This window comes from Caballeronia sp. AZ10_KS36, assembly GCF_023631105.1.
Taxonomy (GTDB): domain Bacteria; phylum Pseudomonadota; class Gammaproteobacteria; order Burkholderiales; family Burkholderiaceae; genus Caballeronia.
Window position 1 is genome coordinate 1 of sequence record NZ_JALQDQ010000024.1, and the last position, 54,496, is coordinate 54,496.

The 54,496-nt window shown below is 65.2% G+C and carries 46 protein-coding genes and 1 pseudogene; 28 read left to right on the forward strand and 19 right to left on the reverse strand.

Translation table 11 applies throughout. The features are described from left to right. The first annotated feature begins 227 nt into the window (after nt 1-227). On the forward strand, nt 228-1,523 hold the full coding sequence (locus NCR35_RS15165; protein WP_250534970.1) for an MFS family transporter: 1,296 nt from the start codon (nt 228-230) through the stop codon (nt 1,521-1,523). Between the two features lie 240 nt (nt 1,524-1,763). Next, nucleotides 1,764-2,438, forward strand: a complete 675-nt coding sequence (locus NCR35_RS15170) for a hypothetical protein (protein WP_250534971.1) — start codon at nt 1,764-1,766, stop codon at nt 2,436-2,438. A 1-nt stretch (nt 2,439) separates the two neighbouring features. Here NCR35_RS15170 and NCR35_RS15175 read toward each other — a convergent pair whose 3' ends face one another. Next, on the reverse strand, nt 2,440-2,601 hold the full coding sequence (locus NCR35_RS15175; protein ID WP_250534972.1) for a hypothetical protein: 162 nt from the start codon (nt 2,599-2,601) through the stop codon (nt 2,440-2,442). 49 nt (nt 2,602-2,650) lie between these two features. After that, nucleotides 2,651-3,715 (reverse strand): AraC family transcriptional regulator, encoded by a 1,065-nt coding sequence (locus tag NCR35_RS15180; protein ID WP_502801681.1) that lies wholly within the window; start codon nt 3,713-3,715, stop codon nt 2,651-2,653. A 103-nt stretch (nt 3,716-3,818) separates the two neighbouring features. Between NCR35_RS15180 and NCR35_RS15185 the strand changes: the two genes are divergently transcribed. The 3 genes from NCR35_RS15185 to NCR35_RS15195 all read left to right on the forward strand — a co-directional run bounded on the left by NCR35_RS15185 (nt 3,819) and on the right by NCR35_RS15195 (nt 7,534). Then, on the forward strand, nt 3,819-4,952 hold the full coding sequence (locus NCR35_RS15185; protein ID WP_350029206.1) for an acyl-CoA dehydrogenase family protein: 1,134 nt from the start codon (nt 3,819-3,821) through the stop codon (nt 4,950-4,952). Between the two features lie 21 nt (nt 4,953-4,973). Beyond that, nucleotides 4,974-6,689 (forward strand): AMP-binding protein, encoded by a 1,716-nt coding sequence (locus tag NCR35_RS15190; RefSeq protein WP_250534976.1) that lies wholly within the window; start codon nt 4,974-4,976, stop codon nt 6,687-6,689. 137 nt (nt 6,690-6,826) lie between these two features. Next, nucleotides 6,827-7,534, forward strand: coding sequence for a hypothetical protein (locus tag NCR35_RS15195; RefSeq protein WP_250534978.1), 708 nt, complete (start codon nt 6,827-6,829; stop codon nt 7,532-7,534). Nucleotides 7,535-7,611: 77 nt separating this feature from the next. On the opposite strand, the gene NCR35_RS15200 is transcribed toward NCR35_RS15195, so the two are convergent. The 3 genes from NCR35_RS15200 to NCR35_RS15210 form a co-directional block, all read right to left on the reverse strand. Continuing rightward, nucleotides 7,612-8,163: a DUF6572 domain-containing protein gene (locus tag NCR35_RS15200; RefSeq protein WP_250534979.1), complete on the reverse strand. Its 552-nt coding sequence runs from the start codon at nt 8,161-8,163 to the stop codon at nt 7,612-7,614. 189 nt (nt 8,164-8,352) lie between these two features. Then, complete coding sequence (gene ydiK / locus NCR35_RS15205) at nt 8,353-9,525, reverse strand: AI-2E family transporter YdiK (protein ID WP_250534980.1); 1,173 nt, start codon at nt 9,523-9,525, stop codon at nt 8,353-8,355. Between the two features lie 148 nt (nt 9,526-9,673). Further along, on the reverse strand, nt 9,674-10,525 hold the full coding sequence (locus tag NCR35_RS15210) for a 3-hydroxybutyryl-CoA dehydrogenase (RefSeq protein ID WP_250534982.1): 852 nt from the start codon (nt 10,523-10,525) through the stop codon (nt 9,674-9,676). 342 nt (nt 10,526-10,867) lie between these two features. Between NCR35_RS15210 and NCR35_RS15215 the strand changes: the two genes are divergently transcribed. Both NCR35_RS15215 and NCR35_RS15220 read left to right on the forward strand, forming a co-directional pair. Next, a complete protein-coding gene (locus NCR35_RS15215; protein ID WP_250534983.1) occupies nt 10,868-12,004 on the forward strand; it encodes a DUF2827 domain-containing protein in 1,137 nt (378 codons plus the stop codon). Beyond that, nucleotides 12,001-13,155, forward strand: coding sequence for a DUF2827 domain-containing protein (locus NCR35_RS15220; protein WP_250534984.1), 1,155 nt, complete (start codon nt 12,001-12,003; stop codon nt 13,153-13,155). Before NCR35_RS15215 ends, NCR35_RS15220 begins: the two co-directional genes overlap by 4 nt. 16 nt (nt 13,156-13,171) lie before the next feature. On the opposite strand, the gene NCR35_RS15225 is transcribed toward NCR35_RS15220, so the two are convergent. Further along, nucleotides 13,172-13,651, reverse strand: coding sequence for a 2,4'-dihydroxyacetophenone dioxygenase family protein (locus tag NCR35_RS15225; RefSeq protein WP_250534985.1), 480 nt, complete (start codon nt 13,649-13,651; stop codon nt 13,172-13,174). 82 nt (nt 13,652-13,733) lie between these two features. Between NCR35_RS15225 and NCR35_RS15230 the strand changes: the two genes are divergently transcribed. The 3 genes from NCR35_RS15230 to msrB are packed head-to-tail and all read left to right on the forward strand — an operon-like array spanning nt 13,734 to nt 16,007. Beyond that, nucleotides 13,734-14,696: an ABC transporter ATP-binding protein gene (locus NCR35_RS15230; RefSeq protein WP_250534987.1), complete on the forward strand. Its 963-nt coding sequence runs from the start codon at nt 13,734-13,736 to the stop codon at nt 14,694-14,696. Further along, nucleotides 14,693-15,454, forward strand: coding sequence for an ABC transporter permease (locus tag NCR35_RS15235; protein WP_244849894.1), 762 nt, complete (start codon nt 14,693-14,695; stop codon nt 15,452-15,454). The genes NCR35_RS15230 and NCR35_RS15235 overlap by 4 nt, the downstream gene beginning before the upstream one ends. A gap of 46 nt (nt 15,455-15,500) precedes the next feature. Then, nucleotides 15,501-16,007 carry a peptide-methionine (R)-S-oxide reductase MsrB gene (gene msrB, locus NCR35_RS15240; RefSeq protein ID WP_250534990.1) on the forward strand — a complete coding sequence of 169 codons (507 nt, stop codon included), beginning with the start codon at nt 15,501-15,503 and terminating at the stop codon, nt 16,005-16,007. 289 nt (nt 16,008-16,296) lie between these two features. Here msrB and NCR35_RS15245 read toward each other — a convergent pair whose 3' ends face one another. Beyond that, a complete protein-coding gene (locus NCR35_RS15245) occupies nt 16,297-17,457 on the reverse strand; it encodes a metallophosphoesterase (protein ID WP_250534992.1) in 1,161 nt (386 codons plus the stop codon). A gap of 403 nt (nt 17,458-17,860) precedes the next feature. Here NCR35_RS15245 and NCR35_RS15250 point away from each other — a divergent pair, with 403 nt between their 5' ends. Next, a complete protein-coding gene (locus NCR35_RS15250; protein WP_250534993.1) occupies nt 17,861-19,060 on the forward strand; it encodes a M20 aminoacylase family protein in 1,200 nt (399 codons plus the stop codon). Between the two features lie 20 nt (nt 19,061-19,080). Here the strand turns inward: NCR35_RS15250 and NCR35_RS15255 are convergent, their stop codons facing one another. The 9 genes from NCR35_RS15255 to NCR35_RS15295 all read right to left on the reverse strand — a co-directional run bounded on the left by NCR35_RS15255 (nt 19,081) and on the right by NCR35_RS15295 (nt 28,586). After that, nucleotides 19,081-20,622, reverse strand: coding sequence for a methyl-accepting chemotaxis protein (locus NCR35_RS15255; RefSeq protein ID WP_250535021.1), 1,542 nt, complete (start codon nt 20,620-20,622; stop codon nt 19,081-19,083). 147 nt (nt 20,623-20,769) lie between these two features. After that, a complete protein-coding gene (locus NCR35_RS15260; RefSeq protein WP_244829287.1) occupies nt 20,770-20,931 on the reverse strand; it encodes a hypothetical protein in 162 nt (53 codons plus the stop codon). Between the two features lie 19 nt (nt 20,932-20,950). Beyond that, nucleotides 20,951-21,559 carry a glycosyltransferase family 9 protein gene (locus tag NCR35_RS15265; protein WP_250534995.1) on the reverse strand — a complete coding sequence of 203 codons (609 nt, stop codon included), beginning with the start codon at nt 21,557-21,559 and terminating at the stop codon, nt 20,951-20,953. Between the two features lie 163 nt (nt 21,560-21,722). Beyond that, entirely contained in the window at nt 21,723-22,217 is a 495-nt protein-coding gene (locus NCR35_RS15270; RefSeq protein ID WP_250534996.1) for a hypothetical protein, read from the reverse strand. 117 nt (nt 22,218-22,334) lie between these two features. Beyond that, entirely contained in the window at nt 22,335-23,852 is a 1,518-nt protein-coding gene (locus tag NCR35_RS15275; RefSeq protein WP_250534997.1) for a UdgX family uracil-DNA binding protein, read from the reverse strand. Between the two features lie 127 nt (nt 23,853-23,979). Next, entirely contained in the window at nt 23,980-24,567 is a 588-nt protein-coding gene (locus NCR35_RS15280; protein WP_250534998.1) for a nucleotidyltransferase family protein, read from the reverse strand. Nucleotides 24,568-24,666: 99 nt separating this feature from the next. After that, on the reverse strand, nt 24,667-26,886 hold the full coding sequence (locus NCR35_RS15285) for a xanthine dehydrogenase family protein molybdopterin-binding subunit (RefSeq protein WP_250535000.1): 2,220 nt from the start codon (nt 26,884-26,886) through the stop codon (nt 24,667-24,669). After that, nucleotides 26,883-27,872 (reverse strand): FAD binding domain-containing protein, encoded by a 990-nt coding sequence (locus tag NCR35_RS15290; protein WP_250535002.1) that lies wholly within the window; start codon nt 27,870-27,872, stop codon nt 26,883-26,885. Before NCR35_RS15290 ends, NCR35_RS15285 begins: the two co-directional genes overlap by 4 nt. A 9-nt stretch (nt 27,873-27,881) precedes the next feature. Further along, nucleotides 27,882-28,586 carry a (2Fe-2S)-binding protein gene (locus tag NCR35_RS15295; RefSeq protein ID WP_250535003.1) on the reverse strand — a complete coding sequence of 235 codons (705 nt, stop codon included), beginning with the start codon at nt 28,584-28,586 and terminating at the stop codon, nt 27,882-27,884. A 403-nt stretch (nt 28,587-28,989) separates the two neighbouring features. Here NCR35_RS15295 and NCR35_RS15300 point away from each other — a divergent pair, with 403 nt between their 5' ends. After that, complete coding sequence (locus tag NCR35_RS15300; protein ID WP_250535004.1) at nt 28,990-31,032, forward strand: tetratricopeptide repeat protein; 2,043 nt, start codon at nt 28,990-28,992, stop codon at nt 31,030-31,032. On the opposite strand, the gene NCR35_RS15305 is transcribed toward NCR35_RS15300, so the two are convergent. Next, the gene (locus tag NCR35_RS15305; protein ID WP_250535005.1) at nt 31,013-32,323 is read right to left on the reverse strand and encodes a GNAT family protein; all 1,311 of its coding nucleotides are present in this window, start codon (nt 32,321-32,323) and stop codon (nt 31,013-31,015) included. The genes NCR35_RS15300 and NCR35_RS15305 overlap by 20 nt on opposite strands. Before the next feature lie 112 nt (nt 32,324-32,435). Here NCR35_RS15305 and NCR35_RS15310 point away from each other — a divergent pair, with 112 nt between their 5' ends. The 10 genes from NCR35_RS15310 to NCR35_RS15355 all read left to right on the forward strand — a co-directional run bounded on the left by NCR35_RS15310 (nt 32,436) and on the right by NCR35_RS15355 (nt 45,663). Then, nucleotides 32,436-32,834 (forward strand): GFA family protein, encoded by a 399-nt coding sequence (locus NCR35_RS15310; protein ID WP_250535006.1) that lies wholly within the window; start codon nt 32,436-32,438, stop codon nt 32,832-32,834. Nucleotides 32,835-32,874: 40 nt separating this feature from the next. Continuing rightward, a complete protein-coding gene (locus NCR35_RS15315; RefSeq protein ID WP_250535007.1) occupies nt 32,875-33,777 on the forward strand; it encodes a DUF72 domain-containing protein in 903 nt (300 codons plus the stop codon). Between the two features lie 269 nt (nt 33,778-34,046). Next, nucleotides 34,047-35,648, forward strand: coding sequence for a S53 family peptidase (locus NCR35_RS15320; RefSeq protein WP_250535009.1), 1,602 nt, complete (start codon nt 34,047-34,049; stop codon nt 35,646-35,648). 60 nt (nt 35,649-35,708) lie between these two features. Beyond that, complete coding sequence (locus tag NCR35_RS15325; protein ID WP_250535010.1) at nt 35,709-37,478, forward strand: S10 family peptidase; 1,770 nt, start codon at nt 35,709-35,711, stop codon at nt 37,476-37,478. A gap of 127 nt (nt 37,479-37,605) precedes the next feature. Beyond that, nucleotides 37,606-40,962, forward strand: a complete 3,357-nt coding sequence (locus tag NCR35_RS15330; protein WP_250535011.1) for an ATP-binding protein — start codon at nt 37,606-37,608, stop codon at nt 40,960-40,962. Between the two features lie 122 nt (nt 40,963-41,084). Next, a complete protein-coding gene (locus NCR35_RS15335; protein ID WP_250535012.1) occupies nt 41,085-41,612 on the forward strand; it encodes a hypothetical protein in 528 nt (175 codons plus the stop codon). Between the two features lie 418 nt (nt 41,613-42,030). Then, entirely contained in the window at nt 42,031-42,591 is a 561-nt protein-coding gene (locus NCR35_RS15340) for a PAAR domain-containing protein (RefSeq protein ID WP_250535013.1), read from the forward strand. Between the two features lie 104 nt (nt 42,592-42,695). After that, the gene (locus NCR35_RS15345; RefSeq protein WP_250535014.1) at nt 42,696-43,382 is read left to right on the forward strand and encodes a hypothetical protein; all 687 of its coding nucleotides are present in this window, start codon (nt 42,696-42,698) and stop codon (nt 43,380-43,382) included. A 149-nt stretch (nt 43,383-43,531) separates the two neighbouring features. Then, nucleotides 43,532-43,846, forward strand: coding sequence for a DUF4952 domain-containing protein (locus NCR35_RS15350; protein ID WP_250535023.1), 315 nt, complete (start codon nt 43,532-43,534; stop codon nt 43,844-43,846). 779 nt (nt 43,847-44,625) lie between these two features. Further along, nucleotides 44,626-45,663 (forward strand): L,D-transpeptidase, encoded by a 1,038-nt coding sequence (locus NCR35_RS15355; protein WP_502801682.1) that lies wholly within the window; start codon nt 44,626-44,628, stop codon nt 45,661-45,663. 12 nt (nt 45,664-45,675) lie between these two features. Here NCR35_RS15355 and NCR35_RS15360 read toward each other — a convergent pair whose 3' ends face one another. After that, nucleotides 45,676-46,557, reverse strand: a complete 882-nt coding sequence (locus NCR35_RS15360) for a DMT family transporter (protein WP_250535016.1) — start codon at nt 46,555-46,557, stop codon at nt 45,676-45,678. 253 nt (nt 46,558-46,810) lie between these two features. On the opposite strand from NCR35_RS15360, the gene phnS reads away from it, so the two are divergent. The 5 genes from phnS to NCR35_RS15385 all read left to right on the forward strand — a co-directional run bounded on the left by phnS (nt 46,811) and on the right by NCR35_RS15385 (nt 53,361). Beyond that, a complete protein-coding gene (gene phnS / locus NCR35_RS15365; RefSeq protein ID WP_250535017.1) occupies nt 46,811-47,899 on the forward strand; it encodes a 2-aminoethylphosphonate ABC transporter substrate-binding protein in 1,089 nt (362 codons plus the stop codon). Further along, nucleotides 47,896-48,972: a 2-aminoethylphosphonate ABC transport system ATP-binding subunit PhnT gene (gene phnT / locus NCR35_RS15370; RefSeq protein ID WP_250535018.1), complete on the forward strand. Its 1,077-nt coding sequence runs from the start codon at nt 47,896-47,898 to the stop codon at nt 48,970-48,972. Before phnS ends, phnT begins: the two co-directional genes overlap by 4 nt. After that, complete coding sequence (phnU, locus tag NCR35_RS15375) at nt 48,950-49,861, forward strand: 2-aminoethylphosphonate ABC transporter permease subunit (RefSeq protein WP_250535019.1); 912 nt, start codon at nt 48,950-48,952, stop codon at nt 49,859-49,861. The genes phnT and phnU overlap by 23 nt, the downstream gene beginning before the upstream one ends. Nucleotides 49,862-49,904: 43 nt before the next feature. Continuing rightward, nucleotides 49,905-50,684, forward strand: a complete 780-nt coding sequence (phnV, locus tag NCR35_RS15380) for a 2-aminoethylphosphonate ABC transport system, membrane component PhnV (protein WP_250535025.1) — start codon at nt 49,905-49,907, stop codon at nt 50,682-50,684. Nucleotides 50,685-50,907: 223 nt separating this feature from the next. Next, the gene (locus NCR35_RS15385; RefSeq protein WP_244849921.1) at nt 50,908-53,361 is read left to right on the forward strand and encodes a glycogen/starch/alpha-glucan phosphorylase; all 2,454 of its coding nucleotides are present in this window, start codon (nt 50,908-50,910) and stop codon (nt 53,359-53,361) included. 42 nt (nt 53,362-53,403) lie between these two features. On the opposite strand, the gene NCR35_RS15390 is transcribed toward NCR35_RS15385, so the two are convergent. Beyond that, on the reverse strand, nt 53,404-53,796 hold the full coding sequence (locus tag NCR35_RS15390; RefSeq protein WP_250535020.1) for a DUF6232 family protein: 393 nt from the start codon (nt 53,794-53,796) through the stop codon (nt 53,404-53,406). Nucleotides 53,797-54,240: 444 nt separating this feature from the next. On the opposite strand from NCR35_RS15390, the pseudogene NCR35_RS15395 reads away from it, so the two are divergent. Further along, nucleotides 54,241-54,496 (forward strand): annotated as a pseudogene (locus NCR35_RS15395) (hypothetical protein); the annotation flags it as partial.

Consider the following 54,496-nt stretch of genomic DNA (forward strand, 5'->3'; position numbering starts at 1 on the left):
GGGGGGGGGGGGGGGGGGGGGGGGGGGGGGGGGGGGGGGGGGGGGGGGGGGGGGGGGGGGGGGGGGGCGGGGGGGGGCGGGGGGGGGGGGGGGGGGGGGGGGGGGGGGGCCCCCCCCCGCCCCCCCGACGCGTCGTTTAAACTTGCGCCCGAACGCCGAGAGAGCGTTCGGTCCCGGCTCGTGCGCCGGGCTTGCCATACGAACGAGACAAAGAGTTCACCACAAACATGACCGATCTTCCCCAATACACCGCAGAGGACACCCGGCGACGCGTTTTCGCCATCGTCGGCGCATCGTCGGGCAATCTCGTCGAGTGGTTCGACTTCTATATCTATTCGTTCCTCGCCCTCTACTTCTCGGCCGCGTTCTTCCCCGGAAGCAATCCGACCGTGCAACTGCTCAACACGGCGGGCGTATTCGCGGCGGGCTTTCTGATGCGTCCGATCGGCGGCTGGCTGTTCGGCCGGATCGCCGACAAGCACGGCCGCCGCAACGCGATGATGATCTCCGTCCTGATGATGTGCGGCGGATCGCTCGTCATCACTTTTCTGCCGACTTACGCGAGCATCGGCGCATGGGCGCCGCTCCTGCTCCTGATTGCGCGGCTGTTTCAGGGCTTGTCGGTGGGCGGCGAATACGGCACGAGCGCCACGTATATGAGCGAAGTGGCGCTGCGCGGGCGGCGCGGGTTCTTCGCGTCATTCCAGTACGTCACGCTGATCGGCGGGCAGCTTGCCGCGCTTCTCGTGCTCGTCATCCTCCAGTTTTTTCTGTCGACGGAAGAACTGAAGGCGTGGGGCTGGCGGATTCCGTTTTTCGTCGGCGCGTGCGCGGCGCTCGTTTCGCTGTATTTGCGCCGATCGCTCAATGAAACCACGACCGCCGAAATTCGCGAGCGCAAGGAAGCCGGCACGCTTGCCGGGCTGATGCAGCACAAGGGCGCGTTCATGACCGTGGTCGGCTTCACGGCGGGCGGCTCGCTCATCTTCTACACGTTCACCACGTACATGCAGAAGTATCTGGTCAACACGGCGGGCATGCACGCGAAGACCGCGAGCAACGTGATGACGCTCGCGCTCCTCGTCTATATGCTGTTGCAACCGGTGTTCGGCGCGCTGTCGGACCGCATCGGCCGCCGCCAGTCGATGCTGTGGTTCGGCGCGCTCGCCACGCTGTGCACCGTGCCGCTGCTGCACGCGCTGCGCGACGTGACGAGTCCGGTCATGGCGTTCGTGCTCGTCGTCGCGGCGCTCGCCATCGTGAGCTTCTATACGTCGATCAGCGGTCTCATCAAGGCCGAGATGTTTCCGCCTGAAGTGCGCGCGCTGGGCGTGGGTCTTTCGTATGCGGTGGCGAACGCGGTGTTCGGCGGATCGGCGGAATATGTCGCGCTCAAGTTCAAGACGGAGGGCATGGAGTCCGGCTTCTACTGGTATGTGACGGTGATGTGCGCAATCTCGCTCCTGGTCTCGTGGCGGATGATGGACCCCAGCAAGGAAGGGTACCTGCGCAACGAACCGTAAGCTTTCTGCCGCGTCTGGACCGGCGCGGCATTCTCAATCCGGCGCGCCCGGCGCGGACATCGAAGTCCGTCCGGCTTGCCGATGTCGGTAGTATGGTGTTTTATGCGGTATGTATCGGTAGACGACGCGCCGGGCCCGGCGCGCGGTGGCAATCGGAAACAGGATAAGCATGCGCGCGGCCGGATGTCGCGCTACAGCGAGGCGCGGCGTGCTGCGTCGCGGCCTGCAGGGAGCCTGTCCATGGAAGATTTCGACGAAACGTTGTTTGTCGTCTGGCGATCGAACCTGAACGTTCTAGTCGGTTCGCCCGGCGGCGCGGCGCGTCTCGCGCGCATGATGAACTTCTCGCCGTCGTTCATGAAGCTCATCGTCGCGGGTCAACGGGACTTCAACGAGGAGTTCGTGCGCGGCATCGAACTGGTGTCCGGCCTGCCGCCTCACTGGATGGACGAGCGCCGCAATGCCGCCGACGTGCCGGCCGAAGTCAAGCGCGCGCTCGACGAGGAAAGACCGTTCGCCGTCTTTCGCGGCACCGCGCACCCCGCGCCGAAGCGGTCCGTGCTGCGCGGCCCGGAGCCGCTTCTTTCGCAGACGGAAGCCACGCGCCGCGTCGCCGACCTCGCGATGCAACAGGCGGAAGTCAACCGGCGCGATCTGCTTTTCAGGAAGAATCGCGAACTGCTGTCACAAGATTTGCGCCGGCTGGAGCGCCAGCTCGGATTGCTGCAAGTGGAGCCGATGCTGCCGCGAGCCGACGAACTCATCGCCTCCGACCGCATGAGCGAAGCCGCGAAGGCCGATCTGTCCGGGCGGCTCGAACAGATCAACAAGCACGTGAAGCTGTTGCATCAGCACGTCGAGAAACTCGTCGCACTGCTTTCGACGCCGGACGAGCCGGGTCCGAACGACAGTTGAATTACTTCTTCGCTTTCTTATCCTCGCCCGGCGATTCCGGCTCTGGATGCACCGCGATCGGATCGCTGGCCGGGAACGTCTCGTCGAGGGCTTCGTCGAGCAAGTCCTCCTCGTTCGCCGGGTTCTGATCTTTCGTCGCTTCGGTCTGGCGTGGCTGGGTCATGGCGCGCTCCGCGATGTCAATCGGACGTCTCAATATAGCAGTCGCGCCGTCAGCGCGCCCACCGGTAGTCCGCCGGGCGCACGCCTGTCCATTTGCGAAACGCGCGCCGGAACGCGCTCGGTTCCGAGAAGCCGAGCGCGGCGGCGATCTCCGGAATGGTCTCGTTCGTGTCCGCGAGACGCGAGATTGCCAGGTCGCGGCGTAGCGCATCCTTGATCGCCTGCAGCGTCAGCCCTTCCTGTTTCAGACGCCGCCGCAGCGTGGCTTCGGCCATATTCAGCGACAGCGCCATGCTATCGGCATCCGGCCAGTCGGCTGGCGCAGTCTCGCGCAGGCGCTTGCGGATGCGCGCGGCGAGCGACTCGGGATTGCGATACTTCACGATGAAGTTCGCGGGCGCGTCGCGCAGAAACGTCTTCAGTGTCGATGTCGTCTGCACGACCGGGAGGGCCGCGCACTCGGGCGCGAGATCGACATGGCTTTGCGGCTGATCGAAGCGCATGGCGTCGCAGAACATCAGGCGGTATTCGTCGCTGTGGTCCGGCTCCGCACAGCGAAGGTTCGCGGCGAGCACCGGAATGCGCCGCCCGACGAGCCAGCACAGCAAGCCATACACGAGGATAAAGCCCGTCGCGTAGGCGAACATCGTCTTCGGCGCGTGCGCGTCGCGCAGCACGATTCGCACGCGCTTCTCGTCGATGTGCGGCTCGAACGTCAGCTCGTCGAGCACGAGCCGCATGAACGCCGCGATACGTCCCAGCGCCTGCGCGCCGTCGCGCGCGCCGAGCGCCGCCTGCGACATGAGCACGAAGCTGCCGCGCCGCATCGGGTGCGGGTCCTGGCCGAAGAATTCGTCGTCGAGCGCGTCGGCTATCGCGTGCCACAGCCGGCCGTACTGCGCGGGCGAAACGCGGGCGCGCGGCGAATCCAGCATCGCCGGCGCGATGCCCGCTGCGTCGAGCAGCGTTGCGCGCGCCCTGCCGCGCGCTTCGGCGCACCGCAGCGCCGCGTCGACGAGACTGACGGCGATCGAATCGCGCTCGAATTCTCTTCTGCGGATTGGGGTTGTCACTAGGTGGCGAAAGCGTTCAGTTAGCGTGATCGTTCTGGTCATCGGCCGGGCGCGGACGATTGCCTAGACTGGCGAAGCGCCCGCCGGGAACCGGCGAGCCAGTGTATCCGAACGACTGACGAGGCCATTTGCGAGTTCAACCATGATCGACAGTTTTCTCACCGAAGAGCAGCGCATGATCCGCGATGCGGCGCGCCAGTTTTCGGCTGAAGTGCTCGCGCCGAACGCGGGCCAGTGGGACCGCGACGGCGCGATTCCCGATGCCGTCGTGCGCCAGTTGGGCGAACTCGGCCTGCTCGGCATGATCGTGCCGGCGGAACTCGGCGGCACTTACAGCGACTACACCGCCTACGCGCTCGCGATGGAGGAAATCGCCGCCGGCTGCGCGTCGTGCGCGACGATGATGAGCGTGCACAACTCCGTCGGCTGCGGGCCGATTCTCGCGTACGGCACCGACGCGCAAAAGGCCGAATGGCTGCCGAAGCTCGCGAGCGGCGAAGTGATCGGCGCGTTCTGCCTCACCGAGCCCCAAGCCGGCTCCGAGGCGAACAACCTGCGCGTGCGCGCCGTCGAGCGCGACGGGCAGTGGATCATCTCGGGCAGCAAGCAGTTCGTGACCAACGGTCGGCGCGCGGGCGTGGCCATCGTGTTTGCCGTGACGGACCCGGAAGCGGGCAAGCGCGGCATCTCGGCGTTCATCGTGCCGAAGAACACGCCGGGCTTCAATGTCGGACCGCCCGAGCACAAGCTCGGCATCCGCGCATCGGATACGTGTCCGATCACCTTCGACGACTGCGCGATTCCCGCCGCGAATCTGCTCGGCGCGCGCGGCGAGGGGCTCAAGATCGCGCTGTCGAATCTGGAAGGCGGGCGCATCGGAATTGCGGCGCAGGCGCTCGGCATCGCGCGCGCGGCCTTCGATGCAGCGCGCGCCTACTCGCGCGATCGCGTGCAGTTCGGCAAGCCGATTCGCGAGCATCAGTCGGTCGCGAACATGCTCGCCGACATGCAGACGCAGATCAACGCCGCGCGGCTTCTGGTGCTGCACGCGGCGCGCATGCGCACGGAGGGCGTGCCGTGTCTGTCGGAGGCGTCGCAGGCGAAGCTGTTCGCATCCGAGATGGCCGAGCGCGTGTGCTCGGACGCGATCCAGATTCACGGCGGCTACGGCTATCTTCAGGACTACCCGGTGGAGCGGCATTATCGCGATGCCCGCATCACGCAGATTTACGAAGGCACGAGCGAAGTCCAGCGCATGGTGATTGCGCGCAATGTCTAGCGGCACATGAAAGGAGACGCCATGAATCGAGCCCGGCCGTTCATAGAAGCGAGAGACTTTCTGCTGCGTCACCGTACCGATTACGACACCGCGTACCGCGAGTTCGAATGGCCCGTGCTCGACCGCTTCAACTGGGCGCTCGATTATTTCGATCCTATGGCGCGCGGCAACGACGCGCCTGCGCTTTGCATCGTCGATGAAAGCGGCGATGAAACGCGCCTCAGCTTCGCGGAGATGAGCGAGCGGTCGGCGCGCGTCGCGAATCACCTGCGCGCGCTCGGCGTGAAGCGCGGCGAGCGCATTCTCCTGATGCTGCCGAATCGCGTCGAGTTGTGGGAAACGATGCTCGCCGCGATGAAGCTCGGCGCAGTCGTACTGCCCGCGACGACGCAGCTTGCAAGCGGCGATCTGCGCGATCGCATCGCGCTCGGGCGTGTGGATCACGTCATCGTGGATGCGAACGAGACACACAAGTTCGACGGCATCGACTTGCGCGGACTGCGCTTGTCCGTCGGCGGGGCGCGCGACGGCTGGCTCGGCTACGACGCGGCGTACGATGCATCGCCCGAATTTCACGCGGACGCCGAAACCAAGGCGAGCGATCCGTATCTCCTTTACTTCACATCGGGCACCACGTCGAAGCCGAAGCTCGTCGCGCATACGCACGAAAGCTATCCGGTCGGCCACCTTTCGACGATGTACTGGATCGGCCTGCAACCCGGCGACGTGCATTGGAATATCAGTTCGCCCGGCTGGGCGAAGCACGCGTGGAGCTGCTTCTTCGCGCCGTGGAATGCGCAGGCGTGCGTCTTTATCTACAACTTCAGCCGCTTCGACGCCGCGCGCACGCTGAACGTGCTGGTGACGCACGACGTCACCACGCTCTGCGCGCCGCCGACCGTGTGGCGCATGCTCGTACAGGAACCGCTGGCGTCGTACAAGGTGAAGCTGCGCGAGATCGTCGGGGCGGGCGAGCCGCTCAATCCGGAAGTCGTCGAGCGCGTGCAGGCGGCGTGGGGCGTGCCGATTCGCGATGGCTACGGGCAGACGGAAACCACCGCGCAGATCGCCAACTCGCCGGGCCAGCGGCTCGTGCCCGGCTCGATGGGACGTCCGCTGCCGGGGTATCGCGTGGTGCTGCTCGATCCGGAAGGCAACTCCGCCGACGAAGGGGAGATTGCGCTCTCGCTCGATCCGCCGCCGCTCGGTCTGATGACCGGTTACGCGGACAACCCCGCCGCCACCGAGAACGCGATGCGCGGCGGCTTCTATCGCACATCCGATGTTGCGGCATGCGGCGCGGACGGCTATTTCACGTATGTCGGGCGCGCCGACGACGTGTTCAAGTCTTCCGATTACCGTCTGAGCCCCTTCGAACTGGAGAGCGTGCTGATCGAACACGAAGCGATTGCCGAGGCCGCGGTCGTGCCGAGCCCCGATCCGCTGCGGCTTTCAGTGCCGAAAGCGTTCGTCACGCTGCGGCACGGCTTCACGATGGGCCCCGACCTCGCGCGCAGCGTCTTCGCGTTCTCGCGTGAGCGGCTCGCGCCGTACAAGCGCATCCGGCGGATCGAGTTTGCCGAATTGCCGAAGACGATTTCGGGCAAGATCCGGCGCGTCGATCTGCGCCGACAGGAAGCGGCCCGCGCGCAGGACGGCGCGCGCGGCGCGTTCGAATTCTGGGAGGACGATTTCCCCGAACTGCGACAGTCGGGCATGGCCGATAACGCGAAATGATCGGGCGGGGCGTTGCATCGACGATCGGAGGAATTGGCAAGCAAATGTAACGCGGGGCAGCGCGCCGCGAACCGTCGGGAGAGCCGCTGGTCGAAACGGCTCATTCACGTCGGAACATTTGAAGGAGGAACCCGATCATGTCGAATCGGTCGCTACGGATCGCGCTCGTTGCAACGGCTCTCGCAGGCGCGCTCGCGACGCCGGCCGCGTCTTACGCACAAATCAATCTCCAGCAGTTCGGCTTCGGCAACAAGTCGGAGTCGTCGGGACAGGCCGGCGACAGCGCGGGGCAGCCGTCCGCCCTCGGCTCGCTCGTGCAGAACTATCTCGGCGCGAACCAGCAAGTGTTGAGTGGACAGTCGAGCCTCGCGTCAGCGATGGGCATGTCGAGCGTCGCGAGTCAGGCTCAGTCGGCGGCGGGCTTGTTGTCGAGCGCGACGAGCGGCGGCGCGCCGAGCACCAGCATGTTGTCGCAACTCGGCGGCACGCAGCAGAGCGTGTCGCAATCGCTGATGCAGGCGTTCGCGAACAAGTCGGCAACGCCGCCGACCGCCGCGAGCAAGCAGACGTTCACGGACGGACTGGCGTCGTTGGGGCAGGGCGTGAAGCAGTACGCGGGGCTTCAGTCGGACCTGGGCGCGGTGAAGGACACGATGAACGTGTCGTCGCTACTGCAGGCGGGATCGAACCCGGCAACGGCGCAGGCGGCTACTTACATCGCGCAGTCGGCGCCGGGGCAATTGCAATCGCTCGTGCAAACGTTGACGCAGGCGGTGCAGTACGCCAAGACGAACGGCATCTCGGTGCCGTCGATTGCCAGCTCCGCGCTCGGCATGGGCAAGTAAGAGGCGGTATCGCGAACGAAAAAAGGCGAGGCACCGGGCCTCGCCTTTTCATTTCGTAGGTTCGCTTTTTTCGATAACTACATCGAAGCACGCCGCAGCGATAGCCGCGTCAGGATCGGCAGCGTATGCGCGCGACGCTGCTGCGACACCAGTGGCGGCAAGAAAGAAATCTCAGCGCTTTCCGCCAGATGCATGCGCGGCTCCGGGTCCAGCACTTCCAGTGCAGGCGGCTCGACGAGTTCTTCGACTTCTTCTGCCACCACGACTTGCGCCGGTTCCTCGGCTTTGAGTCCGAGCGAACGACGCACATCCACGCCGCGCGTGCGGACGGTGAAGCCCGCGCTGCGAATCAGACTCTCGCGCGTTCTCCAGAACGCGGCGGCGGACGGGGGCATGGCGTGCATCGACACATATTCGATCACGATCTCATAACCCCGGACTTTAGGATAATTCAGTAGTAATTTTCCCGACCTGATATATCGGGTGTAGCGGTCGATTTTCTTCGTCAGTAATTCCTGGTGCAGTTCTTCGTCTTGCCAGTCGAGGTCGTCGAAAAGGCCAACGTATACCTGCTTGAACAGAATATTGATTCCGATGTAATCGATGGCGTCCACGTCGCGCAGAGACATGGTCATTCCCCTACGCCCTTCAGCGGGCAAGTATCAAAGACCCGCATTGTAATGGATGTGTGCCGTCGATTTCGCTTCAAACGCCGTGTGCTGTAAGGCGCAACAGCGTTTTTAGTCACACTCCTAAGACACATTTGGAATAATTCCGACTGTTCTGTGTGATTCTGTAAAGACTCATTTTGAGATAAGTCACGGACGCGGCCGTGACGCATCCGCCAAACCCTTTTCCGGCGCGGCGCGGGCGATTTCCTCGGTGGCGATTGCGTCGACTTGAGGCATGGACGGCTGCTCGTTAATCCACGCATTCAAAATGGTGGACGTGACCGCAAGAATAACGGGCCCGATGAATAATCCGACTATTCCGAATGCAAACATGCCGCCGAGTACGCCGGAGAGAATCAGCAGCATCGACAGATTGACGCCGCGCTGAATCAGCAGCGGACGCAAGAAGTTGTCGAGCATCGCGATCATGAGCGACCACACCAACAACAGCGCCGCCGCGACGTGCGAGCCGTGCCAGAAAAGCCAGGCGACGCCGCCGAGCAGCGGCAGAAGCGGGCCGATCTGCGCGAGACACAGCATGAGCATGACCGCCGTGATGACGCCGGCGGCCGGCACCCCGGCGATCCACAGACCGATTCCGCCGAGCGCCGACTGCGTGACCGCCGTCACGACGATGCCGAGCGCGACCGCGCGCACGGCGAGCCCGGCGAGCTTGACGGCCTCCGCGCCGCGCTGCGCCGCGACGCGCGTCGCGAAGCGCACCACGAAGCTGCCCGCCGCCTCGCCGCGCGTGTACAGAATGCCGGCGATGATGATGGTGATCACCATGTGCATCACGAACACGCCGACGACCGCCGCGTGTGAAAGCATCCAGCGCGCCGCGATGGTCACGTAAGGTTCGAGCTTCGCGAGCATGCCGCCGGGGCCGGCGTCGGAAAGCGATTGCCATTCGGTCGAGGCGCGCTGCCCGACGAGCGGAACGTCGTGGACCCAGGCGGGCGGGGGCGGCAGCGCGTACGTCGGCAGGCTCTTGATCGCGGACATGATTTCGCCGCCATGCAGCGCGAGCGTGCTGATCGCCTGATAGAGCGGCAGCACGATCACGATCAGCAGCCCGAGCAGCATGACCGTGGTCGCGATCCAGCGGCGATTGCCGCAGCGGCGCTGCACCGCGAGCATCAGCGGCCACGTGGCGACGACGATGGTCGTCGCCCAGATGAGGCCCGGCAGAAACGGGCGCAGGATGAACAGGCTGCCGGCCGCGAGCGCCGACAGAATGGAGATCACGAGCAGAATGCGGGCGATGTCGACCGGCTGTCGCGGATTCAGGTTCGGCTGCCCGTTGGGAGAGATTTGCATGATGCGAGCGTGTCGGGATGATTCGATGAGCGCGGCGAGCGGCGCATCCGCTAAGGAATAAGCCAAAGCGGTGGCGCAAGCAAGCGCCTTGCAGCGGAAGACCGCGATCATACGGTATCCGATGCATGCCACCCCGCCGCCCGACCGCTCAATCGTAGCGGTACACGCCGCGTTTGGTCTTGCGGCCGAGGTGCCCCGCGGCGACGAGTTCACGCAGCAACGGGCACGCGCGGTACTTCGAATCGCCGAAGTCTTTAAGGAACACGTCCATCACGGACAGGCACACGTCGAGGCCGATCAGATCCGCGAGCGCGAGCGGGCCGATCGGGTGATTCGCGCCGAGTTTCATGCCCGTGTCGATCTCCTCGGCCGTTGCCACGCCTTCGTACAGCACGAAGAACGCCTCGTTGATCATCGGCACGAGCACGCGATTGACGACGAAGCCGGGCGAATTGCGCACGCCGATCGGCGACTTGTCGAGCTTCTCGGTGAGTTCGCGCACGGCGGTCACTGTTTCGTCGCTCGTCTGCACGCCGCGGATCACTTCCACCAGTTGCAACAGCGGCACCGGATTAAAGAAGTGCATGCCGATGAAGCGCTCCGGATGCGCGAGCGTGGCGGCGAGCGCGGTAATCGAAATGGACGACGTGTTCGATGCGATGATCGCATCCGCGCGCGCCGCCGCCTCGATTTGCCCGAGAATGCGATGCTTGAGCTCGACGTTCTCGGTTGCCGCCTCGATCACGATGTCCGCTGCCGAAAGCCGCGCATAGTCCGTGGACGTCTCGATGCGCGCGATGGCCGCGTCGCGCGTGGCGGCGTCGAGCTTGTCCTTCGCGACGAGGCGTTCGAGACTCGCAGTCAGCGTGGCGACGCCCTTGGCGAGCGCGGCGTCGGTGACGTCGATCATCACGACGTCGAAGCCCGCGACGGCCGCGACCTGCGCGATGCCGTTGCCCATCGTTCCTGCCCCGACGATACCGACGGTCTGAATGTTCATGCTGCGTTCCTCCTGTTCGTGATGCGTTGAGATATGTGGTGCCCGCGCCCACGCTGATTCTAAACAGCCGCGTCGAGCCTCGCCCTGGCCTTGCGATATTTCCTAATCTTTGACCTACACTCAGTTCATCAAACGACGGCCGCAAAGCAGTTGATAGAATGCGCGGCCCTTGATTCGCCCGTCAGCGCGGTCGTCCGTCGCGTCGCTTCGACTTTTTCCGCGCTCCGGTCATTGTCCTGAATCAACTTTCGAAGCCACGCCGGTCTTGCGCAACGGCGCTGTGTCGTGCTTGCCTCGCCGGACGTGCGGCAGCGTCTTTTCGGAGTCTTGAAAGTGGTGTCAATGAGAATCGGCATTTCGATGGCGAGCTACGAAGGACAAAGCATCTGGTCCAACGGAATGGGCCAGAACATCGTCTTTCTCGCGGAACTGTTTCAGCGTCTGCCGTTCGTTTCGTCCGTCGTCCTGATCGATGTCGGCGCGCTCGCGGCCATGCCGCAAGACGTCGACGTGGCCGGCAAGAAGCTGCGCGTGATCGGCACTCGCGAGGCCACCGATGCCGTCGATGTCGTCATCGAACTGGGCGGCGCGCTCGATGTCGGCTGGCTCGACCTGATGCGCGCACGCGGGCGCAAGGTCGTGTTTTATGTGGTGGGTCAGCCGTATCTCGGACTCGCCGAACCCGCCGTGTTCGAGAAGCCGAGCCACATGTCGCGCCCCGATCGCTGCGACGAAGTCTGGCTGCTGTCCAAGGACGCGCCGTCCGCGCCGATCATGCGCACGCTGCATCGCTGCGACGTGTTCGAGGTGCCGTATATCTGGCATCCGCAGTTCTTGCAGGCGCGCATCGCGCATGTCGCGCAACACGGCTACCACTACGGTTACCGGACGCGGGCGGAAGCGGGCGCGCAGGGGCTGCGCGTCGGCATCCTCGAACCGAACATTTCGGTGCAGAAAGCCTCGGCCATTCCCATGCTGATCTGCGAAGAGGCGTATCGCGCGGAGAGCGGCAGTGTCGCGTCCATGATCGCGCTCAACACCGTCCACATGAAGGAACACCCGAAGCTTCTGCACATGGCGAATTCGCTCGACCTCGTGCGGGATCATCGCGCGCTTTTCGAGGGGCGGCACGATGTCGTGAGCTTCATGGCGATGCACGGCGACGCAATCGTCTCGCATCAATGGGCCAACGACCAAAATTATCTCTACCTTGATGCGCTTTACGGCGGCTATCCGCTGATCCACAACTCGCCGTGGCTTGCAGACGCGGGCTACTACTATCCCGACTTCGACGTTCAGGAGGGCGCGCGCCAGTTGCTGCGCGCGCTGCGCGAGCACGACGCCGCGCTCGACGATTATCGGGCGCGCGCCGCTCGCGTGATCGACGCTGTGAACCCGTTCAATGCGGCTAATCTCGACGCTTACGCGCATCGTCTGATGCACCTTTGGAACCGACCGAACCGGAGCGCCGCACGATGAGCTCCATCAACGCCGCCAGCAAGAAAACGCCGCGCCGCCTGCGCGTAGGCGTGTCCGTGTATGTCCGCGCAGGCGGACAGTCGATGTTCGAGAGCGGCATCGCGCAGAACGCGCTGTTCCTCATTCAACTGCTGGCACGCTCGCCGCGCGTGGACGCGGTGTACATCGTCGCGAGCGGCGACGGCACGCGCGAGGACGCGAAACGCTTCATGGCGGATGCGCCCGCGCCGATCATCGAGCCGGAATCGGCGCTCGGCCGGCTGGATGTGATGATCGAACTGCACGCGCAGCTGCAGCGCGACTGGGTGCTCCGGTTCCGTGAGCGCGGCGGGAAGATCGTCTCGATGCGCGTCGGCAATGACTACGTGCTCGATATCGAGCGCATGATCTTTTCGTTGCCGCCAGCGGGACTCGTGCCGCAAGTGCCATACGATGCCGTGTGGACGCTGCCCGAGTACGAGAAGTCGTGCAAGCCGTACTTTCAGGCGCTCGGCCGCGCGCCGGTCATCATCGTGCCGCACATCTGGAGCCCGATGCTCCTCGAACACGATGCGCGCAATCTGCCCGAAGGCCTCGCGTTCGGTTATCAGCCGGGCAAGCGGCGCTGGCGCATCGGCATCTTCGAACCTAACGTCTCCATGGTGAAGACGAGCTACGTGCCGCTGCTCAGTTGCGAGTGCGCGCATCGGGCCGATCCGAACGTGATCGACGCCGTCCGCGTCTACGGCACCGCCAAGCTGAAAGAGCAGCCGACGTTCGTCGAGTTCGCGCGCAGTCTCGACGTGGTCAGGCATAACCTCGCGTCGTTCGAAGCGCGCTTTCCGTTTGCGCAGATCGTGCCGCGCGAAGTGGATGCGGTGGTCAGTCATCACTGGGAGAACGCGCAGAATTATCTGTATTACGAGGCGCTTCACGGCGGCTATCCGCTGATTCACAACTCGCATCTCATCGGGGCGTGCGGCTATCGTTACCAGGGTTTCGACTGCGAAGACGGCGGCCGCGCGTTGCGCACGGCGTTCGAGCAACACGACGCGAATCTCGACGCTTACCGCGCGACCGCGCAGGCGTTTCTGCGAACGCTCGACCCGCTGCACGATGCCAACGTGCGCGCCTATTCGGACGCGCTCGACGCGCTCTTCGCGAAGCCTTGATGCAACCGCCCGCGCGCTAGCCGAACGCCGTCAGATCTTTCGGCGTCAGGCCATGCGCGCGGCAGTAGCCCGCGTATCGTTCCCAGCCGCTGCGCCAGTTCTCCGTGGCGAGCGTGCGCCCGTTCTCGTCGACGAACACGAGTTCGCCGTGAATGATGTTCAGCGTGATGATGTCCGGCGCAGCCGGCTGCGGCGCGACGGCTTCCGGCGTGTGACTCGACCCGGCAGTCTCATACACGATGCTGCCTGTCTCGGCGATCCAGTCGTGCTCGCGATACTTCCAGCGCCCCTGCACCGTATAGACGATGACCGTGCCGGTATGCCGGTGGCGCGGCATCTCGCCTTTGGCCGGCGCTTTCAATAGCGCGATGGTCTCGCCGCGAATCGCGTCCAGCTTGAAGTACTTCACCATCACATGCTCGCTGTAGGGCGTGAAGGGCACCCACGGCACGTCGGCGTCGTTGAGGCAGGCGGTCTGAATCTGTTCGAAAAACATGTCGGCTCCCTGGCTTTGGCGGACACATTGTAGGCACCGCACGGCGCGCCGAACATCGGCCATTCGGACGACCCCTTCGTCCATGCCGAATCGCGCGGTATCTGCTATCGTCCACGCCATGCCGAACATCATCACTATTTCCAATCTCTCCAAGACCTACGCGTCGGGATTTTCCGCGCTCAAGGGCGTGAACCTGGAGATCCGGCGCGGCGAAATTTTCGCGCTGCTCGGTCCGAACGGGGCGGGCAAGACGACGCTTATCTCCACCGTCTGCGGCATCGTGAGAGCGAGCCAGGGGCAGGTCACCGTCGCGGGTCACGATATCGTCACCGACTACCGCGCCGCCCGCGCGATGATCGGGCTCGTGCCGCAAGAACTCACGACCGACGCGTTCGAGACCGTGTGGGCCACCGTGTCGTTCAGCCGAGGACTGTTCGGGCGCGCGCCGAATCCGGCGCACATCGAGCGTGTCTTGAAGTCACTGTCGCTGTGGAGCAAGAAGGACAACAAGATCATGACGCTCTCGGGCGGCATGAAACGGCGCGTGCTGATTGCCAAGGCGCTCTCGCACGAGCCTGACATTCTTTTTCTCGACGAGCCGACCGCCGGCGTCGATGTCGAACTGCGCCGCGATATGTGGAATCTCGTGCGGGCGCTGAAGGAGAAGGGCGTCACCATCATTCTGACGACGCATTACATCGAAGAAGCGGAGGAGATGGCCGACCGCATCGGCGTCATCAATCGCGGCGAGATCGTGCTCGTCGAAGAGAAAGCCGAACTGATGCGTAAGCTCGGGCAGAAGAATCTCACGCTGCAACTCGAGCAACCGCTCGCCGCCGTTCCCGCGCCGCTCGCGCCGTACGGTCTCACGCTGTCGGCGAGCGGCACGGAACTCACTTATACATATGACGCGCACGACGAGCCGGGGCGCATCATCGCGCTCTTGCGCCATGTCGACGAAGCCGGCGTGCGCTTCAAGGATCTGCAAACGACGCAAAGCTCACTGGAAGACATTTTCGTGAGCCTCGTCAGGGACGCCAAATGAATCTACACGCAGTTCGAGCAATCTACCGCTTCGAGATGGCGCGCGCCGGGCGCACGCTGATGCAAAGCATCGTGTCGCCGGTCATCTCCACATCGCTTTACTTCGTCGTGTTCGGCGCGGCCATCGGCACGCGCATTCCGGAAGTGGACGGCATCAGCTACGGCGCGTTCATCGTGCCGGGGCTCGTCATGTTGTCGCTGCTCACGCAGAGCATCGCGAATGCGTCGTTCGGCATCTACTTTCCACGCTTTACCGGCACCATCTACGAACTGCTGTCCGCGCCGGTGTCGTATCTGGAACTCGTCATCAGTTATGTCGGCGCGGCGGCCACTAAGTCGATCATTCTCGGCCTCATCATTCTTGCTACGGCGCGGCTTTTCGTGCCGCTGCGCATCGATCATCCGGTGTGGATGATTTTGTTTCTTCTGCTGACATCGGTCACTTTCAGCCTGCTCGGTTTCATCATCGGAATATGGGCCGACGGCTTCGAGAAACTCCAGATCATTCCGCTCCTGATCGTGACGCCGCTCACGTTTCTCGGCGGCAGCTTTTATTCGATCAATATCCTTCCGCCATTTTGGAAGACGGTCGCGCTGTTCAATCCGGTCGTCTATCTCATCAGCGGATTTCGCTGGAGCTTTTATGGCCTCGCGGACGTGCAAGTCGGCACAAGCCTTGCGATGACGCTCGTGTTCCTGGCAATCTTCATTGCCATCGTCGCGTGGATCTTCAAGACCGGGTATCGACTGAAGGCATAGCAAACCGCGGCGCCACGCGACGGGAAAGAAGGAGGGCGTTCATCCGATGAAAATCATCAGACGCACGAAACGAAATTTTCTCGGCGCGATGGCCGCGACGCTGGCGGGCGGCATTGCGCCGTGGCGGCAGGGGATGGCCGGCACGCGGGCGAGCGCCATTCCTGAGTTCGAGGTCGAGCACAGCCGCACGCACTGGCGCCGGCGCTTGTCCGCGCAGCAGTATCGCGTGTTGCGGCGTGGGGCGACAGAGCCGCCGTTTTCCAGTTCGCTTCTCGAAGAAAGCCGCAGGGGAACGTTCGCGTGCGCGGGCTGCGGGTTGCCGCTCTTTTCGTCGGAGACGAAGTTCGAAAGCGGAACCGGCTGGCCGAGCTTCTGGGTGCCGCTGGACGGCGCCGTATCGACGCATGCGAGCAGTGCGTCGGTACCGTTGCCGAATGAAGTGCATTGCCGGCGTTGCGGCGGTCACCTGGGCCATGTGTTCGACGACGGCCCGAATCCGACGGGCCTTCGCTATTGCATCAACGGCGCGGCGCTCGTCTTTCAAGCGGCGTGACATGCTGTCGGCGGCATCGCGAGGCGTGTCCTCTTGCGGCTATACCTTCGCCGGCCGGGGCAAAAAAGTTCGCACTCCCTGACAATCGACAACGGCCGCCGCGCGCCGGTCGGCAGATTAAGAAATATCTAGTGGCCGATGATCCGGCACTTGTTTAAGTTGTCGCTACTTTGTTGGCAGAGATCCCGCTCGCCGACGAAGGGCGTCCGTTCATTCCCGTGTCCGGACGTCGCGCTTTCCCTGAGCGCCGGACGCGCGTCGTCGACGCGCGTCCACTTCCTCCGCTCCCTCACGCAGTCGCGGCCACCAGCCGCACGCGCGTGATCTCGGACGGCGCGCCGAGCCGTTTCGGCGGACCCCAGTATCCCGTCCCGCGACTCGTATAGACCCAGAGCCCGTTGAACTTCACGAGTCCCGCGACGAACGGTTGCTGAAGGCGCACGAAGAAGTTCCACGGCAGGAACTGGCCGCCGTGCGTGTGTCCCGAAAGCTGTAACGTGAAGCCCGCTTCCGCTGCCGCCGGCGCGCTGCGCGGCTGGTGCGCCAGCAAGACGCGCACGAGCGCATCGGCCGGTGCGCCGTTGATTGCCTTCGCCGGATCGCTGTGGTGCGCCGGGTCGAAGCTGCCCGCGCTGTAATCGGTGACGCCCGCGATCACGGCCTGCGCGCCGTCATGGTCCACCACCACATGCTGATTCAGCAGCACCGTCAGTCCGAGCCGACGGAACTCCGCGATCCACTTGTCCGCACCCGAGTAATACTCGTGGTTGCCCGTCACGAGAAATGCGCCGTGCCGCGCGCTCAGGCCGGCGAGCGGGCGCGTGTGGTCGGAAAGATGCGGCACCGCGCCGTCGACGACATCGCCCGTCACCGCGATCACGTCCGGCTCCAAGCCGTTCACCGCCGCGACGATGCGCTCCACGTAAGGCCGCTTGATGGTCGGGCCAACGTGAATGTCGCTGATCTGCACGATGGTGAAGCCGTCGAGCGCGGCGGGCAAATCGGCGATCGGCACGTCGACGGTCACGACCGGCGCGCGCTTGCGCGCGTTGTAGAAGCCGATCGCGGACAGCAGAATGGCGAGAATCGGCACGGCGAGCGCGCTATCGGCGACGAGCGCGGGCGAACCGATGGGCGCACCGCGCAGCCAGTCGGCGAGATGCACGCACAAGAGGAGAACATCGCGTGCGAACGTCAGCAACAGCAGCGACGAGAAGAAGCCCATCGCGGTGAGGCCGCACCACGCGAGCCGGTCGGAAAGCGGCTGCGCCTCGATGTTGCGCGCCATCATCCCGAGTGGAATCAGAATCAGCGACGCGACGAGCCACGCTGCTGCGAGCACCTTGAGCGGCATGCCGACCGGCGCGGCCGGAATGAGCCGCCAGCCCACATAGAGGTGAAACAGAACACCGACACCGATGAAGCGGATGAAGAATGCGGAACGTCGCATAGCGCCCCTGTCGGGCCGGGTCGGCGCTCGTTGCGCTGCGCTCGGCCCCATGAAAGAAGGTTCGTGTGGATTCACAAGACGCGACGCAGACGGTCGCCATCAGGCAGCCGATTCTACCGGTTCGCTGGGAATCCCGCCTTGGGCGGTGGAGGTCGGTGCAGATGAGCGTCGGATCTACGATGTTGCACATTCGCTTCGGCGCGATCCAGCCTCCAGTGCTCACGGTATCGACGGCTCGGATTCAGAGCCACCGTGCAAAAAACGCACAGCGCTCAACGCGGAACTGGCAAGCATCGCCCGACTGGAGGAAGATGTGCGCCTTTCTGCTTTCGCGGTTGCGCAGCTTCGCAGCTTTGCAGCTTTGCGGCGCGCCGCAGGACTCATCTTGGCAAGGGCTTCCCTCATGACGACCGTTTCGTCCGACCACCGCTACACTGAAATCGCCGATCTCGCCGACGACGCGCTCTCACTGCGCGAGATTCGCCACGACATCCACCGTCATCCGGAGTTGTCGTATGAAGAGACGCGCACCGCCGCGCTCGTCGCCGCGAAGCTGGAAGAGTGGGGCTGGCAGGTGACGCGCGGCGTCGGCGGCACGGGCGTCGTCGGCACGCTGAAGGCGGGGGCCGGGACCAAGAGCATCGGCCTGCGCGCGGACATGGACGCGCTGCCGATCCTCGAGCAGTCCGGCAAGCCCTACGCGAGCGAAACGCCCGGGAAGATGCACGCGTGCGGTCACGACGGCCACACGACCATGCTGCTCGGCGCGGCCCGGCATCTGGCGCGCACGCGGCGCTTCAACGGCACGGTGCACCTGTATTTTCAGCCGGCGGAAGAGCACGGCGTGCCGAGCGGCGCGCAGAAGATGATCGAAGAGGGCCTCTTCGACCGCTTTCATTGCGATGCTGTGTTCGGCGTGCACAACCATCCGGGCGCGCAGCCGGGCACGTTCCTCTTCCGCAAGGGGCCGTTCATGGCGGCGGGCGATCAGGTGTCGATCGTGATCGAAGGCGTCGGCGGGCATGCGGCGCGGCCGCATCTGTCGGTCGATCCGGTGGTCGTCGCGGCGAGCATCGTGATGGCGCTTCAGACGATCGTCGCGCGCAACGTCGACCCGGCGCAGCCCGCCGTCGTGACCGTCGGCTCCATGCACGCGGGGACGGTCAACAACGTGATTCCGAACCGCGCGACGCTCGAACTGTCGGTGCGCTCGTTCAGCCCGGAGGTGCGCGCGCTGCTCAAGCGCCGCATTCAGGAACTGGTGGAGTCGCAGGCGGCGAGTTACGGCGCGAAAGCGACGGTGAAGTATCTCGAAGGCTATCCGGTCGTCGTCAATTCGGACGCGCAGACCGAGTTCGCGACGCAAGTGGCGCGCGAACTCGTCGGCGAGGAAAACGTCGTCGCGCACGCGGATCTGCTGATGGGCAGCGAGGATTTCGCATTCATGTTGCAGGAGCGGCCGGGCACGTTCCTGCGCATCGGCAACGGTGCGGGCGAGGACGGCTGCATGGTCCACAACCCGCATTACGACTTCAACGACAAGAATTTGCCGGTCGGCGCGGCGTACTGGGCGCGGCTCGTAGAGCGGTTTCTGGAAGCGTGAGCCGCCCGGCTGCCTGAAAATTACGCGGGCAGCTTGAAACTGCCGATCGCCTCGCGCAGCACGTCCACCTGATCCTTCAGCGAATGCGCGGCGGCGGCGGCTTCTTCGACGAGCGCCGCGTTTTGCTGCGTCACCTGGTCCATCTCGACGACCGCGCGATTCACCTGTTCGATGCCCGCGCTCTGCTCGCGCGAGGCATCGCTGATCTCGTCGAGAATCTCGTTCACGCGGCGCACCGACTGCACGATTTCGCCCATCGTCGCGCCCGCGTTCGAGACGAGCGATGCGCCTTGCTGCACCGTCTGCGTCGAGGTCTCGATCAGCGCCTTGATTTCCTTGGCCGCCGTCGCGGAACGTTGCGCGAGGCTGCGCACTTCCGCCGCGACCACCGCGAAGCCGCGGCCCTGTTCGCCGGCGCGCGCCGCTTCGACTGCGGCATTCAGCGCCAGAATGTTCGTCTGGAACGCGATGCCGTCGATCACGCCGATGATGTCGCCGATCTGCTGCGAACTCGCGGTGATGCGCGTCATCGTGTCGATGACTTCGCTCACCACGCCGCTGCCGCGCGTCGCCACGTCCGCCGCCTGTTCCGCGAGCCGCGCCGCTTGCGCCGCGCTTTGCGCGTTGTTCTTCACGTTGGCGGTCATTTCGTCCATGCTCGACGCCGTCTGCACGAGCGCGGCCGCCTGTTCCTCGGTGCGTTGCGAGAGGTCGGTGTTGCCCGCCGCGATCTCGGACGCGCCCACGTTGATGTTCTCGGTCCCGTTGCGCACGCGCGAGACGGTCTCGACGAGCCCGCGCTGCATCGTCGAAAGGGCGTGCAGCAGGCTCGTCGTGTCGTCCGGATGCACGGTCACGGCCGTCGTCAGATCGCCGTGGGCCATGCGGTGCGCGGCGCCCACTGCCAACTCCAGTTCGCCGCCGAGATTGCGCTTGATGCTGCGCACGACGACGAGCATCGCCACCGTCGCCGCCGCGCCGAGAAGCACCGTGACGAGCAGCCAGCGCAGCGCGCTCGCGTAGAACGCGCTTTGCACGTCGTCCATGTACATGCCGGTCACGATGTACCAGTCCCACGGCGCAAACCGTTGCGAATACGAGAGTTTCGCGACCGGCTTGTCGTTGCCCGGCTTCGACCAGAGATAGTGCACGAAACCGCCGCCCGGCTGGTCGCCCGCCTTGACGATATCGACGAAAAGCCGCGTGCCCGCCGGATCGGCGTAGTTCGACATGTCCTGGCCGATCATCGCAGGCTTGATCGGATGCATGACCATGGTCGGGTGCGAATCGTTGATCGACAGATAACCATCCGTGCCGTAACGGATCGCGGCGACCACGGCCAGCGCCTGCTTCTTCGCGTCTTCGTCGGTCAGGGTCTTGTTGGCGGCGAGCGCGGCGTAGTGCGACACGATCGCATGCGCCTCGCCGACGAGCGACTTCAACTGTTCCTTGCGGTCGTCGATCATCGACGCGCGGTTCTGCCACGCGCCGATCATGCCGATGGCGATCAGCCCGATCCACAGCACGGCGATCAGCGAGCCGAGCTTCTTGTTCAACGTCATTTTGTTCATAGGTGCGCCCGCATGTCTTCGTTGGATTAACGTGTCTTCCACGAAGCGACGGCGCGCGCCGCCGCTCGTCTGCTTTACGGCAGGCGATGCGGCGGTTGTAGGGCGGGGATACCCGTAAAGCGAGGCTCGCGCGGCGGCTCAGAAGCGCCGGATCGGGTCCTTGTCGGGCGGCGCGTCCGGGTGCTGCGGCTCGTCCGGGCGATGCCCCGGCGAGGGCGGCGTGAGCGGATCGGCTTCCGGATCACGATTCGGGTCCGCAATCGGGTCCGGAACGGGACTGGTCTGCAAGTCGAATTTCATGATGGTCCCCGAAAGAAGGTCACGAGGCATCGTACACGGCTGGCATGTGCAGCGTGAACGGACGGCCCGGATGCGCGTGCTCGACATCGGATAGTTCGGCGCGGGCGCGTCGCGTGATCGCGTCGCTGCCGACGGCGCGCGGCTGCTCCGCGAGCACGATATGCGGCGTGCCGAGCGCGCGAGCGACCGCGACGGGCGAGGGCGCGGCGGCGTCGTCGGAGAGGAGAAGCTGCGCATCCGCGATCAGGCGCGGCAGCGTGCGCGGCCCGACGGCGCCCGCCAGAAAGAGCGCCGCCGTCTGCATCGCGCCGAGCACGCCGGCGGTTCGCTCGGGATCGGGCGCGTCGCCGACGATCGCGATCTGCCAGCCATCGGCGGCGAGCTGATCGGCGACATCGGCGTATTGCTCGGCGCTCCACGCGGGCGTGGACATATGGCTGCCCGGGTGAATCAGCACCAGCCGCTCGCGCTCGATGCCGTGAAACGCGACGAGTTCGTCGTATTCCGCGTCCGACATGTCGCCCGACGGCGCGCGCGGCCCGGCGCTCGGCGCATCGGGAACGAGCGCGAGATCCGGTGAAAGCACGTCGGTCAACTGGGACAAGGGGAAAAGGGGATCGGCTCGCATTCTGACTCCTGCAAAGGGCGTGGCCGCGTGAGCGGACTGCGGGAGTAGTTCCAGCACGTCGCATGCCCAGCTGACCGTGCGGTGACGCGCAGAGCCAAAGTAAAACCGCCGCCTCGCGTCGAGCGAGAGCGGCGGTCTGCGTTGCCGGAGGATGCGAGAAGGCTCAGGTCTCGGAAGGACCGTCCTCGGCGGGCAAGGTTTGCGGCGTGAACGCGTCGGCGCGGCGGCGGATGCCGTCGATTTCGCCGGTCACGAAGGTGCGGTTGTCGGCGGCGAGCGCCTGCTGATACGACGCGCCTTCCGGCACGCGATGCAGGAGCGCGCGCAATTCGCCCTGCGTCGTCTGCTCGACCGGCTCGTAGTCGTAGAGGCCGAGCAGGAGTTCGGCGCGCTGGTGCAGCAGAAATAGGCACGAGGCGAACGCCGCGACGGCCAGCACTTCCTGCACGCCGAAGCGGATTTCGCGCGGCAGCGGCGAAAACGACAGCCACGCGACGAACGCCGCGCCGACGACCGCCAGCGCGATGGTCGCATTGAGCAGCCAGCCGGCGCGGGCGACGATGCGCTCGCGTTCGGTGTGCAACTGGCGCGCCGACTTCGGCACGAGCGCGGTCACGGAAAGTTGCTGCTGCAAGGCGTCGAGCGGAAGAGCGGCCATGAAAGTGTCTTGGAGAAAGCGCCGAAGCGGCGCGACACCGGTATAACGCTTTGCTTACAGGACCGTTGACGATGCTTTCGTCTTGTTGCCTTCTGTTTCCGGTTGTTGCAATTCAGGTCAGCGCGTCGGGTCCGTCGGGTCCTTTATCGGCGTGCGCACGGTGGCGGTGCCGTCGGCGATCTGCTGCGCGAACACGAGCGCCTCGACAATCGTTCCGAACACTTCCGCGCGGATTTTGTCGTCGGTCAGGCGCAGCAGATACGACGGATGATAGGTCGGCACGACAATGCGCCCCTTGTGCTCGATCGTTTTGCCGAGATACTCGGAAAGCGCCGTGCGATGCCCGGTCAGCGCCTTGAGCGCCGTGGCCCCGAGCGCGACGACCACCTTCGGCCCGATGCGCGTCAGTTCTTCGTCGAGCCAATGGCGGCAGGCTTCGCGCTCGCGCTGCGACGGCGTGACGTGCAGCCGCTCGTTGTCCTTTCCGTGCGCGTCCCACTTGAAATGCTTTACCGCGTTGGTCAGATAAAGCGACTCGCGTTCGAGCTGCGCCTCGCGGATGGCCTCGTCGAGCAGTTGCCCCGCCGGGCCGACGAACGGCTTGCCCGCGCGGTCTTCGTGGTCGCCCGGCTGCTCGCCGACCAGCATGACGCGCGCCCCCGCCGGACCCGCGCCAGGCACGGCCTGCGTGGCGTTGCGCCAGAGCGAGCAGCGTTTGCACGCGTCGAGCGAGGGCGGCTCTTTCAGCGACGTGCCGTTGAGCGGCTCCAGATCCGTATTCAGCGCGACTTCCATGTCCGCCGGCACGTTGCACGGATGGCGGTCGCGCCGCGTGTAAGGATCGGCCCGGGCGATCAGCGCGGGATCGGCGCGCTTGTTGTCCGAGTTCTTCCAGTAGCGCACCGGCATGTGCGACGCCATTTCGGCGGCATTTTCCTGCGCAGGCGTAAAGGTGCTCTCGTAATACGCGAGCCACAATGCCTCGATGGCGTCGCCGCTCACGGCCTCGCCGCTCATGGCGTCCGGGCCCACGCCGAAGTCCATGGGCTTTTCCTCCGGCTCGCTCGTGCGGTCCACGCGCAGCAGGGCGCCGTCCCAGAACGCCGCGCCGTGCGGCGTGGCGATCATCCACGTGGCGCTGCCCATGCGCGTGGCGAAATACATGGCGGCGTGCTCCAGCAGGTCGTGCACCGGCTCGCACCAGCTGATGAACTCCGGCGGCCCGAGCGACGAATCCCGGTGCCGGAAGCGCAGCGTCTTGCGCATTCTGGTTTCTTCCGCCTCCACGATTTCGATCATTCGAAGGAGCCGCTGCCCGTCCTCGTCTTCCGGCGATGCCACCGCGCGGTCGCCCTGCGTCCAGCGCCACAGCACCCTGTAAAGAAACGGCCAGCGGTCCGGCGCGCGGTAACACGCCGCCGTTTCCAGCATGGCGAGAAATTCGCGGGCGATTTTCACGGGCTTCGGCGCATTCGGATTCGCCGGGCCGCACGGCGAACCGACGGTGCCGAACACGGTTGCCGATGCGCTCGACTCCCGCCACAGCACGTCTTCCGGCGGCACGCCCTCCATGACGAGCGAGCGCGCAACGGTGCGCCATGCAGCGAACGACGGATCAAGAGTGACGCTTTTCATCGGAAACCGGAACCAGAAAAAGCCGAAAAGTACTGTATATCCATACAGTAATTCTAGCGATGGCTCCGGCCGGTAGGCAACCTTTTTAAGGTGGTCGTGCCCTTTTGACGCTGCGGGCCGCGTGCAGTCAGCCCTGCTGCAGATCACCCGGCTGATCGACGTCGCGCAACACGTTCGGGTCGTCGACTTCCACCAGAAGCGGCGCCGCTGCCGCGAAGATGGCGCGCGCTCCGGCGTCGCCGTCCAGGGCGGCGAGCGTCGCGCGATGCGTCAGCCCGAAGCCGACCGGATGCCCGCGTTGCCCGCGATACGCCGGCGCGACGAGCGCCGCGCCCGCATCCAGCGGCCGCGCGACGGCTTCGATCGTCGCGGGCTCGATCCACGGCATGTCGCCGAGCGCGACGATCCATCCTTCGGCTTCTGACGTCGCGCGCACTGCGGCGGCGAGCGTCGCGCCCATGCCGCGCGCGGCGTCCGCGCTGAAGATCACGTCGCAGCCGGCTTCGTTGAGCACGTCCGCGAGCTTCTCGGCGCCCGGCCGCACGACCGCGATCACGTCGGACGCAACCGAAAGCAGCCGTCGCGCGGACTGGAACACGACCGGCGTGCCGCCGGGCAGTGTCGCGAGGAGCTTGTTGTGCAGGCCGGAAGGATCGAAGCGGGTGCCGAGGCCCGCCGCCAGCAGGATGCCGGTCGCAGTGGACGAGTAGGTCATCGCGCGGCTCGAGAGACAAGGAAAGCCGATTGTGCAGTGCGACGAGAGGCGGGGCAAGCGCGAAGAAATGCTGCGCCTGACCCCGCCGTGATGCGCCGTTCAGGCGGTGCGCGGCATCACTTTGTCGAGCGTGATCGGCAGATCCCGCACGCGCACGCCCGTCGCGTGATACACCGCATTGCCGATCGCCCCGGCCACGCCCGTAATGCCGATCTCGCCGATTCCCCGCACGCCCAGCGGATTGATGAACGGGTCCGGCTTGCCGACGAACGCGATGTCGATCTGTCCGATATCCGCGTTCACCGGCACGTGGTACTCCGCGAGATTGGCGTTGGTGTAGCGGCCATAGCGCGGATCGAGATCGCTCTTTTCCATCAGCGCCGAGCCGACGCCCCACACGATGCCGCCCATCAACTGGCTGTGCGCGGTCTTTTCGTTGAGCAGATTGCCGACGTCGTACACGCCGACGATGCGCGGCACGCGGATCGTGCCCAATTCGGCATCGACGTGCACTTCCGCGAACACCGCGCCGAACGAGTGGAACGCGTACTCCTTCTTCTCGTCGCCGGGTTTCGTCGTCGCGATCGCTTCGATCGGCTTGCCGCCGTTGCGCGCGATGACGGCCGCCGCCGGATCGCGTTTGTCCGGGTTCGAGCGGCTCACGACCCAGCCGTTGTTCACGGTCACGTCCTCGCGCGACAGTCCCGCGACGGGCGAGCCGCGGTCGGCGATCGCCATCGCGATGAGCTGATCGCGCGCCTGTCTGGAGGCCGCCTGCACCGCCGGCGACACGCTCGCGACCGACTGCGAGCCGCCCGAGCCGGGCGCCTTCGGCAGCGACGAATCGCCGAGCGCGAAGTTGACGTAGTCGGGCGGAAAGCCGAGCGCGTCCGCCGCCACTTGCGTCATCACCGTGTACGTGCCGGTGCCGAGATCCTGCGTGCCGGCGGCGACCATCGCGGTGCCGTCGGGCAGAATGCGCGCAATCGCAGACGACTCGCTCCGATTGGCCGGATACGTCGCCGTCGCCATGCCCCAGCCGATGAGCGTATTGCCTTCGCGCATCGACCTCGGCGCGGCGCGGCGCTTCGGCCAGCCGAACTTCTGCGCGCCTTGCTGATAGCACTCCATCAGCGCCTTGCTGGACCACGGCTTCTTGTCCTGCGGCTCCATGTTCGCGTAGTTCTTGATGCGCAACGCGAGCGGGTCCATCGCGAGTTGATACGCCATTTCGTCCATCGCCGTTTCCAGCGCGAACGAGCCGCTCATTTCGCCCGGCGCGCGCATGAAGGTCGGCGTGCCGACATCGAGCTTCACGAGCTTGTGCGACGTGGAGAGATTCGGCACCGCGTAGGACATGCGCGTAACGATCGCCGAGCTTTCGGTCCAGTCCTCGAACGTGGATGTCGTCGATACGACGTCGTGGCGCATGCCGGTCATCGTGCCGTCCTCGCGCGCGCTGACCGCGATGCGCTGTTCGGTGAACGGCCGGTTGCCGACCATGCCGAACATCTGCGTGCGATCGAGCACGAGCTTGACCGGCCGCCCCGTCTGCTTCGCCGCCATCGCGGCCAGCACGACATGCGACCACACCGAGCCCTTGCAGCCGAAGCCGCCGCCGACGAACGGGCAGATCACGCGCACGTCGTCCTCCGGAATGCCGAAGAACTTCGCCACCGAACTGCGCGCGCCGGAGACGCCTTGCGTCGTGTCGTAGAGCGTGAGCTTCGGGCCGTCCCAGCGCGCGAGCGTCGCGTGCGGCTCCATCGGATTGTGATGCTCGATAGGCGTCGTGTAGACCGTATTTAGCCGCGTCGGACCCTGACGCAGGCCGGCATCCACGTCGCCGCGCTGCGTCGTGATCGCGCGTCCCATCATCTTTTGCGGCTGATACGCCGTGGGCCTCGCGCGGTCGAAATCCGCGTTCGGCGTGGCGGCGTCATAGCGGATATCGACGAAACGCGCCGCGCCCTGGGCATGTTCGAGCGTATCCGCGACGACGACCGCCACCGGCTCGTTGCTGTAGCGCACCTCGTTGTTTTGCAGGAGCGACAGGCCGCGAATCGCGGGCGGCTGCGCGTCGGGCTTGCCGCTGTGCGGCAGGCGCATCGCGTTGCGGTACGTCATCACGAAGAGCACGCCGGGCATGGACTGCGCGCGGCTCGCGTCGATCGACGCAATGCGGCCTTTCGCCACCGTGCTGGTGATGAGCACCGCGTGCGCGAGCTTGGCCTCGCTGTTGTCGCCGCAATAACGCGCCTGGCCCGTGACCTTCAGCACGCCGTCCGTGCGATCCATCGGTTGACCGATGACACTCATGCGACACCTCCTGCTTGTTTGACGGCGCGGACGATCGCCCGTTGCGCGAGCGTCACCTTGAACGCGTTGTCGCGTCGCGGTTGCGCGCCCTGCACCGCGAGCGCGGCGGCGCTTTGCAGCGTGGCGGCATCGAGCGTCTTGCCGACGAGCGCCGCCTCGGTCGCGCTCGCGCGCCACGGTTTATGCGCGACGCCGCCGAGCGCGATGCGCGCGGTCCTGACCGTGTTGCCGTCCATCTGCAACGCCGCCGCCACCGAGACGAGCGCGAACGCATAGCTCGCCCGGTCGCGGATCTTCAGATACTTCGAGTGGCCGGCGAAAAGCGGCGGCGGCAGATCGACGGCGGTGATCAGCTCGCCCGGTTTCAGCGTCGTATCGAGATCGGGCCGGTCGCCCGGCAGCCGATGGAACTCCGCGAACGGAATGACGCGCTCGCCGTTCGGACCGGTCACGCGCACGACGGCATCGAGCGCGGCGAGCGCCACGCTCATGTCCGACGGATTCGTCGCGATGCACTGATCGCTCGCGCCGAGAATCGCGTGAATGCGCGTATTGCCGTCGAGCGCGGCGCATCCGCTGCCCGGCGCGCGCTTGTTGCATTGGGGAAAGCCGGTGTCGTAGAAGTAGTAGCAGCGCGTGCGCTGCATCAGATTGCCGCCGACGGTCGCCATGTTGCGCAGTTGCGCCGACGCGCCCGCGAGCAGCGCCTGCGACAGCAGCGGATACCGCTCGCGCACCCACGTGTGATTGGCGGCGTCGCTGTTGCGCACGAGCGCGCCGATGCGCAAGCCGCCGTCCGGCAGCGGCGTCACGCCGCCGAGGCCGTCGATATGCGTTATATCGACGAGCCGCGCCGGGCGCGCGACGCCGTTCTTCATGAGATCGAGCAGGTTCGTGCCGCCGCCGATGAACACCGTGCCCGGCTGGCCGCCCGCCTGCACCGCCGAGCCGATGTCGGCGGCGCGCTGATAGGAGATCGCGTCCATGTCGTCTCCTTAACTGCGCGTCGAAGCGACGGTCTTCACCGCCGCGACGATGTTCGGATACGCGCCGCAGCGGCAGATGTTGCCGCTCATACGCTCGCGGATTTCGTCGTCCGAGAGTTGCGGCGGGCGAAAGCGCACGTCGGCGGTGGCGGCGCTCGCGTCGCCGTTGCGGTATTCGTCGATCAGCGCCGTCGCCGAGCACAACTGACCCGGCGTGCAGTAGCCGCACTGGAAGGCGTCCTTATCGATGAACGCCTGTTGCAGCGGGCTCAGGCTGTCGGCGGCGGGCGCGAGCCCCTCGACGGTCGTCACGCTTTCGCCCTCGTGCATGACGGCGAGCGTCAGACACGAATTGATCCGCCTGCCGCCGACGATGACCGTGCACGCGCCGCACTGGCCGCGGTCGCAGCCCTTCTTCGTGCCGGTGAGTCCCGCGTATTCACGCAACGCATCGAGCAGCGTGGTGCGCGCTTCGACCTGCAATTCGTACGGATGACCGTTGATGGTCAGCTTGACCGGCATGACCGGCGCGGCGGATGGCGGCATCGGCGTGGCTGCCTGCGCGTCCGCTTGCTGCGCGCCGGCTTGCTGCGCGTGCGCAAGCGGCGTCGCGGTCACGGCCGCTGCCGCCGCGGCCGATTGAAGAAAGCGCCTGCGCGACGGCTTTTGCGCCGCGTCGTCGACGGGAGGTGAAGCTTTATTGACTGGAGACATGGCGAAAGAAGGCTCCTCGCTCGTTCGGAAGGGCGTCGTCCGGCTCGGGTCTTCGTGGGCTGATCGCTCGCGGCCGACGCGACTTTCGGCCGATGAGCGCCGGTGCCCGGGTCCGCGCGGCGCAAGGTGTCTGCGAGCCGAAGCGCAGCCGACTGTAAGGCGACCGAACGTTCGGCAATTCGCGACCGCATCTCTATGCAAGTCGGGTGCCACGGCTTGTCGCGCGGGCGTTCTGTCGGGCATGGGTCCGAGCGTGCGCGTAAATCCTGCATCCGCGAGTAAATCCGCGTTCGCCTCGCCCTTGCCATCGTTTCGGTATTTGTCAGGAACGAGGCCGCACTTTGTGACGTTTTCTCGGTTCCACACGTCGCACAATCGCGTGAAGTCCGCTCCGAATCCGTCCATGACAGCCGACGCCGATCGCTATCACGCCGCCTTTTCCCACTATTCGAACGCCCGCTTCGACGACGCCCTCGCGCTGCTCGCGCCGATGCTCGCGCGCCATCCCGCGACGAGCGAAGTGCTGAACCTCGCGGCGATGTGCGCGTTCCGTGCCGATCGTCACGAACTCGCCGATGCTTATTGGCAACGCGCGATGCAAGAGCATCCACACGACGCGGGGTCGTACAGCAACTTCGCGAGCGCGCTGACTGCCCGGGGCCGCCTGAGCGAGGCGCGGGCGCTCTATCGCCGGGCGGTCGAACTGCGGCCGGACTTCGTCGAGGCGCATTACAACTTGGCGAACGTGTTGCAGAAGCTCGGCCATAACGACGAAGCCGAAGCGTCCTTCCGAGAGGCGCTGCGCCTGAGACCGGATTTCGCGGAAGCGCACCTGAACCTGGCGGCGTTCCTCGCGCACGCGCGCCGCCTGCCCGAAGCGGAGGCAGCGTACCGGCAGGCGCTGGCCGCGCGGCCCGGCTACGCCGAAGCGCACAACAACCTCGGCAATTTGCTGAAAGACGCCGGCCGGTTCGATGAAGCCGTCGCGCACCTTAAGCAGGCCGTCGCCGCTCGTCCGGACTGGGCGGACGCGCATTTCAACCTCGGCAACGCGTACAACGCGCGAGCGTCGCTCGGCGAAGCGCGCAGCGCCTATCGCAATGCCGTGGCGCTGCGTCCGGATTTCGCCGGCGCGCTGACCAATCTCGGCGGCGTGCTGGACGCGCTCGGCTGCCTGAAGGATGCAGAAGAGGCGTATCGGCGGGTGCTTGCCATCGAGCCGGATTCGGCGGACGCGCATTGCAATCTGGCAAACGTGATTTATCGCGATGTCGCGCTCGGCCGCCGCGAGCGATTGCCGGAAGCCGAAGCGTCGTATCGGCGCGCGCTGGCGCTTCGGCCGGGCTTCGGCGCCGCGTTGATCAATCTCGGCAATCTGCTGCGCGAGGACAGCGCGCGTTCGGCGGAGGCGCAGGCCCTATTCCGCGAGGCGCTGCGCGTCGATCCCGAATCGGCCGATGCGCGGCTCAATCTCGCGACGACGCTCCTGCGCGCGGGCGATTTCGCCGAAGGATGGGCTTGCTTCGAAGCTCGCTACGACGCGCGCCTCTCGCAGCGCTCGGTTCTTCCGCCGCAGGTGTCGTATGCGCAATGGCGCGGCGAACCGCTCGCGGGGAAATCGCTGCTCGTGGTCACGGAGCAGGGCTTCGGCGACAGCATCCAGTTCATCCGCTATCTGCCGATGCTGAAGGCGCAACGCGCGGCAAAGCTGACGGTCGTGTGCCCGCCGGCGCTCGCCGCGCTGCTCGAATCCGCCGATGGCACCTCGCAATGTATTGCACCGGATGCGCTCCCCGCGCTGCCGCCGCACGACTACTGGTGCTTTCTGATGAGCCTGCCCGCGCTAGCCGGCACGACGCTGGAGACGATTCCCCGCGCGACGCCTTATCTCCACGCGGACGCATCGCGCATCGAGTATTGGAAGCGCCGCTTGCCGGATACGCCGAAGGTCGGCATCGCATGGTCGGGCGAGCCGCGCCCGTGGATGCCGGACTCGTTCGGCGCGTTCAGCCGCCGCTGGCTCGATGCGTCTCTGTGCGAGCCGCTTTTCGCGACGCCCGGCGTGACGTTCGTGAGCCTGCAAAAAGGCCCGACCGCGCGCGCCCAGCTTGCCGCGCTGCCCGGCCGGCTGCGCCCGCTCGACCTGATGAACGACGTCGCCGATTTCGCCGATACGGCCGCGATCATCGCGTCACTGGACCTCGTGATTTCCGTCGATACGGCGGTCGCGCATCTGGCCGGCGCGCTCGGCAAACCGGTGTGGATTCTGCTGTGCGCGAACGCCTGCTGGCGCTGGCTGGACGACCGCGACGACTCGCCGTGGTACCCAACCGCGCGGCTTTTCCGCCAGCGCGCGCCGGGTCAGTGGATCGAGGTCATCGAGCGCGTCGTCGATGCGCTGACCGACTGGCGTCGCCCGAAAGACGTCACGCCTCGCTCTCCATGATCCGGTCGATCCACCGCGCGTTCTCGCCCGCGGATCCGATGCCCGCGTGCTTGGCCATCGGCACGAAGAAATGCGTGGCGATCGGCAGCTTCGACGTTTCGAGCCAGTTCGTCAGATGCGCTTCCAGCCGCCGCCCGGGCGCTCGCAGTTCTTCGCGCAGAACCGGCGGCAGTTTCTCGAAGTGACGCATGTCCGTCTGATACGGCTCGGGCGCGACGCACAGCGCGTTCGGACGGCCTTCGACATCGGCGGGAAGGCGCTCCAGCGCTTGATGCAACAGCGCGACGCCGAGCCCTTCGCCACGCCAGGGTTTGCGCACTTCCCACTTGCTGATGTAGATCACGCGGTGCGTGCTGTAGATTTCGCACAGCCGCTCGTGCCCGAGCGCCTCCGTCGATGCCAGCGCGAGCGAGAGCATCTCGCCCGAATAGGTGTCGAGCGTGTAAACGAGATCGGCGCTCTTCGTGAGCGGCGGCACCTTCACGAGCTTCAGTTCGACCGCCGCCGCAACGATATCGCTGCCCGCTTCGTGAAAGACGGCGAACGCGGTGCCGAGCCGCTCGTCGTCCACTTGCGGATACTCGTGGCGATAGGTCATCGTGAAGAGCAGCGGGCCGATTTTCTCGCGATACGCGAGCGGCCGGTCCACGTCGTAGTCGTCGGTGCCTTGCAGGCCGTACGGGTCGTAGTCGCGCTTTTCGCGGCGCTCGCCGCTTTCCACCGACGACGCCAGCGCGGCAAGCGGCCGGCGCGACTCCGGCACGAGATCTTCCGGCAGCCCTTCCCACGAAAGACGCAGGAACTCGCGTCCGCCACGGTAATGTGCCTCGAACAGCGACGCGACCGGCTGGCTCGCGACCGGATCGAGGATGCGCTGCGCGCATTCGAGCGCGCGGTCGAGCAGTTGATCGGCTTCGGCGGGATCGGGCGCGAGCGGCGGTTCGTCGGCTCGCGGCGCGGCGGGCAACCCTTGCGCGACGCGCGCCTTGTGCGCCAGTTCGAGCCACTCGTCGGCGGCGCGTTCGGCGATAAAGCCCGCCGCGATCCGGTAGCCCGTCAGCACGACCGACTGGCCGGTATCGCCGAGCGGGAACACATACTCGTCCGACATCGCTTCGTCCACCGTGACCGCGACGAAGGTCTCGCGCGGCAGCGGCGCGTTGGCCGCCGAGTCGAAACGGGCGTGGGACAGGACATGCGCGGCGAGGTCGGACGCGGCGGGACCGAATTCCGAACCCGGGCCGGGAAGCAGCTTCAGAAGAGGTAAGTCGATGGTGCCCGATGTGCTCATGAGTGCCGTCTCCGATCGTGAACGGCTATCGTAACAAACCGTGCCACTTCAGGAGAGCGGGCGCAGGACGTGCTTCTCGCTCGACAGTTCGACTCGGTGGTGGAGAAACGCCATGAACAGCGAGAGTCACGAAGGCGGTTGCGCGTGCGGCGCGTTTCGCTTTCGCGCGAAGGGCACGCCGCGGCGCGTCGCACTGTGTCACTGCATGACCTGCCGGCGCGTACATGGCTCGGCGTTCGGCGCGTACGCGATCTTTCCCCGCGATCAAGTGGAGATGAGCGGCGCGCTCAAAACGTGGGAAAGCTCGGAAGACGGGCGGCGGCATTTCTGTCCGGTCTGCGGATCGGTGGCGTATATGGAGTTCGTGAGCCGCCCGGAAGTGGATCTGCCGCTCGGCGCATTCGATGAAACCGGCCTCTTCGAGCCGGCCTACGAGCTTTGGTGCGTGCACCGCGAGCCGTGGCTTCCGAGCGGCGCGCGCCCGGAATACGCCGAGGAACGGACGGCATGATCGCGCGCCGCCGTTGCTTGCATCCCAAAAGGTGAGCGCCATGCCGGCACGCGAGGGACACATTCGCATCGGCATTTCGGGCTGGCGTTATGCCGGCTGGCGCGGCGTGTTCTATCCGAAGAAGCTCGCGCAGGCGCGCGAACTCGAATTCGCGTCGCGCGCGGTGCAGACGGTCGAGATCAACGGATCGCATTATTCGCTGCAAAGCCTCTCGAGCTGGCGCGCGTGGCACGAGGCCACGCCGGACGGCTTCGTCTTCAGCGTGAAAGGGCCGCGCTATCTGACCCACATGCTGCGTTTTCGCGATGAAACGGCGATTCCCGCCATCGCCAATTTCTTCGCTTCTGGTGTGCTCGCGCTGGACGAAAAGCTCGGGCCTTTCCTGTGGCAGTTTCCGCCGAACTTCAGTTTCAAGCCCGAATCGTTCGAACGGTTTCTCGAACTCTTGCCGAAGGACACGCAAGCCGCCGCCGCGCTCGCGCAGCAGCACGACACGCGCGTGAAAGAGCCGTGGTTCGAGGCGCGGCGCAAGCGGGCGCTGCGCCATGCCATCGAAATCCGTCATCCGAGCTTCTGCACCGATGCCTTCGTGAAACTTCTGCGCAAGCACGGCGCGGCGCTCGTCGTATCGGACTCCGTGGCGGACTGGCCGTATGCCGAAGACCTCACGTCCGACTTCATGTATCTGCGGCTGCACGGCACCGAAACGCTCTACGGCGGCGCGTATTCCGACGACGCGCTCGACGGCTGGACGCGGCGTATCGAGCGATGGGCGGCGGGCGGGCAGGTCGAGGATGCGCGGCTCATCTCGACGGCGGCGGCACGCCGCCGCGCATCGCGCGACGTGTACTGCTACTTCGACAACGACCAGAAAGTGCAAGCGCCTTTCGATGCCCGCCGGCTGATGGAACGCCTCGGCGTGAAGCCGGAAAGCGGCGGCTGAAGCGAACTGTAAGCCGGCTGCATCGGGCTATTTCGTGTCCGAATCGAACGGGACACGGATTGTCCCGCCGGAACTGCATTCTTCACTCAACGGTCCGACCCATTGCATCGATTGCATTCGCGTCAGGAAAATAAGACGATAAGCGGCGTGCTTCGCGCAAAAGAAAAAGCAGTCAAGAAAGCGACGAGCGAGGCACGCGCGCCGGATGCGCGGCAAGCGGCAGGATCGAGAACCTTTGACCTTCAAAGCCTACGAGGAGCATCGATACCATGGCGAAGCAACCGGTTAGCGGCAGCGACAAAACCCATCCCGAGGGCGCGAAGTGCGTCGGCGCGTGCGACCTCGGCGAGCAGATCGAAGTCATCGTCATGCTGCGGCGCAAGGACGAAGCGGGCTTTCGCCAGATGATGGCGCGCATCGACGCGGGGGACGCTCCCGCGCAGTCCGTCACGCGAGACGAATTCGACAAGCGCTTCGGCGCATCCGAGGACGATGTCGAGAAAATCAAGAAGTTTGCCGCAGAGAACGGCCTGACCGTCGTGCGCGCCGAGCCGAGCACGCGCAGCGTCGTGCTCAAAGGCAGCATCGACCAGTTCCAGAAGGCGTTCGACGTGAAGCTCGAACGCTTCCAGCATCACAACATCGGCGAGTATCGCGGGCGCAGCGGCCCGGTGAACGTCCCGGACGATATCCACGACGCCGTTACCGCCGTGCTCGGCCTCGACAGCCGGCCGCAGGCGCGCCCGCATTTCCGCTTCCGGCCGCCGTTCAAGCCGGCGCGCGGCGTCACGCCTGCATCGTTTTCGCCCGTCGATCTCGCCGCTCTTTACGACTTCCCCGAAGGCGACGGCGCGGGGCAGTGCATTGCGATCATCGAGCTTGGCGGCGGCTATCGCGACTCGGATCTGTCCGCGTACTTCGCGAAGCTCGGCGTGAGGTCGCCGAAAGTCGTGTCGGTGAGCGTGGACAACGCGAAGAACGCACCGACGGGCAATCCGAACGGGCCGGACGGCGAAGTGATGCTCGACATCGAAATCGCGGGAGCCATCGCGCCGGGCGCGCGCATCGCCGTGTACTTCGCGCCGAACAGCGACGCGGGTTTCGTCGATGCCGTCAATCGCGCGATTCACGACAACACGAACAAGCCGTCCGTCGTGTCGATCAGTTGGGGCGGACCCGAGACGAGCTGGACGTCGCAGGCCATCAACGCGTTCAACGACGTGCTGCAAAGCGCCGCCGCGCTTGGCGTGACGGTGTGCGCGGCAGCGGGCGACAGCGGCTCGTCGGACGGCGTGGGCGACGGCTCGAATCACGTCGATTTCCCGGCCTCAAGCCCGTATGTGCTCGGCTGCGGCGGCACGAGCCTCGCGGCGTCGGCGCAGTCCATCACGCATGAAGTGGTGTGGAACGACGGCGATCAGGGCGGCTCGGGCGGCGGCGGGGTCAGCGCGGTGTTTCCGCTGCCCGCGTGGCAGAAGGGCTTGAGCGTCGCGCACACGGGCGGCAAGCACACGCCGCTTTCGAAGCGCGGCGTGCCCGACGTGGCCGGCGACGCCTCGCCGCAAACCGGCTACGAAGTCGTGATCGACGGCGAGGAAACCGTCGTCGGCGGCACGAGCGCGGTGGCGCCGCTGTGGGCCGCGCTGATCGCGCGGATCAACGCCATCAACGGCGCGCCGTGCGGCTTCGTCAATCCGAAGCTGTACAAGGCGAAGACCGCGTTTCGCGATATCACGCAGGGCAACAACGGCAGCTTTGCGGCATCGGCGGGATGGGATGCATGCACGGGTTTAGGCAGCCCGGACGGCGAAAAGATCGCCGCCGCGCTCACGCCCGCTGGCGGCCAGGCACGGCAGTCGAGCACGCGCTGAGCCACAAGCGGAGCCACGACAGTGAACAACAACCACGACGATGATTCTGGAGCGATCACGATGAACTCCGATCCACTGACAACGAAGACGATTCACGGCCACACCGGCACGGGCGTCGCGCCGGATGCGGGCGCCATCGCGCCCCGGCCGGACGAGCCGAGCGAGCCCGCCGCCAGCGAACGCGCGGCGAAGGCACCCGCCAAAGCGCCCGCCAAGGGCGGGGGCAAGAAGGACCAGCCGTATTTCGATCCGGTCGCCTACGGCAACGGCCCCGACGATTCGGTCGAAGCGACCGAAGCCGACGAGAACGCCGCGATCACGCATCACACGGTGACCATCGGCGGCGAGAAGATCGCGTACACCGCGACCGTCGGCCATCTGGTGACCGTGGACCCGAGTAGTTCGAAGCCGGACGCGAAGATGTTCTATGTCGCGTTCACGAAGGACGGCGCTAAGGAGGAAGAGCGCCCGCTCACGTTCTTCTATAACGGCGGGCCGGGCTCGTCGTCGGTGTTCGTGCTGCTCGGCTCGTTCGGGCCGCGCCGCATCAAGACGGCCATGCCGAGCTTCACGCCGCCCGCGCCGTACGAGATGGAGGACAACGCGGACAGCCTCCTCGACAAGAGCGACCTGATCTTCATCAACCCGGTCGGCACCGGTTATTCTGCGGCCATTGCGCCGAACAAGAATCGCGATTTCTGGGGCGTCGATCAGGACGCCGATTCGATCAAGCAGTTCATCAAGCGTTATCTGACGAAGAACAACCGCTGGAATTCGCCGAAGTTTCTGTTCGGCGAATCGTACGGCACGGCGCGCAGTTGCGTGCTCGCGTACCGGCTGCATGAAGACGGCGTCGATCTGAACGGCATCACGCTGCAATCGTCGATTCTCGACTACCGGCAGGCGGGCAATCCGGTGGGCGCGCTGCCGACCGCCGCCGCCGATGCGTGGTACCACAAGAAGCTCGGCGTGCATCCGACGCCGACGAACCTGCTGAACTTCATGGAGGAAGTCGCGGAATTCGCGCGCACGGACTACCTGAACGCGCTGCGCAAGTTCCCGCAGACGGACGACGAAGTGGTCGAAAAGCTCGCGGAATACACGGGCATCGACAAGGTGACGCTGCTGGCGTGGAGCCTCGACATCGCCGCTTACGACAGCCGCGGCAACTCGCTCTTTCTGACGACGCTGCTCAAGTCCAAAGGCGAGTCGCTGGGCTCCTACGATGGCCGCGTGACGGCGGTATCGACGGGCATCGCGGGCAAGATCGACCCGAACAGCGGCGGCAACGACCCGACGATGACGGCAGTGAGCGGCGTGTACACGGCGATGTGGAACAGCTACCTGAACGAGCAGTTGAAGTTCACGTCCACGTCTTCATTCACGGACCTCAACGATCAGGCGTTCATCAACTGGGACTTCAAGCACACCGATCCGACCGGCGAGGAGAAGGGCGTCGATGCGAAGGGCAACGTCGTGCTGTACACGGCGGGCGATCTCGCCGCGGTGATGGCGCTGAACGTGGATCTGAAGGTGCTGGCTGCAAACGGCATGTATGACTTCGTGACGCCGTTCTATCAGACCATCCTCGATCTTCAGCAGATGCCGCTCATCGACAAGACCGTGCGGCAGAATCTCTCCGCGACGTTCTATCCGTCGGGGCACATGGTCTATCTGGACGGCGGTTCGCGCACGCAGCTGAAGGCCGATCTCGCGAAGATGTACAGCGAAGCGACGTCGAACCATGCAGCGATGAGCCGGATCATCGCGCTGCAGAAGGTCACGGCGGACAAGGCGGGCAAGGCGCTTTCGCCGGAGAACGCGCAGTAAGGCGGCGCGTGCCGTTTCGGGTATCGCAACGGCACGCGCGAACGTGTCAAAGGCTCGTCGGCTGTCCGATTGGCGCGTCCTGCGCTTTCTGACACACTAGCTGCACCGCTCGGATTGGGGGTGCAGCGTGTCTCATTCTTCGAGGCCGCAACGCGCGTTGCGCTTTCTGCTCGCTGTCGCATGGCTCCTCGCGGCGCTGACGGCGGGCGCTTCCCATGCCGGCGCGCGGCTCGTGATCGGCGCGGTGCCGGGCATGGTTCCTCCGCTCGATGTCGCCGCAGGCCCGCACGCGGACCCGGACGCCGCGCCGCGCGGCGTCTCCGTCGAGTTCGCGCAGGCGGTGGCCGAATCGCTCGGCATGACGCCGCAATGGCGGCGCTATCCGAATCGCGCCGCGCTCATCGATGCGCTCTCGCGCGGCGAAATCGACATGGCCACCGGCGCGACCGGCGACGATCCCGGCGGCCCGCTGCTGCTCTCGCGACCTTATCTGCCCATCAAGACGGTCATGGTCGAGCCGCTTGCAAAGCACGCCGCCACGCATCGCATGGCGTACGTGGAGACGCAGACATCGCCCGCGCGGCTTGCGGCCGCGTATCCGTCGATGACGCCCGCCGCTTACCCCGACACCGTTTCGGCATTGCTCGCGGTGTCGCTCGGTCAGGCCGATGCGTTCGCCGGCGACGTGACCGCCGCTGCGTACTGCATCGGACACCTCGATTTGCCCGGTCTCGCGGTCACGGGCTTCGCGCCCTTCGACGAGGGCGGCTACAGCTTCGCGTTCGCAGCGGGCCGGCCGGACGCGCAGGCGCTGGCGCAGCGGGTCGATGCCGCGTTGGCGCGCCTGCCGCCGCGCTTCATGATCGTCGCCCGCGCTCGCTGGGAAGTGGCGATGACCGCAGTATCGGCGCAGGGCACGCTCGTACTTACGCCCGAGCAGAAGTCGTGGATCGCGGCGCATCCGGTCGTCTATTACTCGATGCTCTCTCACGCGCCGCCGCTCATGTTCCGCGACGCACGCGGTCAGCCCGCCGGTCTCGCGCCGGACCTGCTCGCAGTCGTTTCGCGCATGACCGGGCTGCGCTTCGAGGGACGCCTGCGCCGCGACATCGCGCGGATCGAGCGCGACGTGAAGACCGGCGAATCCGCATTCCTGCCGATCAGCGTGCCGCGCGATCCGGACGATCCGGACTTCGCCGCGTCGGTGCCGTTCGGCGAAGGGCTCGTCGCCATCGTCACGCGCGCGGGCGCGCCGCCGCTCGCCGATGCCGCCGCGCTCGCCGGCAAGCGCGTCGCGTTGCCGTCCGGATACCCGGCGGGGCCGTCGTTGCGCGAACAAGCGCCGGCGGCGCGCATCGTCGATGCCAGTCCGGGCGACGGCCAGCTCGCCGCCGTCGCGAACGGCAAGGCCGACGCGACCGTCCTCGACATGAAGCTCGCCAATTACGCGGTCGGCAATCCGTATCGCGGCAGGCTCACGATCAGCGGCGTGTTGTCGTCGAAACCGTCGCCGCATGTGTTTCTCGTCGCGCGCAATCAGCCCGTGTTGCTCGACATTCTGAATCGCGCGCTTACGGCGCTGCCGCCGCACGAGCTCGAAGCCCTTCGTGCGCGCTGGCAACTTACTGAGCACCCCGAAACGTTGTGGGAAGAAAGGCGTCCGCGCGTGGAACTGGGCGCGGCGCTCGGCGGGGCGCTCGTGCTCGTGCTGGCCGCGTGGGCGGTCTCGCTGCGCGCGCAGATCGTGCGACGCATCGCCGCCGAAAACGCGATGCGCGCCGCGAAGGAGGAAGCGGAGACCGCGAACCGCGCGAAGTCCACGTTTCTCGCGACGATGAGCCACGAAATCCGCACGCCGATGAACGCCGTGCTCGGCCTGCTCGAACTCGAATTGCGCGCGCCCGGCAGCCGCGAGGCAACCGAGCGGTCGCTGCGCACGGCGCATCACGCGGCGCGCGATCTGCTCGGCATGATCGACGATCTGCTCGACGTCGCGAAGATCGAAGCCGAGCGGCTGGTGCTCGCGCCATCGCCGGTCGAGCTGTTTGCGTGGATCGCGAGCGTCGCGGCGATCTACGAGCCGGCGGCGCGGGCGAAGGGCATCGCGCTCGTCGTCGAGCGGCACGGCGAGCGCGACGGCCCGGCGTGGATCATGGCCGACGCGCAGCGGCTGCGGCAGATCGTCGGCAACCTGCTGTCCAACGCGATCAAATTCACCGATGCCGGCGCGGTCACGCTGGCGTGCGATGTCGCGCCGCCGCGCGACGGCAAGCGCGCGGTCACGTTGGTCGTGTCCGATACGGGCGTCGGCATTGCGCCGGAGCGGCAGGCGTCGCTCTTCACGCCGTTCGTGCAGGCCCACGACGGCGGCGCGCGGCGCTTCGGCGGCACGGGGCTCGGACTGACCATCAGCAAGCGGCTCGTGTCGATGATGGGCGGCAGCATCGCGTTCGCGAGCACGCCCGGACACGGAACCCGCTTCACCGTGTGCGCCGCGTTTCCCGAAGCGCAGGAGACGGCGCTGCCACAGCCTTCCGAAACGCGCGATCCGGCGCTGGAGACCGCGCGTGCGCTCAGGGGCTTGCGCGTGCTCGTCGTCGACGATCATCCTGCGAACCGCATGGTGCTCGACGGGCAGATCCGGCTGCTCGGCGGCTCGACCGAGGTGGCCGTGGACGGCCGCAGCGCGTTTGCGCGCTGGCGCGACCATCCGGGCGCGTTCGACGTGATTCTGACCGACTGCTCGATGCCCGAGATGAGCGGCGAGGAGTTGGCCGAAGCCATCCGCGCCGACGAAGCCACGCACGCGTTCGGCGCACGCGCGACGCCCATTGTCGGCCTGACGGCGAATGCGCAGCCCGAGGCGGCCCGGCGCGCGGTGGCCGCGGGCATGACGATGTGCCTCGTGAAGCCGATCGGGCTGGATGCGCTGCGCGATGCGCTGGCGGTCGCCGCGAGCAGGGACGAGCGGGAAGCTGGATTCGGGCAGGCGGGACGGATCGCTGAAAGCGAGCGAGAGGGGGGCAGGCCGACCGCGCCCGCGATCTCAGAGCCCATACAAGCCACGACAACACAGTCGACGCCCCCGCAACGGACCCGGGATGTCACAGTAAGCACCGACGCCACGCCGCCTTTCGACTCCGCCACGCTCGTCACCTTCGGCGATCAGGCCGCGACGCTCCTGGAGACGCTCCGATCGGCCAACGCGCACGATCTCGAAGAGGCGCATGCGGCGAGGAACGCGTGCGATCACGAACGTCTGCGCGAGATCGCGCATCGAATGAAGGGGGCGGCTGCGGTTATCGGCGCGGCGCGGTTCCAGGAGACGTGCGTCGCGCTTCAGCGGGACTGCGACCGCGCCATCGACGAAGACCGCAACGGCGAGGACGATGCCTCCATCGACGCAGCCTTCGCCGCCTTCGAGCATGCCGCGCTGACACTCGATGCCGCGCTCGACGCCGCCGTTGCGCGGCGTTCGGTGTGACCGGCGCGCTTGCGCACCGCTCGTCATTCGTATGTTCTTGATCGTGTGTTCTAATTGAACCTCCGTTCATCTCGAATTAGCGGCCGTGCGCTGGCCGCGCGATCAGCTTGCGCCAACGAGGCATGAATCGAAGGGACACATACGCAATCCGTCGTCGTTCGCATGGCGTCGTGCGGGCGGCGGCCTTCGTGATTCTCGCGTGCATCGCGACGGCCGCGACCCTTTGCACCGATGCGGCGCGCGCGCAGCAGCCGGACTGGCTCGACCCGCACGTCACGCAGGCCACCATCGTCGATACCATTTGCGTGCCGGGTTACGTCGATCGCGTGTTGCCGTCCTTCGAGACGCAGATGCGCCAGAAGGAGCGGCTCTTGAAGCAGCGCGGCATCGACGCATCGTTCGCGTCGGAATACGCGCTGGATCACCGGATGCCGGTGCTCCTCGGCGGCTCGCCGAATGCGCCCGCCAACCTCGACGTGCGCCGCTGGGAAGGGCGCAGCGGCCAGCGTCGCAAGGAGCGGCTCGCGGTTTATCTGAAGCGTTGCGTCTGCACCGGCGACATGACGCTCAAGGCCGCGCAGTCGGCTATGGCGGGGGACTGGGCGAATCTCTTTCCGAATCTTTCTAGTATGTCTTGTCAGGGGTTTTGAGGGAGGTCGTCGTGGGTGATGCGATTTTGTCGATGCGATTCGGGCCCGCACTTCATGCAACTCCTGTCTAGCGGCTCGTGGTGGCCCTCGCAGTCAGCATAATCAGCTAAACCGTCACTGCGGTCTCCGCAGAAGGCCGTGATACTGCGTAACTGCGTAAGCAATAGCTGTCTTTGCGCATGTGTATCGCTTTCATTCCGGCCATTGGGCGATGATCGTCTTACCGGCGCGAGATGCGCGCCCGATTCAGCGACAAATGATTACTATAAAGGACTCCAAAAGTAAAACGCGATCCGATAACTTCAAGCTCCCGCAACAACAATGATGGGAGACGCTATGAAGAACAGGACGACGCATGTCTTTGCGGCCTATATGAGCACTCCGATAGACCGTGACTCTGAAGGGTCGGTGTAGCGCGATGGGTCAATATTTCTCAGCGGTCGAAGGCGATCCGCTTTCCAGCAGTCCCGACAGCTATGTGATGTCCTCGGGTGTGAACGCATTTTTCAGCGACGACGGCAATCGCACAATGGCATTCGTGGGCGGCAACGCCTACTGCGGAAAGTGCAAGAGCGTCGGGACGATCATCGGCGGATCGGGTTGCGGTGACAACGCACGAGTGTATGACGTTCTGTCAGGCCGAAGACAGGCCGTGGCCGGTGACTTCGTGCGGTGCAAGTGCGACACCAGGCCGGTCATCTTGGCCCGATACGGAAGGAGCTGGGTCATCGAAGATACGTCAGGTTCATATGCTCAGGTTCTGCCTTCAGGCAGTCCGTGGTCGTCGGACTGTTGCGCCTTTGGTTATGACGAACTGATCGTGCTGGTCGATGATGACGGCAATCCAGTTTCCAACCAGCGTTTCCGGCTCAAGATGGGCGACGGCTCGACGCAGGAAGGGACAACGAATGAGGCGGGCGAGACAGTGCGTGTCCGCACTAGCATGTCGATGGATATTGAACTTGAGCTACTGGTGTGAAGATGGCTGATTCATATGCTGACTATGTGCGGAACCGCAGGGCGGTGACGAATGACAATCGAGGCAGTACCCATAAGGCTATAGCTGAAGTTCGATACGTGACAATGCCGACCGATCGGCAGCGTTGGCTGCATGCTAAGCGTGTGAATACGGGAAGACCTATTGCTCTCTGTGAATACACAAAGGTTGTGCTTATAAAGTCGTCAGAAGGGCACGCCTTCTTCACGGTAGCCGATGGCACGAGTGACTACGTTGGGGAGACCGTATTCATCTCCGATCAGTTCGTCGATCGATTCTTGTCCAAGACGCCCCCGAGCATGTTACCTACGACACTGAGCGTTAAATACGCGACCCGAAGTCGTGCCATTTCAGCAGCGCGCAGCAATGAAGTCTTAGACCAGCAATGGGGCACATTAAGAGTGTCTGGCGGAAACGCTATAAGCGTAACACTCAATAGTCTGTGGGGCGGCCAATATACTCCCATCCCGCCTGGCGTTCATCGCATTATGGCTCCCGATGCTCCCCATGACGCGTCATATACGAACTTCTACGTTGATTTTGCGGCGCGCACTGGCATGGGCGAAGTTATCGCGGATCAGGTATGGTTTCCAATCGAACTGGCGGGTTCAGAGGGCAACTCTACGCGGTATGTCCACGTTGGAAATCTTTCCGAGGGCTGTGTGACGGTCTATGCGCTCGATCGGTGGAACGAAGTCTACAACTGTCTTATTTCTCATCGATTGCCTGACACGCAAGGGCGCTACGTTGCCAACCTCGAGGTTACCAAGTGAATTGGGCGGTTGCGATCTATCTGTCATGCGCGTGTACCATCGCTGCGGCGAGTCCGAAGTCGGAAAGGCCGGCCGCCTCTGCGCGTGCGAAGGCTCATGCCCTGACGTTCGACTGCGGCGAATACTGCGACAAAAAGCCTGAACCACCGGTGACGTGCGGAGATTACCTAAAAAGAATAGGTCACAGTCGGCGTGACATCGAGTTTCTTCGGTGTGAGGCAACAAATATGGGCGCGCCGCCAGTTCCGGGCTTCAAGGCGATCTACCGCGTCAAAGGAACGCATCTCGAACAAGTGGATGACTGGCTTGTTAGTTGGGCAGATTGGAAACGGCTGCGGTTCTCCTGCTGCCAATGGGATGCCCCGGAAGGTTTCTATCGGGACAAGAGCGGGTCTGAGTACATCATTAATATGGGTGCCGACGCCTATGTGAGCGGTCATATGATCGATCAGCGGAAGGATTGAGCGAAACTGCCGTTCGCGATTCTTACCGTCACTCACTATCTCTTCTCACCCTGAAGCGATACGTTCAAGTTTGCAAGCCATATTTGCACGCGGTCGATGCAATGAGTGTGGGCACTAGTGCGGCGAAAGGCCCGAGCCGTCGTTTTTCGCCGGTGACTATCTGCGGCTTCTTGCCACAGTCACCTCAAAATAAGGTGCTTCGACCGCGAGCCGATGACGATTGAGGCGATGCGGGATCCGGATTCTGAACAAACTTATCGTGTCGACGAAAGAATCTCGCTCATATGCGTATCGGCTCCTATAAACAAGGCATACTGCCCATTGAGCCGCCCCGTGACCGCTAACCGCTGTTGCAGACCACGAACCGCAAGCCGCCACGGCTCCCGGAACAGACTTTGCTGCGACCATGGCTAGAACTCAACTTCACAGCGAAGCCGGTGCCATCAAAAAAACACCGGCTTTTTTGTCGATGCGTGCGTTCGTTGAACTGGACGGTCCAGCATCCGTCCGTGGTCGAGTTTCAAGCGGATCATTCAATGCATCACGAAAGAAATAACGAGAAGACGCCAAGCGGCGCACGAATCATCGGGGTCGCGGCACTGATCGCACTGTCCAGCTGCATGCCGCAAGCTCGCGCAGAACCGGCGTTGTCGGGGACGGTCATGCAAGGGCGCATCGCGCCTGCGCCCGTGCCGCCTGCGCCGCCTTTTCCGCGTAGCGCCAGTGCGCCACAGGCAGCGAGCGCGCCGCCCCGCGCCCTGCCCGCGATGCCGGTGCCAATGACACCGCAAGGAGCATCGGCGGCGTCAGCGCCATCGGATGCATCCGCAGCAAGCGGGGCATCGCCGGCAAGTAAGGCATCAACGGCACGCAAAGCATCGGCTGAAAGCGGACTGTCAGCAGCATCCGGTGCATCGCCCGCAAGCGAGGCATCATCAGCCGAAGCCGCCTCCGCCGCATCCGAAGCCGCATCCGAAGCCGCCGCGCCCGAGGTCCCGCTTCCGCCCGAGCCGCCCGAGCCGAACGTCGCGCAGCGCACCGGCCTGCCCGCGACGGGCGCCTACGCTATGCGTCAGACCTTCGCGAAAGAAGTCGATCGCCGCCTGAACGTGCCGCTCGCCGCACAGCAGGCCTATGCCGGCCTCCTGCAGCACGCGCTCGACGAACACGGCCACGGCGATCTGGCGAACGAATTCGTCGTGCTCGTCGACCGCAGCGAGAACGTGCAGGCGATCTTCGTCTACTTTCGCGCGAAGCCGGGCGATGCCTGGTCGATGATCGGGGCATCGCCGGTATCGACCGGACGGCCCGGCACATACGACCACTTCCTGACGCCGCTCGGCGTGTTCCAGCACGTGCCGGGCAACATGGACTTTCGCGCGGAGGGCACGGAAAACGAATTCAAAATTCGCGGCTACGGGGCGCGCGACATGCGCATCTACGACTTCGGTTGGGCCGATGGCGAACGCGGCTGGGGCAAAGGCGGCGTCTCGCCGATGCGCTTCCAGATGCACGCCACCGATCCCGACAAGCTCGAGCCGCTTCTTGGCATGCGGCATTCAAAAGGCTGCGTGCGCATTCCGTCGACGCTCAATACGTTCTTCGATCACCACGGCATCCTCGATGCGCAGTACGAAGCGCGCGCGGCCGAAGGCGAATCAATGTGGGTGCTGAAGCCCACCCGGCAGACGACGCCGTGGGCGGGACATTACCTCGTCGTCGTCGATAGCCGCGCGAAGGCGCGGCCCGCGTGGTCGCCGGGACCGGGCAAGGCAGCGCGGGCGCGCACGCCCGTGGGCGCGAATTCCGTCGACTGAACGCGGCGAACGCTACTTCGACCGCGCGAGCACCACGCCCGCCAACGCCACGGCGAACCCCGCCAATTGCAGCGCGCCGAGCGTCTCGCCGAACGCGAGATAGCTCATCAGCGCGGCGAGCGGCGGCGCGAGAAAGAGCAGGGCCGTCGCCCGCGATGCATCGCCACGGCGGACCATCCATACGAGGAGCGTCGTCGCAACGCCTGAGAGCATCAGCACGCCCCACGCGATGCACGCCCAGGTCGTCATCGTCGGAATGAAGCGGTGTTCGCCGAGCGACAGCGCGAGCACCGCCGCGACGATGGTCGCGCCCGCGTTCTGCAAGGCGCTCGCGCTGCGGATATCGGCGCTCGCGAGCGATGTCTTCTGATACAGCGTGCCCGCGGTGATCGCGAAAACAGAGACCACCGCGATCGTCACCACGAGCCATTGCGGCGCGGCGTTCGCGTTATGCGCCGCTGGCGCGCCGCTTTGCGCGAGCTTCGGCGCGAGAACGAGCGCGACGCCCGCAAGGCCCACGAGCAGCCCGCTCCACGATCGCGCTGAAAGCCGCTCGCCGAACACACGCGCCGCGATGGCCGCCGTCAGAAGCGGCTGAAGCGCGCCCAGCAATGCCATCACGCCGACCCCCAGACCTTGCGCTACCGCCCAGTAGCCCGCGCCGAGATACACGCCTTGCAGCAGCGCGCCCGCGAAGAGATGCCGCGCGGCATCGCGGGCACTCGGCCATGGCACGCGGGCAGCGAGCGCCAGCACGACGAACAGCAGCGTCGTGCCGCTAAAGCGCGCGAGCAGATACAGATTCGGGTCGACGTAAGGCGTGATCGCCCGCGCGACGATAAAGCCCGTCGACCATAGAAACACGAATACGGGCGCAATGAGCAAGGAGAGCATGAGCGAGTGTGGCAGACCAAAGAGGCAGACCAAAGTGGCAGACCAAAAAGGCAGACCAAAAAGGCAGACCAAAAAGGCAGACCAAAAAGGCAGACCAAAAAGGCAGCAGTATCGACGCAATCGCGCGTGCCGTCTTGTTCAACCGTGCACAGCCGAAGGCGCACATGACAGCGCCGCGCAGTCACGCCGATGTCACAGAGCTCTGCAATGCTTCGCCTCTACCGTCCTCTGTCATCCAGCCACGAGACCCTACATGACCCGCGATTCATCCTTCGCGCGCCGGCTGCTGCCCGGCGCGTGCGCATCGATTGCACTGGCTGCACTGGCTTCATTCGCGGCGACGCCCGCGCTGGCCGCCGACGCGGTCGTGCTATACACCGCCGACGGCCTCGAAAATCTCTATAAGGACGTGCTGCCCGCCTTCGAGAAGAAAGAAGGCGTGAAGGTGAATATCGTGACGGCGGGAAGCGGCGAAGTGGTGAATCGCGCGACCGTCGAGAAGGACTCGCCTAAGGCCGATGTCATCGTCACGCTGCCGCCGTTCATTCAGCAGGCCGCGCAAAGCGGGCTTCTGCAGAACTATCAGAGCGTGAACTACAAGAACGTGCCGGCCATCGCCAAGGCACCGGATGGCGCATGGGCCACGTTCGTGAACAACTACTTCTCGTTCGCGATCAATCCGGAAGTCACGAAGACCGCGCCGAAGACGTTCGCGGACCTTCTGCATCCGAACTACGCGGGCAAGGTGGCGTATTCGAATCCGGCGACCGCCGGCGACGGCATGGCGGTCATCATCCTGACGTCCGCGCTGATGGGCGAGGACAAGGCATTCGACTATCTGAAGTCGCTCGAACGGAGCGCCAAGTTCCACACGAAGGGCACGGGCTATCTCGATGTGCTGCTCTCGCGTAACGAAATCGCGTTCGCGAACGGGGACCTGCAAATGGATCTCGACGATGCCGCGAACGGCGGTTTGTCGATCAAGCCGCTCTTTCTCTCGCACGCCGCAGGCGAAGCGCCGACCACGTTCCAGCTTCCGTACGCCATCGGTCTCATCAAGGGCGGGCCGAATCAGGCGGAAGGTAAGAAGCTGATCGACTATCTGATGTCGGCCGACGTGCAGGCGAAAGTGCCGGACATCTACGGCATCCCGGCGCGCACCGACGTGCCGCTCGCGGGCAAGAACGGCGATACGGTCAAGCAGGCCATTTCCGGCGTCAGGCTGATCCCGGTGGACTGGAATCAAGTGATGCAGAAGAAGGCCGGCTGGACCGACCGATGGAAGAACGAAGTCGTCGGCAATTCGGGCAAGCAGACCGAAGTCGTGAAGCCGAAGTCGTGAGCACGCTTGCACTGTCGCCGGCCGCGCGCGAGGAACGCTCGCTCGCCGCGACGTCCGGCGTGCGCATCGAGCGGCTGACCGTGCGCTTCGGCGCGCGCACGGTGCTAGACGATCTCACGCTCGATATCGAGCGCGGCGAGTTCCTGACCGTGCTCGGCCGAAGCGGATGCGGCAAGACCACGCTCCTGCGCTTCATCGCGGGATTCGACAACGCGGACGCGCTTGCGGGCACGCTCAGCATCGCCGGGCGCGATCTGACGCACGTGGCCGCGCATCGCCGCAATCTCGGCCTGCTGTTTCAGAACTACGCGCTCTTCCCGCATCTGTCCGTGTTCGACAACGTCGCATTCGGGTTACGCGCGCGCAAGCTGAAAGCGGCGGAAATCGCGCGGCGCGTCGCCGATGCGCTCAAGCTCGTGCAGCTCGCCGATGCCGGTCACGTGATGCCCGCGCAGCTTTCGGGCGGCATGCAGCAGCGCGTGGCGCTGGCGCGCGCGCTCGTGATCGAGCCGGACGTGCTCTTGCTGGACGAACCGCTCTCCGCGCTCGACGCGAATCTGCGCGCGTCCGTGCGCAGCGAACTGAAGGCGCTGCACGAGCGTCTACCGAATCTGACGATCATCTGCGTGACGCACGATCAGGACGACGCCCTCGTGCTGTCCGATCGCACGCTTCTGATGCGCGATGGCCGCATCGCGCAACTCGGCGCGCCGCGCGAGCTTTACGATGCGCCCAACGACGGCTTCGTGGCGCGCTATCTCGGCGCGGCGAATCTGCTGCCGCCGCGCGTGGTGTATCCGGTCGGCGATGCGCGTCACGACGAGCGCGAGCGTCTTGCGTGCATCCGTCCCGAGCGTTTCGCGATTGCGCCGCTCGGCGAAGGCCCGCTGCACGGCACGATTGCATCGGTGGACTGGTACGGCGCGGCGCTGTCCATTGCCGTCGCGCTCGATGCGCTGCCCGGCGAGCCCGTGCTCGTCACGATGCAGCGCGGCCACGCCCGCATGCCCGAAAAAGGCGCGCGCGTTTCTCTTCGATTCGAGGCTGACGATGTCGTCCTTGTTCGTCCCTGACAGCGTCGCGCAAACGGCGGCGAACGGGAGCGACTTCGCCGCGCACCGGGCGGCGGCGCGGCGTCGCGAGAAGCGCGCGCAGTGGCAGTTGTTTTTCATCCTTGTTTTCGTGCTCGGGCCGCTCGTCGTGTATCCGCTCGCGCGCCTCGTGTGGCTGAGTGCAACGGGTCCGCACGGCCTCACCTTCGATGCGTACACCGCGTTCTTCGGCAACCCGGAGACGCGCGGCGTGATCGGCACCACCTTCGGCGTGCTCTTCGCGAGCGCGACGATTGCCTCGCTGCTCGGCGTCGCGCTGGCTTCGATGCTGTTCTTCCGGCCGTTTCCCGGCGCGAAGCTCCTCACGCGCTTTCTCGAACTCTTCGTGGCGTTCCCGTCGTTTCTCGTCGCGTTCACGCTGATTTTTCTGTATGGATCGCAGGGCGCGGTGAGCATCGGATTGCAGCGCATGTTGTCGCTGGAAGCGCCGCCGCTCGATTTCCTGTTCGGCATCGGCGGCGTGATTCTGGCGGAAGTCGTGTTCTATGCGCCGTTCGTCGTGCGTCCGACGCTTGCTTCCTACGCCACGCTCGACATGCGTCTCGTCGAAGCCGCGAAAAGCCTGGGCGCGGATGGCTGGATGGTCGCGACCAAAGTGGTGCTGCCGATCGCGTGGCCCGGCATCGCGGCGGGGACCATTCTGTGCTTCCTGCTGACCTTGAACGAATTCGGCATTCTGCTCGTGCTCGGCAGCGCGCATCTGATTACCTTGCCCATCGCCATCTACAGCGCCGCTACCGTCGATCTCGATCTGCGCGCGGCGGCGGCCGGCTCGGTCGTCATGCTGCTGATGTCGCTTTCGCTCTACGCGCTGTACCGCCGCGTCGATGCGCGCACGAAGGGTCGCTGACATGCAGCTTTCGGCATCGTTCAAACGGGTCTCGCTGTTGCGCATGGCGGCGATGTGTCTTGTCGCGCTCGTGTGCTTCTGGCTTTTCGTGTTGCCGGTGATCGTGGTCGCGCTGTCGAGCGTGGCGTCGCACTGGTCGGGCACGATTCTTCCTGATGGCTTCAGCGCGCGCTGGTTCGCGCGGCTCGGCTCCAGCGAATTCGACGCGCTCACGACGAGCCTGACAACCGGCTTCGCCGTCGCCGTGCTCGGCACTGCGCTCGGCTTGTGGCTCGCGCTGGCGCTCGAAGGGCGCGACCGTCGCGGGCTCGGCGCGCTCGGCGCCCTCGTTGATGCAGTGGCGATGGCGGGCAGCGGCGTGCCGAGCGTCGTGCTGGGGCTCGCGGTGCTGATCGCGTATCACAAGCGGCCGGTCGATTTGTCCGGGTCGGCGGCCATCGTCGTTCTCGTGCAGCTCGCGCTCGTGCTGCCGTTCTGCTACCGCTGCGCCGCCGCCGCGCTGCGCCCGGAACTGACCACGTTGCGCGAAGCCGCCGCGAGTCTCGGCGCGCCGCCGGGCATGGTGTTCTCGCGCGTGGTGCTGCCGCAACTGCTGCCGGCCGTGCGCGCGAGCCTCGCGCTCGGCTTCGCGCTGTCGCTCGGCGAACTCGGCGCGACGCTCACCGTCTATCCGCCGGGCTTCGCGACCGTGCCTATCGTCGTGGTCGGGCAGGTCAATCGCGGCTACTATCTGCCCGCGTCGGCGCTCGCCCTCATTCTGCTGGCCGTTTCGCTGGCCGCGCTCTTCGTGATCGCGGGCCGCGCGCCGCGCCGTGGACGCTAAGTAGTTCGGCATCCGAAATAAAATTTACCGGGTTTTCTCGCCACAAAGGCTGGAACCTTCGCGCGGCTCGTCATACCAAAAAAAATAAAACTGGCGTAACCTGCCTTTTTCGGGCGACCGCGTCCGCGCGCTTGTGCGCGAAATCAGTCGGTCATGCGAAATCCGGCCGAACTCGCGGCGCCCGTCGCTGTCGTTGCATAAGTTGAAAACACCGGAGGTTTAGATGACATCCGTCGACCTGGAATTCGACCAGCTCAACAGCACCGTCGAGGCGCTGCGGCGCTCCATCTCGAACCGCCTGATGTACGGCGTTGGCAAGGACGCGGCGACCGCGCAGCCGCGCGACTGGCTGCATGCGGCGGAACTCGCCGTGCGCGACCGGCTCGTCGCCCGCTGGATGCGCACGACGCGCCAGCAATACGAGCAGGACGTGAAGCGCGTCTATTACTTGTCGATGGAGTTTCTCATCGGCCGCACCTTCACCAACGCGCTGCTCGCGCTCGGCATTCACGACGAAGTGCGCGACGCGCTCGCGAGTCTCGGCGTCGATCTGGCCGCGCTGGAGGACCTCGAACCCGACGCCGCGCTCGGCAACGGCGGTCTCGGGCGGCTCGCGGCCTGCTTTCTGGATTCCATGGCGACGGTCGGCGTGCCGGGCTTCGGCTACGGCATTCGCTACGAATACGGCATGTTCCGGCAGACGATCGTGGACGGCAATCAGGTCGAAATGCCCGATTACTGGCTGCGCGCGGGCAATCCGTGGGAATTTCCGCGGCCGGAAGTGGTGTACACCGTGCATTTCGGCGGGCGGACGGTGCAGCACGACGACCGCATCGACTGGATCGACACCGAGCACGTCAACGCGATGGCCTACGACACGGTCATCCCCGGCTTCGCGACCACCGCCACGAACACGCTGCGGCTATGGTCCGCCCGCGCGACCGACGAATTCGATCTCTCCGCGTTCAATCAGGGCGACTACCGCCGCGCGGTGGAAGCGAAGAACACGTCCGAGCACGTGTCGCGTCTTCTATATCCCGACGATTCGACGCAGGCCGGCCGCGAATTGCGTCTGCGTCAGGAATACTTCTTCGTGTCCGCGACGATGCAGGACCTGATTCGCCGCTATCAGCGCACGCACACGCATTTCGGCCGGCTCGCGGAAAAGGTCGCCGTGCATCTGAACGACACGCATCCGGTGCTCGCCATTCCCGAACTGATGCGCCTGCTCGTCGATACGCATCGCGTGCCTTGGGACAAGGCGTGGAAGCTCGTGCAGCAGATGTTCTCGTACACGAATCACACGTTGATGCCCGAAGCGCTCGAAACGTGGGACGTGGAAATGCTCGCGCGCCTGTTGCCGCGGCATCTGGAGATCATCTTCGAGATCAACGCGCAATTCCTCAAGCAAGTCACGGAGAAGTTCGGACGCGATGTCGAACTGATCCGCCGTATCTCGCTCGTCGATGAATTCGGCCAGCGCCGCGTGCGCATGGCGCATCTCGCCATCGTCGCGAGCCAGAAGGTGAACGGGGTCTCGAAGCTGCACTCGCAACTCATGGTGCAGAACATCTTCTCCGACTTCGCGCGCATGTACCCGGACCGCTTCACGAACGTGACGAACGGCATCACGCCGCGACGCTGGCTCGCGCAGGCGAGTCCGTCGCTGTCGTCGCTGATCGACAAGCGCATCGGGCCGCGCTGGCGCACGGACCTTTTCGAGCTCGGACGCCTGCGCGAATGGCGCGACGATCCCGAGTTCCGCAAGGCATTCCACGACGCGAAGTTCGCCAACAAGCTGCGTCTCGTGGAACGCGCGCGGCGCGAAGCCAACGCGGTCATCAATCCCGAGGCGCTGTTCGACTTGCAGGTGAAGCGCATCCACGAATACAAGCGGCAGTTGCTCAACATCCTGTATGTGATCGTGCGCTACAACCGCATTCGCGAGAATCCGGAACGCGACTGGACGCCGCGCGTGGTGATGTTCGCGGGCAAGGCCGCGTCGGCCTACAAGATGGCGAAGAACATCATCAAGCTCATCAACGAGGTCGCGCGCAAGGTGAATGCGGACCCGCTCGTCGGCGACCGGCTGAAGATCGGCTTCATTCCGAACTATGGCGTGAGCGTCGCGGAACTCATCATTCCGGCAGCGGATCTTTCACAGCAGATCTCGATGGCGGGCACCGAAGCGTCGGGCACCGGCAACATGAAGCTCGCGCTCAATGGCGCGCTGACCATCGGCACGCTCGACGGCGCGAACATCGAAATATGCGAGGCGGTCGGGCGCGAGAACATCTTCATCTTCGGCAATACGACCGATGAAATCGAATCGCTGCGCGCGGCGGGGTATCGGCCGCGGCTGATCTACGAAGAGAACCCGGAGTTGAAGCTCGCGCTGGACCAGATTCGTCTCGGGCATTTTTCGCCGGACGAGCCGCATCGCTTCTACGACATCTTCCACACGCTCGTGGACTGGGGCGATCACTACATGGTGCTCGCCGACTTCGAGAGCTTCGACAAGACGCAGACCGAAGTCGATCTCAAGTTCCGCGACAAGGACGCGTGGACGAGAAGCGCCATAGAAAACGTCGCGGGAATGGGCATTTTTTCATCGGACCGCACGATTGCCGAGTACGCGCGCGAGATCTGGCATGTGGAGCCGTTGAGCTTCGATTGACCGGCGGTAAGAAGCTGGCCGCGAGCGTGCGGCCAGCCGAAATCACGCCTGCGGACGCGCCGCGTGCTTCGCCACGGCATCGCCTACGAGCGCCGCCACGCGGTCCGCGAACGCCTGATCCTTGGTGATCAGCAGTTCGCGTTCGCCATCGGGCGTCGAGACCATCAGCTGATAGACCACGTCCTGCGTGATCCACGACAGATAGCCCACCACGACGATCATCGCGCCGAGCACGAGCGCCGCGCCCGAGCCGGTTGCCACGCCGGCGCCGAGCACCGCCAGCCCGATCAGCGCGATGATGATCGGCAGCGGCTTCTTGCGCTCGATCTTCACGACCCGCGCCGCGCGCAATTCGCGCAGCGGAATCATCTGTCCGGAAGCGGAAAGGCCGGCGCGCGAGAGCGTCACGCCGCGTTCGTTGAAGGGTGTATCCATAAGCGGTTCGATTATGTTTTGACGGCGAAGAAACCGGGCAGATTACCAGACGCCGGAGTTGAGCGAAGAAGTCGCGAACGAGGGGAATTGTAAGTGGCCGCTGGACTTCGGCTGTCGAAATCTGTCAGCCGGTGCGCTTCTTTGCGAAACGTTCTCCGGCGTATTCGTTTCGGATACCGAAACATATGGCGCATCTTGTTGGCAATCGGGTTGGCGCCTCGTTAATGCCGCATCCGTTCGAGTGGTGATGCGCAAACATCGCTGGACTGAGCGGTGCAAAGCGCCTTTAATGTTCGTGTATCCGCGCGACGAGCGGGTACGTGTGCCCGTTCGCGCATGGCGTCCCGACATGCGATCCCTGTGATTGCCGAGCGCGTGATTAACCGCATCGCATGCGCCGTGCTCGAACGTAGTCGACGAGGACAAGGAGTGACCATGAACGCAATGAGAGGGCGCGCGGTCAGTGCCGTCGTGATCGCCGCGCTGGCGCAGAACGTCGCGGCGCAAAGCAAGCCGATGGCTTATCCGTCGAATGGGCAGAGCCCGCAGCAACAGCAAAGCGACGACGGCGCGTGCTACAGCTGGGCCAAGAGCAACACCGGCATCGATCCCGCGACGGCGTCCACCGCGCCGCCGCCGCCGTCCGGTCCAGCAGTGGGCGGCGGCGAGCGCGTGGGCGGCGCGGCGCGCGGTGCGGCGG

Excerpts from the sequence above, each read along its gene's own strand:
- NCR35_RS15220 (WP_250534984.1), top strand. The coding sequence starts at position 12,001 with ATGAGCTCCATCAACGCCGCCAGCAAGAAAACGCCGCGCCGCCTGCGC.
- NCR35_RS15200 (WP_250534979.1), bottom strand. The coding sequence starts at position 8,163 with ATGTCTCTGCGCGACGTGGACGCCATCGATTACATCGGAATCAATATT.
- NCR35_RS15210 (WP_250534982.1), bottom strand. The coding sequence starts at position 10,525 with ATGAACATTCAGACCGTCGGTATCGTCGGGGCAGGAACGATGGGCAAC.
- NCR35_RS15285 (WP_250535000.1), bottom strand. The coding sequence starts at position 26,886 with ATGAGTGTCATCGGTCAACCGATGGATCGCACGGACGGCGTGCTGAAG.
- ydiK (WP_250534980.1), bottom strand. The coding sequence starts at position 9,525 with ATGCAAATCTCTCCCAACGGGCAGCCGAACCTGAATCCGCGACAGCCG.
- NCR35_RS15305 (WP_250535005.1), bottom strand. The coding sequence starts at position 32,323 with ATGAGCACATCGGGCACCATCGACTTACCTCTTCTGAAGCTGCTTCCC.
- NCR35_RS15190 (WP_250534976.1), top strand. The coding sequence starts at position 4,974 with ATGAATCGAGCCCGGCCGTTCATAGAAGCGAGAGACTTTCTGCTGCGT.
- NCR35_RS15260 (WP_244829287.1), bottom strand. The coding sequence starts at position 20,931 with ATGAAATTCGACTTGCAGACCAGTCCCGTTCCGGACCCGATTGCGGAC.
- NCR35_RS15290 (WP_250535002.1), bottom strand. The coding sequence starts at position 27,872 with ATGGACGCGATCTCCTATCAGCGCGCCGCCGACATCGGCTCGGCGGTG.
- NCR35_RS15175 (WP_250534972.1), bottom strand. The coding sequence starts at position 2,601 with ATGACCCAGCCACGCCAGACCGAAGCGACGAAAGATCAGAACCCGGCG.
- msrB (WP_250534990.1), top strand. The coding sequence starts at position 15,501 with ATGAAAATCATCAGACGCACGAAACGAAATTTTCTCGGCGCGATGGCC.
- NCR35_RS15270 (WP_250534996.1), bottom strand. The coding sequence starts at position 22,217 with ATGGCCGCTCTTCCGCTCGACGCCTTGCAGCAGCAACTTTCCGTGACC.
- NCR35_RS15165 (WP_250534970.1), top strand. The coding sequence starts at position 228 with ATGACCGATCTTCCCCAATACACCGCAGAGGACACCCGGCGACGCGTT.
- NCR35_RS15390 (WP_250535020.1), bottom strand. The coding sequence starts at position 53,796 with ATGGATACACCCTTCAACGAACGCGGCGTGACGCTCTCGCGCGCCGGC.
- NCR35_RS15335 (WP_250535012.1), top strand. The coding sequence starts at position 41,085 with ATGAATCGAAGGGACACATACGCAATCCGTCGTCGTTCGCATGGCGTC.
- NCR35_RS15300 (WP_250535004.1), top strand. The coding sequence starts at position 28,990 with ATGACAGCCGACGCCGATCGCTATCACGCCGCCTTTTCCCACTATTCG.
- phnS (WP_250535017.1), top strand. The coding sequence starts at position 46,811 with ATGACCCGCGATTCATCCTTCGCGCGCCGGCTGCTGCCCGGCGCGTGC.
- NCR35_RS15265 (WP_250534995.1), bottom strand. The coding sequence starts at position 21,559 with ATGCGAGCCGATCCCCTTTTCCCCTTGTCCCAGTTGACCGACGTGCTT.
- NCR35_RS15385 (WP_244849921.1), top strand. The coding sequence starts at position 50,908 with ATGACATCCGTCGACCTGGAATTCGACCAGCTCAACAGCACCGTCGAG.
- NCR35_RS15320 (WP_250535009.1), top strand. The coding sequence starts at position 34,047 with ATGGCGAAGCAACCGGTTAGCGGCAGCGACAAAACCCATCCCGAGGGC.
- NCR35_RS15360 (WP_250535016.1), bottom strand. The coding sequence starts at position 46,557 with ATGCTCTCCTTGCTCATTGCGCCCGTATTCGTGTTTCTATGGTCGACG.
- NCR35_RS15310 (WP_250535006.1), top strand. The coding sequence starts at position 32,436 with ATGAACAGCGAGAGTCACGAAGGCGGTTGCGCGTGCGGCGCGTTTCGC.
- NCR35_RS15295 (WP_250535003.1), bottom strand. The coding sequence starts at position 28,586 with ATGTCTCCAGTCAATAAAGCTTCACCTCCCGTCGACGACGCGGCGCAA.
- NCR35_RS15235 (WP_244849894.1), top strand. The coding sequence starts at position 14,693 with ATGAATCTACACGCAGTTCGAGCAATCTACCGCTTCGAGATGGCGCGC.
- NCR35_RS15325 (WP_250535010.1), top strand. The coding sequence starts at position 35,709 with ATGAACTCCGATCCACTGACAACGAAGACGATTCACGGCCACACCGGC.
- NCR35_RS15340 (WP_250535013.1), top strand. The coding sequence starts at position 42,031 with ATGGGTCAATATTTCTCAGCGGTCGAAGGCGATCCGCTTTCCAGCAGT.
- NCR35_RS15250 (WP_250534993.1), top strand. The coding sequence starts at position 17,861 with ATGACGACCGTTTCGTCCGACCACCGCTACACTGAAATCGCCGATCTC.
- NCR35_RS15245 (WP_250534992.1), bottom strand. The coding sequence starts at position 17,457 with ATGCGACGTTCCGCATTCTTCATCCGCTTCATCGGTGTCGGTGTTCTG.
- NCR35_RS15215 (WP_250534983.1), top strand. The coding sequence starts at position 10,868 with ATGAGAATCGGCATTTCGATGGCGAGCTACGAAGGACAAAGCATCTGG.
- NCR35_RS15280 (WP_250534998.1), bottom strand. The coding sequence starts at position 24,567 with ATGACCTACTCGTCCACTGCGACCGGCATCCTGCTGGCGGCGGGCCTC.
- NCR35_RS15170 (WP_250534971.1), top strand. The coding sequence starts at position 1,764 with ATGGAAGATTTCGACGAAACGTTGTTTGTCGTCTGGCGATCGAACCTG.
- NCR35_RS15230 (WP_250534987.1), top strand. The coding sequence starts at position 13,734 with ATGCCGAATCGCGCGGTATCTGCTATCGTCCACGCCATGCCGAACATC.
- NCR35_RS15355 (WP_502801682.1), top strand. The coding sequence starts at position 44,626 with ATGACACCGCAAGGAGCATCGGCGGCGTCAGCGCCATCGGATGCATCC.
- NCR35_RS15345 (WP_250535014.1), top strand. The coding sequence starts at position 42,696 with ATGCCGACCGATCGGCAGCGTTGGCTGCATGCTAAGCGTGTGAATACG.
- NCR35_RS15275 (WP_250534997.1), bottom strand. The coding sequence starts at position 23,852 with ATGAAAAGCGTCACTCTTGATCCGTCGTTCGCTGCATGGCGCACCGTT.
- NCR35_RS15180 (WP_502801681.1), bottom strand. The coding sequence starts at position 3,715 with ATGACCAGAACGATCACGCTAACTGAACGCTTTCGCCACCTAGTGACA.
- phnV (WP_250535025.1), top strand. The coding sequence starts at position 49,905 with ATGGCGGCGATGTGTCTTGTCGCGCTCGTGTGCTTCTGGCTTTTCGTG.
- phnU (WP_250535019.1), top strand. The coding sequence starts at position 48,950 with ATGTCGTCCTTGTTCGTCCCTGACAGCGTCGCGCAAACGGCGGCGAAC.
- NCR35_RS15225 (WP_250534985.1), bottom strand. The coding sequence starts at position 13,651 with ATGTTTTTCGAACAGATTCAGACCGCCTGCCTCAACGACGCCGACGTG.
- NCR35_RS15195 (WP_250534978.1), top strand. The coding sequence starts at position 6,827 with ATGTCGAATCGGTCGCTACGGATCGCGCTCGTTGCAACGGCTCTCGCA.
- NCR35_RS15255 (WP_250535021.1), bottom strand. The coding sequence starts at position 20,622 with ATGACGTTGAACAAGAAGCTCGGCTCGCTGATCGCCGTGCTGTGGATC.
- NCR35_RS15315 (WP_250535007.1), top strand. The coding sequence starts at position 32,875 with ATGCCGGCACGCGAGGGACACATTCGCATCGGCATTTCGGGCTGGCGT.